At 70.9% G+C, this 56,524-nt stretch carries 51 protein-coding genes and 1 pseudogene (1 of these 52 cut by a window edge); 18 read left to right on the top strand and 34 right to left on the bottom strand.

From position 1 onward, the window contains the following. Positions 1-106, top strand: partial view of an alanine racemase gene (locus KDK95_RS11360; protein ID WP_212518049.1) — the end only. It extends 998 nt beyond the left edge of the window; 106 of the gene's 1,104 nt are visible here — the last part of the coding sequence; its start codon lies off the left edge, out of view; its stop codon occupies positions 104-106. Here the strand turns inward: KDK95_RS11360 and KDK95_RS11355 are convergent. The 9 genes from KDK95_RS11355 to KDK95_RS11315 all read right to left on the bottom strand — a co-directional run bounded on the left by KDK95_RS11355 (position 103) and on the right by KDK95_RS11315 (position 10,855). After that, positions 103-885, bottom strand: coding sequence for a 3-oxoacyl-ACP reductase (locus KDK95_RS11355; RefSeq protein WP_212518048.1), 783 nt, complete (start codon positions 883-885; stop codon positions 103-105). The two genes, KDK95_RS11360 and KDK95_RS11355, sit on opposite strands and share 4 nt — an antisense overlap. A 17-nt stretch (positions 886-902) precedes the next feature. Next, positions 903-2,267, bottom strand: coding sequence for an aldehyde dehydrogenase family protein (locus tag KDK95_RS11350; protein ID WP_212518047.1), 1,365 nt, complete (start codon positions 2,265-2,267; stop codon positions 903-905). Continuing rightward, entirely contained in the window at positions 2,264-2,959 is a 696-nt protein-coding gene (locus tag KDK95_RS11345) for a gamma-glutamyl-gamma-aminobutyrate hydrolase family protein (protein WP_249160940.1), read from the bottom strand. Before KDK95_RS11345 ends, KDK95_RS11350 begins: the two co-directional genes overlap by 4 nt. Before the next feature lie 2 nt (positions 2,960-2,961). Further along, positions 2,962-4,311 (bottom strand): glutamine synthetase family protein, encoded by a 1,350-nt coding sequence (locus KDK95_RS11340; RefSeq protein WP_212518064.1) that lies wholly within the window; start codon positions 4,309-4,311, stop codon positions 2,962-2,964. Between the two features lie 186 nt (positions 4,312-4,497). Then, positions 4,498-5,244, bottom strand: coding sequence for a FadR/GntR family transcriptional regulator (locus KDK95_RS37650; RefSeq protein WP_212518045.1), 747 nt, complete (start codon positions 5,242-5,244; stop codon positions 4,498-4,500). A gap of 126 nt (positions 5,245-5,370) precedes the next feature. Continuing rightward, positions 5,371-7,440 carry a phosphocholine-specific phospholipase C gene (locus KDK95_RS11330; protein WP_212518044.1) on the bottom strand — a complete coding sequence of 690 codons (2,070 nt, stop codon included), beginning with the start codon at positions 7,438-7,440 and terminating at the stop codon, positions 5,371-5,373. Positions 7,441-7,594: 154 nt separating this feature from the next. Beyond that, positions 7,595-8,620, bottom strand: a complete 1,026-nt coding sequence (locus tag KDK95_RS11325) for a hypothetical protein (protein WP_212518043.1) — start codon at positions 8,618-8,620, stop codon at positions 7,595-7,597. Between the two features lie 75 nt (positions 8,621-8,695). Beyond that, positions 8,696-9,922: an acetate/propionate family kinase gene (locus KDK95_RS11320; RefSeq protein ID WP_212518042.1), complete on the bottom strand. Its 1,227-nt coding sequence runs from the start codon at positions 9,920-9,922 to the stop codon at positions 8,696-8,698. 54 nt (positions 9,923-9,976) lie between these two features. Then, positions 9,977-10,855: a hypothetical protein gene (locus tag KDK95_RS11315; protein WP_212518041.1), complete on the bottom strand. Its 879-nt coding sequence runs from the start codon at positions 10,853-10,855 to the stop codon at positions 9,977-9,979. 93 nt (positions 10,856-10,948) lie between these two features. Between KDK95_RS11315 and KDK95_RS11310 the strand changes: the two genes are divergently transcribed. Beyond that, complete coding sequence (locus tag KDK95_RS11310) at positions 10,949-12,280, top strand: alpha/beta hydrolase-fold protein (RefSeq protein WP_212518040.1); 1,332 nt, start codon at positions 10,949-10,951, stop codon at positions 12,278-12,280. 22 nt (positions 12,281-12,302) lie between these two features. On the opposite strand, the gene KDK95_RS11305 is transcribed toward KDK95_RS11310, so the two are convergent. The 4 genes from KDK95_RS11305 to KDK95_RS11290 are packed head-to-tail and all read right to left on the bottom strand — an operon-like array spanning position 12,303 to position 19,413. Next, positions 12,303-14,900 carry a rhomboid family intramembrane serine protease gene (locus KDK95_RS11305; RefSeq protein WP_212518039.1) on the bottom strand — a complete coding sequence of 866 codons (2,598 nt, stop codon included), beginning with the start codon at positions 14,898-14,900 and terminating at the stop codon, positions 12,303-12,305. 10 nt (positions 14,901-14,910) lie between these two features. Next, complete coding sequence (locus tag KDK95_RS11300) at positions 14,911-15,549, bottom strand: class F sortase (RefSeq protein ID WP_212518038.1); 639 nt, start codon at positions 15,547-15,549, stop codon at positions 14,911-14,913. 22 nt (positions 15,550-15,571) lie between these two features. After that, a complete protein-coding gene (locus KDK95_RS11295; RefSeq protein WP_372463306.1) occupies positions 15,572-18,052 on the bottom strand; it encodes an HAD-IC family P-type ATPase in 2,481 nt (826 codons plus the stop codon). Then, entirely contained in the window at positions 17,962-19,413 is a 1,452-nt protein-coding gene (locus tag KDK95_RS11290; RefSeq protein ID WP_212518036.1) for an amino acid permease, read from the bottom strand. The genes KDK95_RS11295 and KDK95_RS11290 overlap by 91 nt, the downstream gene beginning before the upstream one ends. Positions 19,414-19,710: 297 nt before the next feature. Between KDK95_RS11290 and KDK95_RS11285 the strand changes: the two genes are divergently transcribed. The 3 genes from KDK95_RS11285 (at position 19,711) to KDK95_RS11275 (ending at position 23,243) form a co-directional block, all read left to right on the top strand. Beyond that, entirely contained in the window at positions 19,711-20,769 is a 1,059-nt protein-coding gene (locus KDK95_RS11285; protein WP_212518035.1) for a hypothetical protein, read from the top strand. 63 nt (positions 20,770-20,832) lie between these two features. Continuing rightward, a complete protein-coding gene (locus KDK95_RS11280; RefSeq protein WP_212518034.1) occupies positions 20,833-22,347 on the top strand; it encodes an amino acid permease in 1,515 nt (504 codons plus the stop codon). Between the two features lie 50 nt (positions 22,348-22,397). Continuing rightward, complete coding sequence (locus tag KDK95_RS11275) at positions 22,398-23,243, top strand: GNAT family N-acetyltransferase (RefSeq protein WP_212518033.1); 846 nt, start codon at positions 22,398-22,400, stop codon at positions 23,241-23,243. Positions 23,244-23,347: 104 nt separating this feature from the next. On the opposite strand, the gene KDK95_RS11270 is transcribed toward KDK95_RS11275, so the two are convergent. Further along, complete coding sequence (locus KDK95_RS11270) at positions 23,348-25,129, bottom strand: NAD(P)/FAD-dependent oxidoreductase (RefSeq protein WP_212518032.1); 1,782 nt, start codon at positions 25,127-25,129, stop codon at positions 23,348-23,350. Between the two features lie 198 nt (positions 25,130-25,327). Here KDK95_RS11270 and KDK95_RS11265 point away from each other — a divergent pair, with 198 nt between their 5' ends. Next, positions 25,328-25,723 carry a hypothetical protein gene (locus KDK95_RS11265; protein WP_212518031.1) on the top strand — a complete coding sequence of 132 codons (396 nt, stop codon included), beginning with the start codon at positions 25,328-25,330 and terminating at the stop codon, positions 25,721-25,723. A 53-nt stretch (positions 25,724-25,776) separates the two neighbouring features. Here the strand turns inward: KDK95_RS11265 and KDK95_RS11260 are convergent, their stop codons facing one another. Next, the gene (locus KDK95_RS11260; RefSeq protein WP_212518030.1) at positions 25,777-27,024 is read right to left on the bottom strand and encodes a phosphodiester glycosidase family protein; all 1,248 of its coding nucleotides are present in this window, start codon (positions 27,022-27,024) and stop codon (positions 25,777-25,779) included. Positions 27,025-27,265: 241 nt separating this feature from the next. Here KDK95_RS11260 and KDK95_RS11255 point away from each other — a divergent pair, with 241 nt between their 5' ends. Next, a complete protein-coding gene (locus KDK95_RS11255; RefSeq protein WP_212518029.1) occupies positions 27,266-27,964 on the top strand; it encodes a hypothetical protein in 699 nt (232 codons plus the stop codon). Between the two features lie 160 nt (positions 27,965-28,124). On the opposite strand, the gene KDK95_RS11250 is transcribed toward KDK95_RS11255, so the two are convergent. Then, positions 28,125-28,844 carry a TetR/AcrR family transcriptional regulator gene (locus tag KDK95_RS11250; protein ID WP_212518028.1) on the bottom strand — a complete coding sequence of 240 codons (720 nt, stop codon included), beginning with the start codon at positions 28,842-28,844 and terminating at the stop codon, positions 28,125-28,127. Between the two features lie 96 nt (positions 28,845-28,940). Here KDK95_RS11250 and KDK95_RS11245 point away from each other — a divergent pair, with 96 nt between their 5' ends. Continuing rightward, positions 28,941-29,405, top strand: a complete 465-nt coding sequence (locus tag KDK95_RS11245; RefSeq protein WP_212518027.1) for a PaaI family thioesterase — start codon at positions 28,941-28,943, stop codon at positions 29,403-29,405. 286 nt (positions 29,406-29,691) lie between these two features. On the opposite strand, the gene abmR is transcribed toward KDK95_RS11245, so the two are convergent. Then, positions 29,692-30,267 carry an ATP-binding transcription factor AbmR gene (abmR, locus tag KDK95_RS11240; protein WP_372463307.1) on the bottom strand — a complete coding sequence of 192 codons (576 nt, stop codon included), beginning with the start codon at positions 30,265-30,267 and terminating at the stop codon, positions 29,692-29,694. A gap of 98 nt (positions 30,268-30,365) precedes the next feature. Between abmR and KDK95_RS11235 the strand changes: the two genes are divergently transcribed. Beyond that, positions 30,366-31,118: an alpha/beta fold hydrolase gene (locus KDK95_RS11235; protein WP_212518026.1), complete on the top strand. Its 753-nt coding sequence runs from the start codon at positions 30,366-30,368 to the stop codon at positions 31,116-31,118. Between the two features lie 72 nt (positions 31,119-31,190). Here the strand turns inward: KDK95_RS11235 and KDK95_RS11230 are convergent, their stop codons facing one another. Next, the gene (locus KDK95_RS11230; RefSeq protein ID WP_212518025.1) at positions 31,191-32,042 is read right to left on the bottom strand and encodes a putative protein N(5)-glutamine methyltransferase; all 852 of its coding nucleotides are present in this window, start codon (positions 32,040-32,042) and stop codon (positions 31,191-31,193) included. A 24-nt stretch (positions 32,043-32,066) separates the two neighbouring features. Here KDK95_RS11230 and KDK95_RS11225 point away from each other — a divergent pair, with 24 nt between their 5' ends. Further along, positions 32,067-32,783: a lysoplasmalogenase gene (locus tag KDK95_RS11225; RefSeq protein WP_212518024.1), complete on the top strand. Its 717-nt coding sequence runs from the start codon at positions 32,067-32,069 to the stop codon at positions 32,781-32,783. On the opposite strand, the gene KDK95_RS11220 is transcribed toward KDK95_RS11225, so the two are convergent. Continuing rightward, entirely contained in the window at positions 32,746-33,783 is a 1,038-nt protein-coding gene (locus tag KDK95_RS11220; RefSeq protein ID WP_212518023.1) for a Rossmann-fold NAD(P)-binding domain-containing protein, read from the bottom strand. The genes KDK95_RS11225 and KDK95_RS11220 overlap by 38 nt on opposite strands. Before the next feature lie 73 nt (positions 33,784-33,856). Next, positions 33,857-34,273 carry a TIGR03668 family PPOX class F420-dependent oxidoreductase gene (locus KDK95_RS11215; RefSeq protein WP_307844310.1) on the bottom strand — a complete coding sequence of 139 codons (417 nt, stop codon included), beginning with the start codon at positions 34,271-34,273 and terminating at the stop codon, positions 33,857-33,859. A gap of 133 nt (positions 34,274-34,406) precedes the next feature. Between KDK95_RS11215 and KDK95_RS35740 the strand changes: the two genes are divergently transcribed. Further along, entirely contained in the window at positions 34,407-34,790 is a 384-nt protein-coding gene (locus tag KDK95_RS35740; RefSeq protein WP_212518022.1) for a DUF6083 domain-containing protein, read from the top strand. Between the two features lie 474 nt (positions 34,791-35,264). Continuing rightward, positions 35,265-36,503: an MFS transporter gene (locus KDK95_RS11205; RefSeq protein ID WP_212518021.1), complete on the top strand. Its 1,239-nt coding sequence runs from the start codon at positions 35,265-35,267 to the stop codon at positions 36,501-36,503. Here the strand turns inward: KDK95_RS11205 and KDK95_RS11200 are convergent. Together KDK95_RS11200 and KDK95_RS11195 are read right to left on the bottom strand one after the other, a co-directional pair. Then, a complete protein-coding gene (locus tag KDK95_RS11200; protein ID WP_212518020.1) occupies positions 36,487-36,969 on the bottom strand; it encodes a hypothetical protein in 483 nt (160 codons plus the stop codon). The genes KDK95_RS11205 and KDK95_RS11200 overlap by 17 nt on opposite strands. A gap of 287 nt (positions 36,970-37,256) precedes the next feature. After that, on the bottom strand, positions 37,257-38,177 hold the full coding sequence (locus KDK95_RS11195; RefSeq protein ID WP_212518019.1) for an LLM class F420-dependent oxidoreductase: 921 nt from the start codon (positions 38,175-38,177) through the stop codon (positions 37,257-37,259). 136 nt (positions 38,178-38,313) lie between these two features. Between KDK95_RS11195 and KDK95_RS11190 the strand changes: the two genes are divergently transcribed. Together KDK95_RS11190 and KDK95_RS11185 are read left to right on the top strand one after the other, a co-directional pair. Further along, on the top strand, positions 38,314-39,639 hold the full coding sequence (locus tag KDK95_RS11190) for a GH1 family beta-glucosidase (protein WP_372463304.1): 1,326 nt from the start codon (positions 38,314-38,316) through the stop codon (positions 39,637-39,639). Between the two features lie 4 nt (positions 39,640-39,643). Then, complete coding sequence (locus KDK95_RS11185; protein WP_212518017.1) at positions 39,644-40,885, top strand: MFS transporter; 1,242 nt, start codon at positions 39,644-39,646, stop codon at positions 40,883-40,885. 64 nt (positions 40,886-40,949) lie between these two features. Here KDK95_RS11185 and KDK95_RS11180 read toward each other — a convergent pair whose 3' ends face one another. After that, entirely contained in the window at positions 40,950-41,927 is a 978-nt protein-coding gene (locus KDK95_RS11180) for an ATP-binding protein (RefSeq protein WP_249160916.1), read from the bottom strand. 140 nt (positions 41,928-42,067) lie between these two features. Further along, positions 42,068-42,517: a type II 3-dehydroquinate dehydratase gene (gene aroQ, locus KDK95_RS11175; RefSeq protein WP_212518016.1), complete on the bottom strand. Its 450-nt coding sequence runs from the start codon at positions 42,515-42,517 to the stop codon at positions 42,068-42,070. Between the two features lie 116 nt (positions 42,518-42,633). On the opposite strand from aroQ, the gene KDK95_RS11170 reads away from it, so the two are divergent. Both KDK95_RS11170 and KDK95_RS11165 read left to right on the top strand, forming a co-directional pair. Next, complete coding sequence (locus tag KDK95_RS11170; RefSeq protein WP_212518015.1) at positions 42,634-43,200, top strand: DUF1003 domain-containing protein; 567 nt, start codon at positions 42,634-42,636, stop codon at positions 43,198-43,200. 54 nt (positions 43,201-43,254) lie between these two features. Further along, positions 43,255-44,913, top strand: a complete 1,659-nt coding sequence (locus KDK95_RS11165) for a DUF885 domain-containing protein (RefSeq protein ID WP_212518014.1) — start codon at positions 43,255-43,257, stop codon at positions 44,911-44,913. Between the two features lie 149 nt (positions 44,914-45,062). On the opposite strand, the gene KDK95_RS11160 is transcribed toward KDK95_RS11165, so the two are convergent. The 8 genes and pseudogenes from KDK95_RS11160 to KDK95_RS11130 form a co-directional block, all read right to left on the bottom strand. Next, positions 45,063-46,634, bottom strand: a complete 1,572-nt coding sequence (locus KDK95_RS11160; protein ID WP_212518013.1) for a purple acid phosphatase family protein — start codon at positions 46,632-46,634, stop codon at positions 45,063-45,065. A 137-nt stretch (positions 46,635-46,771) separates the two neighbouring features. Next, the gene (locus KDK95_RS11155) at positions 46,772-47,443 is read right to left on the bottom strand and encodes a FadR/GntR family transcriptional regulator (RefSeq protein WP_212518012.1); all 672 of its coding nucleotides are present in this window, start codon (positions 47,441-47,443) and stop codon (positions 46,772-46,774) included. 84 nt (positions 47,444-47,527) lie between these two features. After that, the gene (locus KDK95_RS38810; protein ID WP_504797941.1) at positions 47,528-48,145 is read right to left on the bottom strand and encodes a hypothetical protein; all 618 of its coding nucleotides are present in this window, start codon (positions 48,143-48,145) and stop codon (positions 47,528-47,530) included. A gap of 255 nt (positions 48,146-48,400) precedes the next feature. After that, positions 48,401-48,856: pseudogene (locus KDK95_RS38805) on the bottom strand (Clp protease N-terminal domain-containing protein); the annotation flags it as partial. 607 nt (positions 48,857-49,463) lie between these two features. After that, positions 49,464-50,201 (bottom strand): DUF7873 family protein, encoded by a 738-nt coding sequence (locus KDK95_RS11145; RefSeq protein WP_212518010.1) that lies wholly within the window; start codon positions 50,199-50,201, stop codon positions 49,464-49,466. Positions 50,202-50,321: 120 nt separating this feature from the next. Beyond that, positions 50,322-50,696, bottom strand: a complete 375-nt coding sequence (locus tag KDK95_RS11140; protein WP_212518009.1) for a VOC family protein — start codon at positions 50,694-50,696, stop codon at positions 50,322-50,324. A gap of 100 nt (positions 50,697-50,796) precedes the next feature. Next, positions 50,797-51,228, bottom strand: coding sequence for a GNAT family N-acetyltransferase (locus KDK95_RS11135; RefSeq protein ID WP_212518008.1), 432 nt, complete (start codon positions 51,226-51,228; stop codon positions 50,797-50,799). A 101-nt stretch (positions 51,229-51,329) separates the two neighbouring features. Beyond that, complete coding sequence (locus KDK95_RS11130; protein ID WP_212518007.1) at positions 51,330-52,487, bottom strand: acyl-CoA dehydrogenase family protein; 1,158 nt, start codon at positions 52,485-52,487, stop codon at positions 51,330-51,332. 93 nt (positions 52,488-52,580) lie between these two features. Between KDK95_RS11130 and KDK95_RS11125 the strand changes: the two genes are divergently transcribed. After that, positions 52,581-53,219, top strand: a complete 639-nt coding sequence (locus tag KDK95_RS11125; RefSeq protein WP_212518006.1) for a TetR/AcrR family transcriptional regulator — start codon at positions 52,581-52,583, stop codon at positions 53,217-53,219. 86 nt (positions 53,220-53,305) lie between these two features. Here the strand turns inward: KDK95_RS11125 and KDK95_RS11120 are convergent, their stop codons facing one another. Together KDK95_RS11120 and KDK95_RS11115 are read right to left on the bottom strand one after the other, a co-directional pair. Then, on the bottom strand, positions 53,306-54,028 hold the full coding sequence (locus tag KDK95_RS11120; protein ID WP_212518005.1) for a hypothetical protein: 723 nt from the start codon (positions 54,026-54,028) through the stop codon (positions 53,306-53,308). A gap of 86 nt (positions 54,029-54,114) precedes the next feature. Continuing rightward, positions 54,115-55,686 carry a chitinase gene (locus KDK95_RS11115; RefSeq protein ID WP_212518004.1) on the bottom strand — a complete coding sequence of 524 codons (1,572 nt, stop codon included), beginning with the start codon at positions 55,684-55,686 and terminating at the stop codon, positions 54,115-54,117. A gap of 153 nt (positions 55,687-55,839) precedes the next feature. Between KDK95_RS11115 and KDK95_RS11110 the strand changes: the two genes are divergently transcribed. Further along, positions 55,840-56,524, top strand: a 685-nt coding sequence (locus tag KDK95_RS11110; protein ID WP_504797897.1) for an SLOG cluster 4 domain-containing protein, incomplete at its 3' end; no start/stop codon positions are given.

The following is a 56,524-nucleotide window of genomic DNA, read 5'->3' as shown; positions in this document are numbered from 1 at the left end:
GAACCACGTGTGCAACGCGGTCAACCTCGCGGCCGAACTGGTCGTCGTACAGCAGGGCACGCACATGGACAGCTGGCCGGTAGCCGCTCGCGGCGCGAACGCCTAAAGCGGCGTGACGTAGGCGCCGGAGATGCCGCCGTCCACGACGAACGTGGAGGCGGTGATGAAGGACGCGTCGTCGCTGCCGAGGAACGCGACGGCCGCCGCGATCTCCTCCGGCTCGGCGAAGCGGCCGGCGGGGATGTGCACCAGGCGGCGCGCCGCTCGCTCCGGGTCCTTGGCGAAGAGCTCCTGCAGCAGCGGCGTGTTCACGGGCCCCGGGCACAGCGCGTTGACCCGGATGCCCTCGCGCGCGAACTGGACGCCGAGCTCGCGGCTCATCGCGAGCACCGCGCCCTTCGAGGCTGTGTACGAGATCTGTGAGGTGGCGGCGCCCATCAGCGCGACGAAAGAGGCCGTGTTCACGATCGAGCTCTTGCGGCCTGACTCGGCGTACTGCTTCTGCATGTGCGGGATGGCCGCCTTGCAGCACAGGTAGACGCTGGTCAGGTTGACCTCCTGCACCTTGCGCCAGGCCTCGATGCCGGTGTCCAGGATCGAGTCGTCGTCCGGGGGCGAGATGCCGGCGTTGTTGAAGGCCAGGTCGAGAGAGCCGAAGCGGTCCACGGTCGTCTGGAACAGCGCCTCGACCTGCTCGCGGTTCGTCACATCGGTCTGCACGAAAAGGCCGCCGACCTCCTTGGCCGCCTTCGTTCCCGCCGACTCGTCGAGGTCCGCGATGACGACGTTCGCCCCTTCCGAGGCGAGCCGGCGCGCCGTGGCCAGGCCGATGCCGCTGGCGCCGCCGGTGACGACGGCCGCCTTCCCGGCGTAACGCTCCACCATGAGGTTCTCTCTTTCGGTCAGTGTGCGATGAAGACGTTCTTGGTCTCGGTGAACGCGTCGAGCGCGTCCGGGCCGAGCTCGCGGCCGAGGCCGGACTCCTTGTAGCCGCCGAACGGGGTCCAGTAGCGGACCGAGGAGTTGGAGTTGACCGAGAGGTTCCCGGCGCGCACGGCGCGGACCGTCCGCAGCGCGCAGCCGATGTCCCGCGTCCAGACGGAGCCGGACAGGCCGTAGCTCGTGGCGTTGGCGAGCTCGATCGCGTCGGCCTCGTCCTCGAAGGGCATCACGGCGACGACCGGCCCGAAGATCTCCTCCGCTGCGATCCGAGACGCGCGGTGGACGGGCGCGAGCACGGTCGGCGGGTACCAGAAGCCGGGACCGTCGGGCGCGTCGCCGCGGAAGGCGATCGGCGCGTCGGCGGGCACGTACGAGCGCACCCGCTCGCGCTGCGCGGCGGAGATGAGCGGACCCATGTCCGTGCTCTCCTGTGTCGGGTCGCCGACTCGGATGGCCTTCACGGCCGGCTCCAGCAGCTCCAGGAACCGGTCGTAGACGGTGCGCTGCACCAGGATCCGGCTCCGTGCGCAGCAGTCCTGGCCGGCGTTGTCGAACACGGCTCCGGGGGCGGCGGCCGCGGCCTGCTCGAGGTCGGCGTCGGCGAAGACGATGTTCGCGCTCTTGCCGCCGAGCTCCAGCGTCACCGGGATGATCCGGCTGGCCGCCTTCGCGGCGATCTCGCGGCCGACGCGCGTGGAGCCGGTGAAGACGATCTTCGCCACGCCGCGGTGCTCGACGAGCCGGGAGCCCGCGAGCGGTCCGGTGCCGGGCAGCACCTGGAAGACGTCCGGCGCGATCCCCGCCTCGAGCGCGAGCTCGGCCAGCCGCAGCGCGGTCAGCGGCGTGTTCTCTGCGGGCTTGAGGATCACCGTGTTCCCGGCGGCGAGCGCGGGCGCGACACCCCACGCGGCGATCGGCATCGGGAAGTTCCACGGCGCGATCACCCCGACGACGCCGACCGGTTCCTTGAACGTGATGTCGATGCCGCCGGGCACCGGGATCTGATGCCCGGTCAGCCGTTCAGGGGCACCCGCGTAGTACTCGAACAGGTCACGCGCGTTACCCGCCTCCCAGCGCGCTGAGCCGATCGGGTGACCTGAGTTCGCGACCTCCAGCTGCGCGAGTGCCTCGATCTCCTCGTCGATGCGTCGCGCGAATCGGCGCAGCAGCCGGGCACGGTCGCCCGGAGCCACATCGCGCCACGCCGGAAACGCCGCGTTCGCGCGGGCGACCGCCTCGTCCACGTCGTCCACCGACGCCATGGGAATCTCGGCGATCGGCTGCTCGGTGGCCGGGTTGAGCACCGTGTAGGTGGGCTCGCTCATCGGTCTGCGGCTCTCTTCTCGCTCTGTTCGACGAGAGCCGCGAACAGACGCAGCTCACGATCCTGCTCCGGGTGCCACTGCACGCCCACCGCGAAGGTCTTGCCGGGCACGGCCACCGCCTCGATCGTGCCGTCGGGCGCGCGGCCGGTCACGGCCAGGCCCTCGCCGAGTCGGCCGATCGCCTGGTGGTGGTAGCAGGACACGGTGACGCTCCAGCCGAGGACAGAGCCGGGGAGCATGTCCTGGTCCAGGCCGACCTCCGTGCCCTTGAAGACGGCGATGCCCGCCTTGTGGCCCTCGATGTGCTGGACGAGCGAACCGCCGTGCAGCACGTTGAGCAGCTGCGCGCCGCGGCAGACGCCGAGGACCGGGATGTCGCGGTCCAGCGCGGCGGCGAGCAGGGCGAGCTCCCACGCGTCACGCTGCACCCTCGGCTCGTCCGTGAACGCGTGCGGCACCTCCTGGTAGCGCGCGGGATCGACGTCCGGTCCGCCGGTGACGACCAGGCCGTCGAGCTCCGCGACGATCTGCCCGGCGGCGCTCGTGTCGTCGATCGGCGGCAGCAGCAGCGGAAGGCCGCCCGCCTGCGCGACGCAGTCCACGTACGTGGCCGGAACGACCGCTGCGGCCTGCTTCCAGACTCCCCACGACGTCAGCTCGCGGTACGTGCTGATGCCGATCCTCGGTCGCATGCTCACAGGCGCTCGAACCCTCTGCGTCGCTCCCAGTCCGTCACGGCCGCCTCGAACGCGTTGATCTCTATCCGCGCCGCGTTGAGGTAGTGCGCGACGACGTCCTCGCCGAAGGCCGACTTGGCCAGGTCGCTGGCCGCGAACAGGTCGGCCGCGTCACGGAGGTTGCCCGGCACCTGGGCACGGTCGGCGCCGTACGCGTTGCCGTGGAACTCGGGCTCCAGCGGGAGCTCTCGGTCGATGCCGTCGAGCCCCGCGGCGATCATCCCGGCGACGGCCAGGTACGGGTTCACATCGCCGCCCGGCACGCGGTTCTCCACGCGCAGGCCGCGGCCGTGGCCGACGACGCGCATCGAGCAGGTGCGGTTGTCGCGGCCCCAGGCGACGGTCGTCGGCGCGAAGCTTCCGCGGGCGTAGCGCTTGTAGGAGTTGATGTTCGGCGCGTAGAGCAGCGTCAGGTCCCTGGCGTGGGCCAGCTGGCCGGCCAGGAAGTGCTCCATGACCTTGGAGAAACCGTGCTCGCCGTCTCCCGCCAGCACGGCCGCGTCGTCCGCGGCGGAGCGAAGGCTCAGGTGGATGTGGCAGGAGTTGCCCTCGCGCTCGTCGTACTTCGCCATGAAGGTGAGGCTGCGGCCCTGCTGCGCGGCGATGTTCTTGGCGCCGGTCTTGTAGATCGAGTGGTTGTCGCAGGTCGTCAACGCGTCGGCGTAGCGGAAGGCGATCTCGTGCTGGCCGGGGTTGCACTCGCCCTTCGCCGACTCGACGTAGAGGCCGGCGCCCGTCATCCCGTTGCGTATCGCGCGCAGCAGCGGCTCGATGCGCGCGGTGCCGAGCATCGAGTAGTCGACGTTGTACTGATTGGCCGAGGTCAGGCCGTCGTAGTTGCGCTCCCACGCCTGCTCGTAGGTGTCGTTGAAGACGATGAACTCCAGCTCGGTGCCCGCGTACGCGACGAGCCCGCGCTCGGCGAGCCGGTCGAGCTGGCGGCGCAGCAACTGGCGCGGGGACGCGGGAACGGGCTCGCCGCTCTCCCAGAGCACGTCGGCCAGGACGCCGGCCGTGCCCGGCTGCCAGGGGATCATCCGCAAGGTGCTGAGATCCGGCTTGAGCACGAAGTCGCCGTAGCCGGTCTCCCAGGAGGACAGCTCGTACCCGGCGACCGTGTTCATGTCGACGTCGACGGCGAGCAGGTAGCTGCACGCCTCGGTCTCCTGCGGGACGACCACGTCGAGGAAGTACTCGGCCGACATCCGCTTGCCCTGCAAGCGACCCTGCATGTCGGTGAGCGAGACCTCGACGGTGTCCACGGCGCCCTCCGCGACCAGCGCGCGCAGGCGGTCGAGGGTGAGCATGCCGGGACGCCTGCCGGTTGTGCCGTCGATGCCGGGTCTGCCGGTTGTGCCGTCGATGCTGTTCATGCACCCGCCTCCGAGGCAGCGATAAGCTTTTGGACGGAGATTCGTCCATTGGGCGGTGAAAGTCAAGAGCCCGTCCGAGGGGCGGAAACCCGCCGCCCGCTTCGGCTCGGGACGGGTGTCTCAGCCTGCGAGGAAGCCGCGCAGCAGCACGGCGGTGCCCTCGAGGTGCTCGGCCATGGCGCGGCGTGCTGTCTCGGCGTCGCCTTCGAGGACTGCGGCGCCGATGCGGCGGTGCTGCTCGCAGGAGTGCCGGAGGTTGGCCTCCAGCATGGGGATGGCGTCGAGCAGGTCGTTGACGCGCAGCCGGGCCTCGGCGACCGCCCCGGCCAGCTGCGTGGAGCCGGACAGCTCGGCGAGCGCCAGGTGGTAGCGCGTGTCGGCGATCCGGTAGTCGGCGGACTCGGCCTGCTCGGCCGCGTCCATCCGCTGTATCAGCAGCCTGCGTTCCGCGGCGCCGAGCCGCCGGCGCGCCGCGGCCTCGGCGGCGCCGGTCTCGACGACGTGCCGGAAGGTGAGCGCGTCCTCGAGGCCGCCGGGCAGGTCGCCGAGCAGCTCCGGCAGCCGCTCCGGCGGCGGCGGTCCCGGGCGCCGCAGCACCCTGGTGCCGCCGGAGCGGCCCCGGGTGCTGGCGACGATGCCCTCGGCGGCGAGCGCGTGGATCGCCTCGCGCAGCGTGTCCCGGCTGACCCGGAGCTGCGCGGCGAGCTCGCGCTCCGGCGGCAGCCGCTCGCCCGGGCGGATCGCGCCGAGCTTCACCGAGCGCAGGATCCGCTCGACGGTCTCCTCGAACGCGTTGCCGGTGCGCACGGCCTGGAAGGCCGGAAAGCCCGAGGCCGCCACGGGAGTGGCCGCCGTCGCCTCGTCCACCGCGCCGCCTCTCCCGCCCGATCCGTGTTCCACCGCTGCCGGGTCATTGTGCGCGCGGCGGCGGCGGCGCGTCTAGGCCGGGCCTAGAGGTGGATTCGCCGCCGCCGCGCGCTCTCCCCCGGCGGGTCAGCCGGTGACGCTGGCCGCGCCCGTCTCGATGTGGCCGGTGAAGCGGCGGGACCAGGACGAGTCGCTGCTCACGGTGATCGTGAAGTCGTACCAGCCGTTGCAGTACGCGACCTGGTTCCAGTAGTCCGACACGCTCGCGCCCGCCGCCACCGAGTACGTCCACGGGCCGTCGGAGCGGTAGTGGTTCGACGTGACCGTGAAGGTGACCGAGGAGGTGCCGGTGTTCGTCATCGTCAGCCAGAGCGACTGCTCGTTCAGGTTCGGCGAGACGGCATAGTGGCTGGTGACCTCCGTGTACTTGCCGGCGGTCGTCGCGTTGCCCTGGAAGCGGCGCAGGAAGCGGTTCGGCCCGGTCATCGTCAGGTCGTACGCGCCCGCGCCGTACCCGGTGCCGATGTTGAAGAAGTCGGTGACGACGCCGTCGCCCGCGCTCGCCGAGTACGCCGGGACCGTGTACTGCCACGGTCCGCCGCTGCGGTCCGCGTTCGCGTACACGGCGAAGGTGGCCGCGCTGGTGGCCTGCGCGCCCTCGTTGGCCATCTTCAGCCAGAGCAGGATCTTGCCGTTGGCGTCGTACTCGATCGAGGAGACGTAGCCGTCCGGCTGGTACGGCAGCGCCCGCGCCGAGCGGGTGCCGGACTCCTGCGTCGGCATCGCGTTCGTGTCGGCGGACGGGTTGAGTTCGATGTTGCACAGCGACTGGCTGATCGTCGAGGTCGTCGCGGGCAGCGTGGTCGGCAGGCCATAGACCGGGTTGGCGAAGTCGAACGCGCCGGTCAGGTCGCCGCAGATCTCGCGCCGCCACGCGGAGATGTTCGAGCACAGTGCGGGCGTGCCGAGCGCCGTGGTCCACGTCTCCATGAAGCGGATGACGGAGGTGTGGTCGTACGTCTGCGAATCGACCCAGCCGCCGCGCGTCCACGGCGAGGCGATGACCATCGGTACCCGGTACCCGAGGCCGATCGCAGTGCCGCTCTGAATGAACTCGCCCGCGGTCCCGGCCGGCGGCACCGGCGGCGGCACGTGGTCGAAGAACCCGTCGTTCTCGTCGTAGTTGAGGAACAGCACCGTGGAGTCGAACACGTCCGAGTTCGCAGACAGCGCCGTGAGCACCTCGTTCACGAACTGCGCGCCGTCCTCCGGCGGAGCGTCCGGGTGCTCGGAGCACTGCTGGTTCGCCACGATCCAGGACACCTGCGGCAGCGTCCCGGCGACCACGTCCGCCTTGATCGCGGCCGCGATGTCCAGCGGCGTGGATCCGGACGCCGTCGACACCGAGGCCATACCCCGCTCGTACAGCGGCGAACTGGTCGCCGCGTTCGCGAACTGCTTGAAGTAGGCGAGACCGTTGTCACCGAAGTTGTCACTGGCGACCTGGTACACCTTCCAGGACACCCCCGCGTCCTGCAGCGCCTCGGCGTACGTCTGCCAGCTCAGCCCCGACTCGGATCCGCCGTCGTACGCGGGACCGCCAGCGGTCCCGTTCGGGTCGATCATCCCGGACCACAGATACGTCCGGTTCGGCCCGGTCGCGCTGAGAATCGAGCAGTGGTACGCGTCGCAGACCGTGTAGGCGTCGGCGAGCGCGTAGTGGAACGGGATGTCCGAGCGGGTCAGATATCCCATCGTCCGGGACGAGCCCTTGGCCGAGATCCAGTCGTCCATCTTGCCGCCGTCCCACGCCTCGTGCTGCGTAGACCAGCCGTGGTCGAGCGATCCGTCGCACTGAGCCAGCGTCTCGGCGCTCGCGACGGCGTTCCCCGAGCCGTTGCTGAGGTTCCACGGGTACTGCCGCGAGGACCCGTTCGGCTGGTCGAAGACGCTGTAGCCGCCGGGCAGCAGGATCGTCGCGCGGTCGCCGAACCCGCGCACGCCCTGCAGCGTGCCGAAGTAGTGGTCGAAGGAGCGGTTCTCCTGCATCAGGATCACCACGTGCTTCACGTCGGTGATCGTGCCGGTGCTGGCCGCCGAAGCGCGCGCGGCGCGCAGCGGAACGACACCGAGCGCCGCGCCGGTGCCGACGGCGGCGGCGGAGCCAATGAGGGTGCGACGGGATATCGGAGACATGCCGAGAAACCTGCCGCGAACGCCGCCACTTGTCCAGACAAGATGCGTGTCCTGGCGGTGAAACGCCAATGAACTCTCCGAAGAACACCGAGATCAGCGACGCGTACACATCAGTGTCCTCATGCTCTGACCTGCACCGTCAGCGCTCCCAACCTCAAGCCGGCGGCCGGTCGTCGGCTGCCCCGTCGGGCGGTGGCGGCGACTCCCGCCGAGTAGGCGCATGCGCACCGCGCGACGGATGCGATGCGGGCGCCGCGAACTTCGGCTGCTGCCGCGCGGGTCTCGCCGGCGCAGGCGTGGCGGGGTTCGCGTTCGGATTCGGATTCGGATACGGATACGGATACGGATACGGATTCGGACTCGGATTCGGATTCGAGGGCTGCGACGAGTCGGGATCGGCGGTCGCCGGACCGGGTTCCCACGGCTGCGCGGAGGCTGGTGCCGGGTCCGCGTACTGCGCGGTGATCGGATTCTCAGGCGTATGAGTCGGCCCGGCGACATGTGGGGGCATCGCGTTCGCGGTGGTCGGCGGGCCTGGAACCGAGACATACGCGGTGATGGGATTCGTCGGAGCGAGAGCGGCGGCATCCGGAAACGAGGCGGGGGCGGCGATGACGGGATTCGTCGGAACGAGAGCGGCGGCATCCGGAAACGAGGTGCGGGCGGCGGCGACGGGATTCGTCGGAGCGAGAGCGGCGGGATCCGGAATCTGGGCGCAGGTGGCGGTGATCGGGTCTGCGGGCTGGGGGTGAGGGAAATGCTGCGGCGGGGAATGGGGCGGAATTCCGGATTGCGGAACGGTTGCTGACTGCGAATCCGAAAGCGAGGGCGACGGCAACTGCGACGGCAACGGCGATTGCGGGGTTTGCAATTGCATATGTTGCGGCTGTGATCGGACGAGCGCTGCAGGCGGCGGCTTCGGGTGCACCTGGGCGGAGACCGCCGGGATGACCGTGGTCGCGGCGTCCGCGTCTGCGGGCACAGCGGCCTGCACCGTGGCCGGCGGCGTCGGAGCGGCCTGGCCAGGTAGAGCGTTCGGAGTGTTCGGGGTTTCCCCTGCCGGGCCGATGCGGTCGAGCACGGCGTAGAGCACCTCGACCGGCACCTGCGGGTCTAGGGCGCGCTCGAGCATTTCGTCGAGTTCGGTGGGGTTGAGAGCGTCGAGATTCTCAGCGTCCATGCCGATACCAACGGTGGCCGACGGTATTGGGTCACCCGTATTCACCCGAGCGGAGCGGGTCACGGGACCGACTGATCAGCTCACTGCACCGAGTGCCTGCCGGGCGATCTCGATTTCCTCGTCCGTGGGCACGACGAGGACGGCCACCTCCGCGCCGTCCGGGGAGATGAACCGCTCGCCGCGATCCGCGGTGGACTCGTTGCGCGCGTCGTCGACGGCGATGCCGAGGCGCTCGAGGCCTGCGAGGCTCTGCGACCTGGTGCGCGGATCGTTCTCGCCGACACCGGCGGTGAACACGACAGCGTCGACGCGCCCGAGCACGGCGTAGTAGGCGCCGATGTACTTCCGGAGCCGGTGGCGGTACACGTCGAGCGCCAGGCGCGCGGCCGGATCCCCGGCGTCCGCCTTCTTGTTCACGTCGCGCAGGTCGTTGCTACCCGCCAGGCCGAGCAGCCCGCTCGACCGGTTGAGTTCGCGCTCGACGGCCGCGGAATCCAGCCCTGCGACGCGCTGGAGGTACGCCGGGATCGCCGGGTCGATGTCGCCGCTGCGGGTGCCCATGACGAGCCCTTCGAGCGGCGTGAGCCCCATCGACGTCTCGACGCTCCTGCCGCCCGCGACCGCGCTCACACTCGCGCCGTTGCCGAGGTGCAGCACGATGACGTTCGTTTCGGCGACCGGCCGGCCGAGGATCGCAGCGGCACGGCGCGAGACGTACTCGTGCGACGTACCGTGGAAGCCATATCTGCGCACGGCGTATCGCTCGCGCCACTCGCTCGGCACCGCGTACGTGTACGCGGCTTCCGGGAGTGTCTGGTGGAACGCCGTGTCGAAGACGGCGACCTGAGGCACGTCCGGGAACGCGCGCCGGGCACCCTCGATGCCGGTGATGTTCGCCGGGTTGTGCAGCGGCGCCAGCGGGATCATCTCCGTGACCTTCGCCAGGACGGCGTCGTCGATCACCGTCGCCTGAATGAACTCGGAGCCGCCGTGCACGACGCGGTGCCCGACCGCCTTCAGCTCGATCTTCGCGAGATCGGGTCCGGCGTCGCGGAACGCGCCGAGCACGGCCGCGAGCGCCTGCTCGTGGTCGGCGAAGGTGTCGGAGACCTCGTACGGCTGCGGGTCGTCCGGCTGCTTGTGCGTGAGCGTGCCCGCGCCCTCGCCGCCGATCCGGTCGACGATCCCGGTCGCGAGGCGGGCGCCGGGCTCCCGGGCGCCTTCGCCCGCCGGCTCGAGTTCGAGCAACTGGTACTTGATCGACGAGGAACCCACGTTGAGCACGAGCACGGCCTGCTTCATGCGGCCATTGTCCAGCACTCGTCTCTCGGGATCCGGCAGGGCTGCCTAAGCCGACTATTCATCCGACTTGTGGCGGTCGGCCAGGTGCCAGTTGTTCGCGGGGTGGGGCATGCCGCTCACCAGCTGCTTCAGCCGGTCCTCGAGACCGACCCTGGACGCCCTGCGGACCGATTTCTCGTACTTCTTCGATCCGGGCGCGTAGAAGCGGCTGAACCACGGGGACCCGGGCTTGGCCAGCCGCATCGCCGCGTAGATCCCGAGCGGCAGCACCAGCACGCCGGCCGGCCCCAGGAAGAGCCTGCCCTTGTACACGGCCACGATGACGAAGGCGAGCGTCAGGAACAGGTACGCGAAGTAGAGCCACAGGCTCTCGCCCTCGGTCCGCTCGAACGGGTTGGACACGATCATGGCGAGGGTGGCGAGCCCGGACACCGCGACGACGGCGTCGACCGATTTCCGGCCCTCCTCCTCCCAGTAGACGTCGGTCAGGTGCAGCCAGAGCGCGTACTCGTCCAGCGTCAGCGCGGCGCCGGCCGCGAAGATGCAGGCCAGCACGGTTCGCACAGCCCCGTGCGGCGCGATGATGAACTCCACCGGGCCGGTCACCAGCATGATCACGATGCCCGGCACGAGGTGGTGCACGTGCACGGCGCCCACCTGCACGTTCCCGAACGGCCCGATGCCCTTCCTGATCATCCGCACGACGAGCCGGGTCAGCGCGAACGTGCCCACGAAGCTGCACAGCATCGCGAACTGCACGGTGCGGCTGGCGCTGTCGTCGATGTGCACGGTCACGTCGACCGAGTTCGCGGCGACGCGGCCCACCATCTCGTGCAGCACGTGCAGGTGCAGGGGGCCGGTCGCCGAGCCGGTCGGGCTAGCCGCGGCGCCGGCCGAGGGCAGCGATCCGGGGACGATCTCACGCGATGTCACTCCACCAGTCTGCCTCCCAAATCGGTCCAGACCGTCATGGAACGGCCGTGTCGAGGTGCGCACAAGCCCTGCGCGCGGCTAAGTTCCTGTTCCATGCGCCCCGGGATCCGCGTCGCGGCCGAGGGGCCGCTCGACTGGTCGATCGTCTCCGGGCTCACGCCGCTCGCCCTGACGCTGCTGGGGCTGGGCGCCCTGCTCGTGCTGCTGTACGGGCGCGATGAGCGGTGGTGGCGGCGCTGGGTTCCGGCGATCCTGCTCGGGACCTTCCTCCTCTCGGTGGGCATCGGGCTGTTCGTAGACCGCGTCTGGCGACCGTTCCCGGACGACCTGCCGACGGACGTGGTCGCCTGGATCGGCGTGGTGCTCGGCGCGGTCGTGCTCGGAGCCGTGCAGGCGATCCGGCGCAAGGGTTGGCGGCCGCGGCTGGCCGCGGGGGTCGCGGTGCTGATCGCAGTGGTCTTCGGGCTCAACGGGATCAATCGCGTCTACGACCAGTTCCCGACGCTGCGGGACGCGCTCAGGTCCCTGACCACGCAGGCGACGCCGCTCAAGGACGTGGTCGGCAGCAAGCCGCTCGTCGTCGCGCCGGCCGGCAGTTACCTGTCCGAGGTCTGGCAGGCTCCGGCGGGCATGCCGTCAGGTGGCACGCTCACCTCCGCCGCGATCCCGGGCACGCGCTCGGGCTTCCACGCCCGCGACGCGTGGATCTATCTGCCACCCGCCTACGAGGCCACGCCGCGGCCCCGCCTGCCCGTCCTGCTGCTGCTCGCCGGGCAGCCGGGCTCGCCGAGCGACTGGGTGGACGGCGGCGACATCGTGAACATGATGAACGCCTACGCCGCCCGGCATCACGGCCTCGCCCCGATCGTGGTCATGGCGGACGCCACCGGCTCCGAGTTCGGCAACCCGATGTGCATGGACTCGCGGCTCGGCAAGGCCGAGACCTACCTCACCGAGGACGTACCCGCCTGGATCGAGAAGACGTTTCAGGTGGACACCGATCCAGCGCAGTGGGCCGTCGCAGGCCTTTCCTACGGCGGAACCTGCGCGCTGCAATTCGCGGTGAACAAGCCGGGCGTGTTCCATACCTTCATCTCCATCTCGGGTCAGGACCAGCCGACGCTCGGCTCCCTGCAGGAGAGCATCGGCAAGGCTTTCGGCGGCGACACCGCCGCGTTTCTCGCTGTTGACCCTCTTACGATCATGAAGACGAAGAAGTTCCCGGAATTGCACGGAATGGTCGTTTCGGGCTCGGACGACGGCACGTACCGGCCGCAGCAGCAGCGCGTCTACGCGGCATGCAAGGGTGCCGCGATGCAGGTCGCATACGAGGAACTGCCCGGCGGCCACGGTTGGCAGGTATGGCGGCCAGGGCTGGAGAAGAACCTCGATTGGCTGAGCCGGCAGCTGATGCTCACGCCATAGCCGGATCAGATCCTTCGGCTTTTCAGCTCATCAGTTTCCGGCTGAGGCGGACCATCTGGGCGGCGTTCGTGTGGGGGAGGTACGCGCGGCCGATCGCGTTGCCGATCGCGGGGAGCGCGGCCGGGTCCGGGTAGCACATGTACAGCGGGAGATACCGCGGCTGGAACTTCGCCTTGAAGGCGAGCAGCGAGCGGAAGCCGTAGACGGGTTCCAGGGTCCTCCCTACGATGTCGAGCACGCGCTGAAGCGGGGCGGGCGAGGGCTGCTCGCGGTCGATCCGGGCCAGCGGCGCGCCGGAGAGGCTGAGGAATCGGGCACCCTCTTCCTGGAAGCCGAGTGCCGCCGAGGCGATCAGGAACTCCATCACGCCGCGGAATCCGTCTGACGAGCGGCGCATGAAGTCGAGCGTCCAGCCGACCGTCTCGCCGTCCTGGTAGACAGGCAGCCAACTCGTCACGCCGTGCAGCCGGTCCTGCTCGTCGAGCGCTACGAGGCATCGCACGCGCGGGTCCTGCAGTTCGCTGAGGCCGCCGAGGGTGAATCCCATCTCCGGCAGGCCCTTGTCCGCGACCCACTCCTCGGACAGCTCCCTGATGTGCTGCTGCACGGCGAGCGGCGCGGTTGGGAAGGTGAACCACTGCGCGGTGATGCCCTCCTTCGCCGCCTTGTTGAGGGCCGTGCGCACGTCCTGCCACTTCTTTCCGCTGAACTTAAGCTCGGGCAGGTCGAGCACCGTGTCCTCGGCGACCTGCACCGCGCTCCAGCCCAGCCCCTGGACGAGGTGCGAGCGCGTCTCCCCGGTGACGCTGTAGAAGCACGGGCTCCAGCCCTGGCTGTCGCAATAGCGCGCGAAGCCCTCCGCCGCCGCCGCTCGCGCATCCGGCTTGCCGAAGGGATCGCCGGTGGTCAGGGCTATGCCGCCGATCACGCGATACGCCACGGCGGCCGTGCCGTCCGGGCTGATCCAGTAGTCGTTGCCGGGCCACGTCGTCATGTAGGACAGCGGCGATCCGCCGTACTCGCGCAGCAGCCGGTCGGCCTGGCTCTTTTCTCCCGCGCCGCGGCTCGCCGTGCGGCGGAAGGTCAGCAGGAGGCCGCCGAGGGCTATCGACCAGAAGACCGGCCCGACGGCAATGTAGAGCACCTTGGCGATGCCGCCTTCGGGGATGACGGCCGCCGTGTTCTCGTTGACGAGCGTCAGCCACGTCGGCGAGAAGAGCCGCTTCGGGTAGTCCGCGAGCAGGGCGCTGACGGTCGCGTCCGGTGACCACTCGCCGCGTACGCGGTAGGCCCAGTTGACGTAGATCGTGCCGACGACGAGGAACGCGGCGACGAGCGTGCCGAGCAGCTTGAGGGCTGTCCAGCGCGGGGCGCGGAGGGCGAAGTGGCGGCGCGTGAGCAGCAGGACGATCACGACGCCGACCGGAATGCACATGATCAGGCCGGTGTAGATCTTGATCGCGGTCGGCACGCCCGCCTCGTCCGGCTGGGCCTCGGTCAGGCCGACGAGCATCTGCGCATATCGGACCGTCACGATGCCCAGCACGACCTCGCACACGAGGGCCGAGACCCACGCCATCCGCCGTCCGCGCCAGAGGCCGTAGGCGATGACGCCGAGAACGAGGACGGGGACGAAGAGCACGAGGATCGCGGGCGTGCCGGCGAGGACGTGCTCGGCCTCGCTGGCCCGGCAGGCGACGGGGTCGTAGTAGTCGGACGTCCTGGTGCAGTAGTCGTGGATGTCGTCCTGGGTCGGCGCCTCGTCGATGAAGAGGTTCACCAGGATCGCCATTGGGCCGTAAGGGTTATTCGTAATCCACGCGATCAGCGGACCGAGCGCCGAGGTGAGCGCGAACACCGCCACCAGGACGCGCGTCTCCGCGTGCGAACTCGCCAGGCGCAGTCGGCGCGGCCGGATCCGGGGCTGGAGCAGCGCGAAGCCGACGCCGACGCCGACGAGCGCGGCGAACGCGCGGGAGATGTCGATCACGCCGCCGTCGTAGAACAGGAACAGCATCGTGCCGATGACGAGGAGCAGCCGGGTGCGGCGGCGCCAGAGCGTCGTCATGCGCGCGCTGAGCGCCAGGCCGAGCCCGACGACGCCGACGGACGCGCCGACCGCCGTGTTGTACTGCGCGCCGACCGTGCTCTGCAGCCAGAGGTCGCCGGCGCTGGACCCTGCCTCGATCGCACCGATCGCGAGCGCCGCGCCGCCGATCTGGCACAGCGCCAGCAGGGCGACCGTGCGCCACGTGCCGAGCCTCCGCTCCGCCGGTACGACGAAGAGGAGGAGCAGGGCCGTGTTCGCCAGATAGGCCCACACGTTCTGGCACCAGAAGGAGTACGTGACGAGCGTCCAGACGCGGCCGGAGGATATCGCCGTCGTGTCGAGCCCGACGTGGCTCATGAGTTCGTCGCTCGGCCCGTAGGCCAGGCTGTGGGTCGCGAGCGCGAGAATCCACAGAGCCGCGACGAGCACGAGCGTGAGCGGCGCCCCGCGGACGACCCTCGCGAGGGTGAGGCCTGTGCGGACCCAGCGCCGCGCCAGGTTCTCGGGGACCGAGCGGCGGGGCGGCTTCGTCTCCTCCGAGGTTGCGCTGGCGGTGGGCGTCGCGGCCATCGGGTGGGCCTCAGTTCGTGCTCGTATCCGTCATGTGGGCATACACGATCGTATTGTCCTTGTAGGTTCCTCTGGCGTAATCGAAGTCACCACCGCAGGTGATCAGGCGCAATGCGGCATAGGGCACGCTCCCGTAGACGCGGCTGGTGGGAAACGCGCTCTTGGGAGCCTGCTGGACCGAGTCGACCGTGAATGTCGCGACGACATGGTCCGAACGGGTGACGTGGATCTGCTCGCCCGGCTGGACCTGGCCGAGATTGTAGAACGCGCCGCGGAAGCCCTTGGTCTCCCGCGAGTCCACGTGCGCGTCGATGATGGACGGCCCGGCCTGGCCGGGGCTCGGGCTCCCGTCGTACCAGGCCGCCTTCTGCGCCTGGTCCAACGGCGGCGCCCCGACGCTGCCGTCCGCCTGGAGGCCGACCTTCACGAGCACGGCGTGGATGTCCACGTCCGGAATGTCGATCCGCACCGGCTGCGATCCCCCGAGCGGCGCAGCGAACACCGATCCCGGGGCCGGCGCCGGCGGCAGGTACGCGGACGCGGCCGGGCTCGGCGGCCCCTGCGCCGGCTGCTGCGAATGCGCGATCTTCAGCGCGCCGAGCGCGACGACCCCGAGTGCCACCCACCCGAGAACCCGTCTGAGCGCCACGGCGTCGCTCTACCCGCGCGCGTCAGAGGGCAGGCTCCTCCGTTCGCGTGATCTCCTCCGTTCGCGTGGTCTCGGCGTCGCGGGCGCGGGACCAGCGCCAGAGGATCTCCAGCACGACGGCCGCCACCGCCGCGACCGCGAAGGAGAGGACCGTCTGCTGCCAGGCGCCGAACTGGAGCTGGAAGAAATGGCGGCCGAGCGGCAGCGCCGTGACGAGGATGAACAGCGCGGCCATCGTGCCGACCAGTACGGCCTTCCACCACACGTACGGCCGGGCGACCAGCAGGAGGACCGCGAGGCTCGCCGTGAACAGCGTGATCATCGCCGAGGTCTGCTCGGTCGGCAGCGACGCCCCGGGGGCCAGCCGTGCGAGGTAATAGGACACGAACGCGGCCACGCCGTTGACCAGCCCCGCCGGGATGGCGAAGCGCAGGACGCGCTTGACGAAGCCGGTGCGGGCGCGCGCGAGGTTCGGGGCGAGGGCGAGGAAGAAGGACGGGATCCCGATCGTGAGCGCGCCGATGAGGGTGGAGTGGCGCGGCAGGAACGGGTACGGCAGCCGGCCGATGCCGGTGAGCACGACGAGCAGGAACGACTCGAAGGACTTCACCAGGAACAGGTTCGAGACGCGCTCGATGTTCCCGACCACCCGCCTGCCCTCGGCGACGACGCTGGGCAGCGTGGCGAAGCGCTCGTCGAGCAGCACGATCTGGGCGACGGCCCTGGCCGCGCCGGAGCCGGCGCCCATCGCGATGCCGATGTCCGCGTTCTTCAGCGCGAGCACGTCGTTCACGCCGTCGCCGGTCATCGCGACCGTGCGGCCGCGGCCTTGCAGGGCGAGGACCATCTGCTGCTTCTGACGCGGCGTCACGCGGCCGAAGACCGAGTTGTCCGCGATCTCCGCGGCGAAATCGTCGGCGAAGCCGGGCGTCAGACCGCCCGCGTCGACCGGGTGCTCCGCGCCGGGCAGTCCGAGGGTCTGGGCGACGGCGCCGACCGAGACGGCGTTGTCCCCGGAGATGACCTTGAGGTGCACCTTCTGCCGCTCGAAGTACGCGAGTGTCGGCGCTGCGTCGTCGCGGATCCGCTGCTCCAGCGTGATCAGGGCGATGGGGCGCGGGTCCATGTCGGCGGTCGAGTTCGCGCCCTCGGCCGACAGCTCCTTCGGCGAGTTCGCCAGCAGCAGAACGCGCAGTCCGCCGGCGCCGACCCGCTCGGCCCGCTCGGCGGCGTACGTGCCTGCGCCGAGGATGTCCGGCGCGCCGATCAGCCACGTGCCGCGGCCGTCCGCGAAGGTCGCGCCGCTCCACTTCCGCGCCGAGGAGAAGGCGGCCACGGTCTGCGCCGACCAGCTTGCCACGGGCGCGGGGCACGCCTCGATGATCGCCAGCATGGTCGCGTTCGGCCGCTCCTCGAGCGCGCCGAGGGCGCCGAGGACCTCGCGGACCTGCGCTTCGGTGGCCTCCGCGGCCAGCGGCTCGATGCCGGCGAGCCGCATGCCGCCTTCGGTGAGCGTGCCGGTCTTGTCGAGGCACACGGTGTCGACGCGGGCCAGGCCCTCGATCGCGGGCAGCTCCTGCACCAGGCAGTTGCGCCGGCCGAGCCGCACCACGCCGACCGCGAAGGCCACGGACGTGAGCAGCACGAGCCCTTCCGGCACCATCGGCACGATCCCGGCGACGGTCCGGCTGATGCCGTTGCGCAGGCCGCCCGCGATGGCCGTCTGCACGATGATCTGCAGGATCCCGGCGGGCACCAGCAGATACGTCAGATACTTGATGATCTGCGCGATGCCGTCGCGCAGCTCGGAGCGCACGAGCGTGAACTCCTGGGCCTCGGCGGCGAGCTGCGCGGCGTGCGCGTCGGCGCCGACTCGCTCCGCGCGCATCGCGCCCTGCCCGGCGACGACGAACGAGCCGGACAGCGCCTCGTCGCCGACGTCCTTGCGGACCGGATCGGACTCGCCGGTGAGCAGCGATTCGTCCACCTCGAGGGCGGTGGACTCCAGGACGGCGCCGTCGACCGGGATCTTCTCGCCCGGGCCCAGGAGGATGACGTCGTCGAGGACGATGTCACCCGTCCGGACCTGCACCTCGGCGCCGTCGCGGCGCACCCGCGGCCGGGCCTCGCCGACGATGGCGAGCGAGTCGAGCGTGCGCTTGGCCCGCCACTCCTGCACGATGCCGATCAGCGAGTTGAAGATGATCACGAACCCGAACAGGGCGTCCTGGATCGGCCCGACGATCAGCATGATCACGAACAGCGAGCCGATGAGCCCGTTGAACCAGGTGAGGACGTTCGCCCGGACGATCGCGCCGAGCGAGCGGCTGGAGCGGGTCGGCACGCGGTTGGTCCGGCCGGCCGCGACGCGCTCGGCGACCTGGGCCCCGGTCAGGCCGGACTGCACGAGCGTCACCGGCTGCGGTCCGGCAGTCGGCGGCGGGAGAGCACCCAGCCGGTCAGCAGCACGGCCGCGATCACCGGGATCGCCGCGACGGTCCACCGGCCGGTGGCCCCGCCCTGCGCGCCCATGTCGACCACGATCGCGAGCAGGAACAGGACCGTGGCCGCGTTGACCCAGGGCCAGCCCCGGAGCCGGAACCCCGGCCGGACCGGCCCGCCGGGACCCGCTGCGCGGGTGCGGCGGACGAACAGGAGGTGGCAGAGCATGACCATGATCCAGGTGGTGGCGACGCCGAGGGCCGCGAAGTTGACCACGATGTCGAAGGCCTGGCCGGGGAGCCAGGCGTTCAGCCCGACGCCGAACGTGGCGAACGCGCAGGTGAAAAGGATACCGCCGTAGGGCACGTGCCGCGCGTTCATCAGCCCGGTGAAGCGCGGCGCCGAGCCGGCGGCGGCCATGGAGCGCAGCACCCGGCCCGTGCTGTAGAAGCCGGAGTTGAGGCTCGACATCGCGGCCGTGAGCACGACGAGGTTCATGACGCCGCCGATGCCGGGCACGCCGATCTTCGACAGCACCGTGACGAACGGGCTCTCCGAGGCGGAGTACCGGTTCCACGGCAGCAGCAGGGCGAGCATCAGCACGCTGCAGACGTAGAACAGGGCGATCCGCCAGGTCACCGAGCGCACGGCGCGCGGGACGACCTTCGCGGGGTCCTTCGTCTCGCCGGCGGTGATGCCGACCATCTCGACGCCCGCGTACGCGAACACGACGCTCTGCAGGACGGTGAAGACCGGGAGCACGCCGAGCGGGAAGAAGCCGCCGTTCTCGCGGATCAGGCTGATCCCGGGCGTGCGGCCGGCCACCTCGTGGCCGGTGCCGAGCAGCCAAACGCCGACGACCAGGAATGACGCGATCGCCGTCACCTTGATGAGCGCGAACCAGAATTCGATTTCCCCGAAAAGACGCACGGATACAAGGTTGATTGTCAATACCACGATCAGCGCGCAGAGCGCGAGCAGCCACTGCGGGACGGACCGGAAAGCGGCCCAGTAGTGCATGTAGAGCGCGACGGCGGTGCTGTCGGCCATGCCGGTCGTGGACCAGTTGAGCACGTACATCCAGCCCGCGATGTACGCACCGGGCTCGCCCATGAACTCTCGCGCGTAGCTGACGAAGGACCCTGAGGACGGCCGGTGCAGCGTCAGCTCGCCGAGCGCGCGCACGACGAAGTAGGCGAACACCCCGGCGACCGCGTACGAGAGCGCCAGCGCGGGCCCGGCGACCAGCAGTTTCCCGCCCGCGCCGAGCAGCAGGCCGGTGCCGATCGCGCCGCCGATGGCGATCATGCCGACGTGCCGCGGCGCCAGGCTCTTCGCGTAACCCTCGTCGCCCGCGTCCGCGACGGCCTGCGTCGGCGGGCCCAGGGTCGGGGTGGACAGATCCAGGTACTCGTCGGCCATGGTCCCCGAGGGTAGGCGGCGGCGCCGCCCGGATCGAGCCGCCATGCCGGGGAGGCGCCCGAACGGGATTGCATCAGCAATGTGCATCGGCCCGTGCGGCGGTCAATTGCACGGAATGCCGGTACCCGCGCGGATACGGCCGGTAAGTACGACCTCTTGTATCTTTCTCCGGCCCTCCGGTACGGTACTGCCCGTTATCCGTGACCGGTCGGCTACAGCCGGGCACCGGAACACCTCGTCGCCCCCTCCCTCCACCCACCTGCGCGAGGGGCCGCTGACACACAGTACGGAGCAGATGTGAGCTCGTCCCCCGCCTTCGACTGGGACCCCGCGGGCCCCGACCGGGTGCTCGCCGTCGCCCGCGGGGACGTCGCGGCGCTGCGCGTGGGCGCCGCCCGCGAGGCCCTGGCCGACACCCGGACGGCCGGGAACCACGACGCCCGCGCGTTCCGCACGCTGGTGCTGGCCGCGACCGCGGCGGGCAGCAACGTGGCGGAGAACTGGGCCAAGCAGGAGCCGGAGAACCCGGACGCGCTGCTGCTCTACGCAAGGGTCGCGGCGCACCGGGCGCTGACCGCGCGCCGGGACCGCGAGGCGCTCGAGGCGATCGCCGCGAAGGCCTGCACGGCCGCGCACCGGGCGTGGCCGGCCGATCCGACGCCCTTCGTCATCGAGCTGACGCTGCACCGGCTGCGCGGGGCCGGGCAGGGCGGCGTCCCGGCCCGGCCGCCGGGCACGGGCGGCGACCCGGCCTGGGCGCTGTGGCGGGAGGTCGAGGCGCGCCATCCGGGCAACCGGGAGGCGGGCCAGCGGCTGCTCGCGCTGTGCTACCCGCGGCACGGCGGCAGCGCCGAGCTGACGTCCGACACCGCCGCGTACCTCGCCTCGGTCGGGCCGCCGTACGGCATCAACCAGCTGCTGCCGCTGTTCGCCGACCTGGAGCAGGACCACGGCTCCGGGCCCGTCGAACCGGATCCGCAGCGGGTCGCGAAGATCCACCAGCTGCTCGGGCACCTGACCGCTCGCGGCCCGGTGGAGCCGCAGGCCGAGCAGCGCCGGCGCACCCTGCTGGAGATGCTCGATCTGGAGCTGCGCGGCGAGAAGGCCGTCGACCCGGTGGCCGAGGAGCTCAGCCGCGCCTGGTTCGGCCCGAACGCGACCGACGGCCCGCCGGCCTCGGCCACCGTCTCCGATCTCAGCGTGCTGGCGGAGGCGCTGCACCGGGGCGGGCGGTTCGGGCCGGCCTGGCGGGTCTTCCAGCACGTGCACCCGTACGCCAGCCCCTTCCCCTGGTCCCGGCACGGACCGCCGGAGAAGGTGCTCTCCCGCGTCTACCGCGACTGCCGCCGCGGCTGACCCGCACCGCGCGCCGCCGCACCGGCGCCGCATCCTCATCCACTTGACCGGAGGACCCTCCCCATGACCACCACGGACGTAGCCGCACAGGTCGCCGAAGACGAGGCGACCCTCAACCAACTCGGCTACCAGCGGGAACTGGCCCGCGGCTTCAAGACCTTCGACAATTTCGCGATCTCCGCCACCATCATCAACGTGCTCGCTGGCGTGTTCTCGGCGTTCGGCTTCGGCATGCTGGCCGGCGGTCCGCGCATCCTGATATTCGGCTGGATCGCCGTCTCGGTGCTCGTGCTCGCGGTCGGCGCGGCGATGGCCGAGATAGCCTCCGCCTACCCCACCTCCGGCGCCCTCTACTACGCCTCGGCGCGGCTGGCCAAGCGGAACAAGGCCGCCTGGTCCTGGTACACGGGCTGGCTCAACTTCGCCGGGCAGATCGGCGGCACGGCGGCCACCGACTTCGCCGCCGCGACCTTCCTGCAGGCCTGGATCAGCATGCAGTGGCCGAGCTACACGGCGACGCTGCACAACACGGTGCTGATCGCCGCGGGCCTGCTCGTGCTGCACGGCCTGCTCAACACCTTCGCCGTGCGCACGGTCGGCATGATCAACCGGATCTCCGTGTGGTGGCTGCTCGGCGGCGTCGTCGTCATCGCGGTCTCACTCGCCTTCGCGCCCTCGCATCACGAGCCGCTGAACTACGCGGGCGCGTTCGTCAACAACACCGGCTTCTCGAACGGCCTGTACGGGGGCCTGCTCGGCCTGCTCGTGACCTCGTGGACGTACACCGGCTTCGACGGCTCCTTCCACATGAGCGAGGAGACGCAGGGCGCCGCGACGAGCGCGCCGAAGGGCATCACCCAGTCGATCCGCTTCTCGGCCGTCTTCGGGCTCGTGCTCGTGCTCTCCCTCGTCTACGCGAGCCAGAACTGGTCCAAGGAGTCCTCGGCGAGCGTGCCGCCGGCGCAGGTCCTCGTGGACGCGGTCGGCCTGACCGGCGCGAAGCTGCTGCTGCTGTTCCCGGTGGTCGCGCTGCTGTTCTGCGGCCTGGCGAACATGACCTCGAACTCGCGGCAGATCTGGGCGTTCAGCCGGGACGGCGCGATCCCCGGCAGCGGCCTGTGGCACCGGCTCTCGGCGCGCACCCACACCCCGGTAGCGGCGGTCTGGCTGGCGGCGGGCTGCTCGATCGTGCTGACGCTCCCGGGCTGGTGGAACAGCGCCGCGTTCACCGCGGTCGTCTCAGTCAACGTCGTCGGCCTGTTCACCGCGTACGGCATCCCGATCCTGCTGCGGCTGCGGCTCGGCGGCGGGTTCGAGGCCGGACCGTGGAACCTGGGCGCGAAGGGGCGGCCGATCGCGCTGCTGGCCGTCGTCTGGATCGGGGTCAGCAATATCCTGTTCATGCTGCCGCAGTACAGCCCGATCACGCACGACAACTTCAACTACGCGCCGATCGCGCTGGCCGTCGTGCTCGCGGTGGCCACGGTCTGGTGGTTCGTCAGCGCCCGGCGCACCTTCCACGGCCCGCGCAACACGATCACCCCCGAGCAGGCCGTCATCGACCCCGATCTGATGTGAGCCGCGTGAGCGGCCTGGCACCGACCAAGCGAACGAGAGAACGACTGAACATGGGCTTCGAGATCGGTCCGGCGCGTCCGGGCGAATGGGACCAGGTCGTGCTGTGGGCGGCCAAGGAGGGCTGGAACCCCGGCCGGCACGACTCCGAGCACTTCCTGATGCAGGACCCCCGCGGGTTCCTGCTCGGTAGGCTGGACGGCAAGGTCGTCTCCGCGATCAGCGTGGTCAACTACTCCCCCGACTACGCTTTCCTCGGCTACTACCTGGTCCGCCCGGACCGGCGCGGGCAGGGGTTCGGCATCGCGACCTGGAAGGCCGGCATGCAGCACGCCGGTTCCCGCACGATCGGCCTCGACGGCGTCCCCGACCAGCAGGACAACTACCGCACGCAGGGCTTCCTGCCCGCCTACACGACCGTCCGCTACCGGGGCAGGCCGAACCTGGAGCACAAGGCGGAGGACGTCGAGGGGGTCGTCCCGGTCGGACCCGAGCACCTCGACCTGCTCGCCGCCCTCGACGCCGCGGGGCACCCGGCCGACCGGCACCCCTTCGCCTCGCGCTGGGCCGCCGACCCGCGGCACGTCACCCGCGCCCGGTTCCGCGACGGTCTGCTGACCGGCTACGGGGTGCTTCGCCCGGCCAACGAGGGCGTGCGCATCGGCCCGCTGCTGGCCACCACCCCGCGCGACGCCGCCGCCGTCCTCGCCTCGCTGCTGCGCGAGGCGGGGGACGCGACGGTCGCGATCGACATCCCCGAGCCGCACCACGTGGCCCGCAACCTCGCCGAGCTGCACGGACTGACTCCGTCCTCGCGCACCGCCCGGATGTACACCGGGCCCATCAGGTCCCTGCAGCAGTCGCTGGTCTACGGGGTGATGTCGCTGGAACTGGGGTAAGCCCGCGCCTGGACAGTCATCGCCCTCGGACTCCACCGCGGTCCGAGGGGCGATCGGGCAGGCACCCGTCCAGGCTGACCGGTCGGGTCGGTCAGTCGGGTCGGTCAGTCGGGCTGGATGTCCCCGTCGCCCGCGGCTTCCAGCATGTGGCCCTCGTCCGCGCCGCTGACCAGCTGCGGCCGGTCCTCCAGCTTCGCGGACTCGTTGAGCGCGTGCAGGTACTGCGCGACCGCGGCGACCGCGACGGCGCCCTGTCCGACGGCCGAGCCGATGCGCTTGACCGATCCCGCGCGCACGTCGCCGGCGGCGAAGACGCCGGGTACCGAGGTCTCCGACAGGTACGGCGGACGCGGGGCGTGCCAAGGCTCGGGCAGCAGCTCGGGACGGCGGCCGATCTCGTTGTCGGTGAGGATGAAGCCGAGCTCGTCCACCGCGACGACGCCCTGCACCCACTCGGAGGACGGAACCGTGCCGAACATGATGTAGAGGCCGGTGGCGGGGATGATCTCGGTCTCGCCGGTGGCGCTCTCCAGCAGCACGACCTTCTCGAGCCGGCCGTAGCCGCGCACCTCCCCGATCTCGGTGTCCACCCGGACCCTGATGTTCGGGCGCTGCAGGATCTGGTCGGCGAGGGTCTCGGACATGCCGCCCGCGCGCAGCTCGTCCTCGCGCACGACGAGGGTCACGGTCCGGGCGTGCTCGGCGAACTGGAGCGCGGCGTGGCCCGCCGGGTTGCCGGAGCCGACCAGGACCACGTCCTCGCCCGCGGACTGCCGGGCCTCGGTCTCCGAGCTGCCGTAGTAGACGCCTGCGTTGTGCAGCTCCTCCACCCCGGGGGCGTCGAGCTGCCGCCAGGTCATGCCGGTCGCGACCAGCACGCTGCGGCCGACCAGGGAGTTGCCGTTGTCCAGCGTGACCATGTGCGAGCCGTCGCCCGGGACCAGCCCGGTGGCGACCTTCGCCGAGCACCACTCGACGCCGAGGCGGCGGGCCTGGGCGAGCGCGCGGTGCGCGAAGTCGGCGCCGCTCAGCCCCGCCGGGAAGCCGAGGTGGTTCTCCACCTTCGTGCTCATGCTGGCCTGGCCGCCGGGGCAGTCGTCCTCGATGACGACGACGCTCAGGCCCTCGCAGGCCCCGTAGACGGCCGCCGCGAGGCCCGCGGGTCCGCCGCCGACGACGATCAGGTCGTAGGACTGCCGGGTCGCCTCCTGGGTCAGGCCCAGCGCGCCCGCGAGCTCGGCGATGGAGGGGTCGTACAGGGTCCGGCCGTCCTCCAGCAGCACCACGGTCGGCGCCGGGTTCGGCAGGTTGAGGTCCTTGGCCATCGCCTGCGCCTCGGGGTCCTCGCCGAGGTCCATCCAGGTGAACGGGACCAGGCTCCGGGTCAGGTAGTCCTTGACGGTGTAGCTGGCCGCGGCGAAGCGGTGGCCGAGGACGGTGACCCCCATCTCGGCGGCCGAGTGCTCGCCGAACCACTCGCCGAGCAGGTCGTCGACGATCGGCAGGATGCGCACCTCGATCGGATGCGCCGGCAGCACGGCGTACCGGTCGGTCTGCGCCAGGCTGATGGCCTGCAGCGCGGAGTCGGCCTGGTCCATCGTGGTCAGCAGCAGCCGCTTGGTCGCGGGCGAGGAGCGCCGGATGTGGCTGAACAGCTCCACCCCGGTGCCGTCGGCGAGCCGATGCGCGCAGACGGCGAGGGCCACCGCGCGGCCCTCGATGTGCAGGTGGGCGAGGACCTCCGAGGCCTCGCGCAGGCCGCCGGCGCCGAAGACGCGGCAGGCCTGGCCGAGGTGGCGGCGCAGGCCCTCCACCGTCGCGTCGCGCTCGATGGGGTCGGAGTCGACCACCAGAATGGAGGACTGGGGACCGTTGCCAGCCGTCATCGCGCTGCCTCTCTCGTCGTGGGTCCGGGCAAGTCCCAATGTAAGGAAAGGTACGGATATCCGCGCGGTGATCCGACCGTTCGGGCCAACGGGGCCCGGGCCGGCGGCACCCGGCCCGCCGGCGGCCGCACGCGCCGCGATGCCCCGAACTGGCTACTGCGCTGCGCGCGCGGGCCCGTCCCGTCGGATGCTCGATGTATGGATCTCTCGACTAGCGGGCCCTGGCGTCGCCGGCTCGCACTCGCCGCCGCAGCATCCGGCCTGTGCGCCGCCCTCGCGAGCTGCACGACCACCACCCCGCCCACATCCGGCAGCACCGCGAGCAACGCCCCGAACACCGCGGGGAACTGGAGCGGCGCCCAGAAGAACGCGGGCGAGATCGCGCTGGCGGGCTCGCCGATCAACAACACGCCGGCGGAGGCGGCCTGCGTGGTGCGGTTCGCCGCGGCCACCGAGTCCTGGCAGGACTTCCTCGCCGCCGTCACGATGATCCAGCAGAGCGGCGCCCCGATCGGCGTCGTGGGCGGCCCGCTCTCGCAGGCCGCGGCCAAGTGCGCGGCCGGCCCCGTGACCGTCGTGCGGGTGACTTCCTGAGGCAGGCCGCCGCCATCGCCCGGCCGGCCACGGGACCCGTCGAAGACGCGGGCTCAGCGCGCGTGCACGCTGACGAAGTCCCGGTCGGAGGGCGAGAAGTAGCGGTCCGCGGGCGGGTTGAAGTCCCAGAGCTTGGTGGCGGTGAGGTTCTGCGGATTCCGCAGGCCGTCATAGGTCATGAACGACGTCCAGTCCGGGTTGATGTCGAGCTCCATCCCGTAGACCGCGCCGGCCGCCTTGAGCAGCTTGGCGAGCGTGTAGACGGAGAGCTCGGTGCCGCCGACGTACACGATGTCGCCCTTCGCGGTGACGCCTACGCCCGAACGGGCGATGTAGTACCAGCCGCGGATCGTGTACCCCCAATCGGCTCCGGAGCCGTCGTACTCGCCGACGGTGACGTTGCCGTCGTCCACCAGCAGGTTGAGGTTCTCGCGCACGGCGGCCACGTCCGGGGTCATCGACAGGTCGCGGCCCCAGGCGCCGATCTTGAGGGTGCCGTCCTTGTAGAAGACCTCGGCGGCCTTGCCGTCCACGAGCGGCACGGCGGTGCGTCCGTCCTCGTAGAAGCCGCCCATCGCGTCGTCCGGGCTGACCTTGAAGCCGCCGTTCCAGGTCGCGACGAGGCGGTCGCGCATGGACGGGCTGATGTAGTCGGGCTCGGCCCAGGTGCCGCCGGGCTGGTCGTAGCCGGGATTGAGGGTGAACGAGAGCGCGTGCTGGTTGAGCCAGGCCACGTACGCCAGGTTGGAGGTGTGCTCGGCGTCCGGGCGCAGCGCGGCGGTCTCGACGATCGGGTTGCCGAGCGGGCCGATCACGGCCGGGGAGAAGACGCCCTCGCCGGGGACGGACCCGGAGGCGAACGGCGTGATGTTCGCCGGCGAGTCGGCGGGCGCGAGCTTGAGGTTCTCCCGCGTGCCCGAGGTGTCCTGGTTCTTCGACTTGAGCTGCGCGAGCTGACCGGAGTTCAGCTTCCCGCCGGTGGCCGGAGCGGTGTAGGTCTCGTTCTCCAGCCAGGTCACCAGCATGCCCATGTGGTGATCGCGCGCCCATTCGGCCACCCGGGCGGCGAACGGGTCGGTCCCCGGCGCGGTGAGGTACGGCGGAAGGGTGACGCCGACGTAGCCGACGACCAGCACGAAGACGGCGAGCAGGCCGCGCAGCACGTACCTGCGCCGCCGTTTGCGCCGAGCCTTCTTCGGATCCTGCGGTTTCTCGCCGTCCGGCCGCCGCTCCGCGGTCTGGGCCTCGGCCTCGTTCTCGACCTCGGCGACGGACGCATCGGGCTCAGGTACCGGGTTCATCAGCTTGATTCCTCGCGCAGTGGATCGGGCGCGACCGGCCCCCTGACCGGCCATCATATCTGGCATTTACGACGATACACGGATGTATAGGTATGAATAGCTGTAGAACGGATGTCTTTGCGCCGATCCGGTGAGCTTCGCGGCGCTGACGGAGCGTCATGCGGCGGGTCGGCGGGCCCGCGCGCAGAGTGCTGGGAAGGGAGAGCCGGACCCCGCCGCCGTACGGAGGATGATGACGCGTATGCCTCGCAGAACCCACGTGTTCCTCGCCGCGGCGGCCACGGCGGCGGCCCTGCTCGCCGCCGGATGCGGAACATCCGCGGCCGAGGGCGGCACGGCCGGAAGCCGGCAGGTCAAGGCGGTGCAGGCGAAGCCGACGCCGGCCGCCCCGCACAGCGCGGCGCCCTCCCCCACCGCGAGCGCGACCGCCGCCGCGACCGTCGACCCGGGCACGCTGCCGCAGACGAACGTGCTGCCCGGCGACCGCGACGCGCAGTTCCAGGTCGGCGCGTACTCGCTCTGGCAGGCGATCGTCCAGGACAAGCCGCAGCTCGCTCACGCGTTCTTCTTCCCGCTCACCGCCTACCGGCAGGTCAAGGCGATCTGGGACATCGACGCCGACTATCAGAACCGGCTGATCGCCTGGTACGACCTGGACATCCAGGCCGCTCACGACCACCTCGGCCCGGCCGCCGACGCCCGCTTCGTGAGCATGGACGTGCCCGAGTCGAACGCCGAATGGATCGAGCCGGGCGTCGAGTACAACAAGGGCTCGTACTACCGCGTCTACGGCACCAGGCTGAACTACGAGGTCAACGGGCACGCGGAGTCGATCGGGGTCTTCTCGCTGATCTCCTGGCGCGGCGAGTGGTACGTCGTGCACCTCGGTCCGAGCACGCGCGCGGCCATGCAGGGCATCGTCTATGACCCCTCGAACTAAGCGGCGGCTTCAAGCTAGCGTCGGATCAGGCCGCGGCGTCTGACGTGCGCGCTCGCAAGGCGCAGGAGCGGGCGCATACTCGTCGTCTGCAACCGTCCTCGCAACGCCGCGAGCGTGCGTGGCAGGCGCCGCGAACCCGGCGATAGGCTGAAGACGCGGGTTAGCGCAGCGCGGCGGCCCAGTCGCGGAAGGCCTCGGCGTACTGCGCGGTCGTCGGCGCGGCCTCACGCGGCTCGCTCTCGAGCCAGCCGAGAGCCGCGGTCCCAAGGCCCGACGTGCGCGCGGCAGCGTCCAGGAAGTCGTCGGGGTCCTGCGGCCACGGGAAGTACGGGTGCGCGATCACCAGAGCGGTGCAGCCGTGCACGGTGGCCAGCGCGCGCAACGCGATCTGCTGCGGGTCGCCGCGCAGCACCCCCGCGGCGACGCACGGTTCGACGGCCTCGGTGAGGTACCGCAGGCAAGCCATCGCAGCCTCCTGCTGCGGCCCGGGCTCGCCGGGGCGCGGCGCCCCCATCATCAGCAGCCGGTATTGCACCGGATGCTGCAGACCGAACCGCATGTATGCCACGGCGCCGTGCCGTAGCCCCTGGAAAGGGTCGTCGGCCGCCGCCTCGATCGCCTCGCGCACGACGGCGCCGAGCGTCTCCCACACGCGCATGCAGACGGCGGCGATCAGGGCGCTCTTGTCGGCGAAGTGCCGGTAGACGGCCGGGGTGCTCACACCCGTGCGCGTCGCGACCGCGCGCAGAGTCAGCGCGGACTCGTCCCCGGCCTCGTCGAGCAGCGTCTGCGCCGCGAGCAGGATCTCCTCGCGCAGCAGCTGCCCTTCGCCGGGGCGCGCCCGCGTGCGCGCCCGCACCGCGCGCTCAGTACCGCTCATCCCGCCATGTTGACACGCGCCAGGTTCACACTGTCAACTTGACGTCGTCAACCTCGCAGCAGCAGACGTATACGACGACGCCTCCGGAGGACCGCCGTGACCGCCCAGCAGGAACCCGCCCAGCCGCCGTCGCAGCTCACCGGCCTGCGCCTGTTCGAGCTCTACCGCGACGGCGCGATGGACCCGACCGGCCTCGCCTCGCTGCTGGACATCCGGTGCCCCGAGGTCGAGGACGGCCGGATCGTGTTCACCTGCAAGACCCGCCCCGACTTCGCCAACCCCCTCGGCCAGCTGCACGGCGGCATCGCGGCCACCCTGCTCGACTCGGCGATGGGCTGCGCCGTGCACACGACGCTGCCCGCCAACCAGGCCTACACCTCGCTGGACATCTCGGTCCGCTACATCAGACCCGGCTACATCGACGGCGGCGAACTGCGCGCCGAGGGCAAGGTCGTCCACCGCGGCCGCAAGGTCCGCACGGCGGAGGCGACGCTCACCGACGAGTCCGGCAAGCTCATCGCCACCGCCACCTCCTCGCTGATGGTCCTCCTGCTGAGCTGATGGTCCTCCCGCTGAACGGCTGAGCAGAGCCCACGCCCGCAGGACATTCACCTCGGCCCAGTTGGCTAAGCAGACCAAACGCCGGCAGGTTATTCACCCCGACTCGGACGGCTGAGCAGACCACAGGCCCGCAAAGCATTCACCCGAGTCAGTCGGCTGAGCAGACCACGCGCCGGCAGGTTATTCACCCCGACGCGGACGGCTGAGCAGCGCCCACGGCCGCCGAGCACTCAACCCGAGTCAGTCGGCTGAGCAGACCACGCGGCCGCAGGTCATTCACCCCGGCTCAGTCCAGATCCGGGCCCTGGTTCCGCAGGTCCTCCACGCGGGTCATCGCCTCGCGCAGTTCGCCGAGCCAGCCGTCCGCGTGCTGGCCGACCAGCCGCACCGCCCAGGCCAGCGCCTCCGACCGGGAGCGCGCGACGCCCGCGGCCACGAGCGTGTCCAGCACGATGCGCTCGGGCTGCCGCAGCCGCGTCATCACCGGCACCGAAAGCACCGTGAAGAGCTCGGTCGTCTCGCCGAGCGTCGCGCCCCAGGCGACCTTGCGGCCGAACCGGTGCTCCGCCTGCCGGGCGATCTCGATCCGCTCGTCCCGCGTCTGCTCGCGGAAACGGCTGATCCGGCCGGCGTGCGCGGCCGCCCGCGCGGCAGCGTCGGTGAACTCGTCGGTGAGGTCCGGCAGCGTGCCGACGACGAGAATCTCCTCGCGATCCACGGTGACCTCGGGCGACGCGGTGAACCAGCCGTCCGGCAGCCGCCCCGCGAACCAGGCCGTGGCCTGCTCGGCGGACAGCGGCTCGGGGTTCTGCTGAGCGGCGCCGCCCCAGCGGCCGCGACCCGGTCCCATTCCCTTGTTCATGAGCATGCTCCCGACGCTCGATTACATGATTACACCGGTACTAACGTTACCTCGTAAGTCCCGCAATAGCCATCGTCCGGACGTGTACCTTCCAAGGCATGAAGCTCAACACCAGGGAGTGGGGCGCGGGCGAACGCGCGGCGCTGCTCGTCCACGGCATCATGTCCGACTCACGCACGTGGCACCGGGTCGGCCCGGCGCTGGCCGGGCACGGCTACCGCGTCATCGGCGTCGACCTGCGCGGCCACGGCGCATCGGATCGGTCGGACGCGTATCCGGCAGCGGGATACGGAACGGACATCGTAGAGACGGTCGAGGCTCTGGGCCTGACCGGCGTCGAGGTGGCGATCGGCCACTCGCTCGGCGGGCTCGCGGTGCTCGACGCGGTCGAGGCGGGGCTGCGGGCCGGGCGCGCGGTGTACGTCGATCCCGCCTGGCGCATAGCGCGGCGGGACGACGGGTTCGATCCGGCGGTGTTCGTCGAGTTCGCCGACACCGCGACGTACGACTCGATCGCCATGATGGCCCCGCGCTGGGATGCCGAGACCATCGAACTCGAACTAGCCACGTTCGCCGCCTGGGACCGGCGGACGGCGCTGGACCTGTCGAGCCACGCGCACTCGGCGCCGGACGAGGAAGCCGAGACCGCGGGCGGAGGCAGTGGACTACCGCTGCGCCCCGACGTGCCCTCCCTCATCATGCTCGCCGCGGCCAGCCAGATGCTCGACACGCAGGACGCTGAGACGCTCCGCGAGCGCGGCTTCGAGATCCGCACCGTGCCTGGTGCCGGCCACTCCATTCACCGCGACGACTTCGAGGGCTTCATGACGGCGCTCGAAGGCTGGATCTGAACCGGCCGCCGACGAAGCGACCGATCAACACGGTCGAGGCGTAGTCCGCCGTACTCGACTACGTCGCCCTGCTCACCGCGCTCGAAGGCTGGATCTGAACCGGCCGCCGACGAAGCGACCGATCAACACGGTCGAGGCGTAGTCCGCCGACTCGTGCACGCTCGGCTCGAGTCCGGCGGCGCGGAAGGCGGCGATGGCGGCGTCCTGCTGGCGGTCGCTGACCTCGATCAGCAGCCGGCCGTCGGGCCGGAGCCAGCGGGGGGCGGCCTCTGTCGCCACGCGGCGGAGGAGGTCCAGGCCGTCCGGGCCGCCGTCGAGCGCGTTCAAGGGCTCGTAGTCGCGCGCCTCGGACGGGAGCAGTTGGATCTCGGTGGTGGGGACGTACGGTACGTTGGCCGTCAGGATGCTGACTTTGCCGGTGAGCCTCGCCGGGAGCGGTGCGTCGAGGTCGCCCTGGTAGACGAAGGCGTCGCCCGACTCGATCGCCGTCGCGAGGTTCTTGCGGGCGCAGCGGACGGCCGCCTCGTCGATGTCCGCGGCGTGCAGTTCGATCCGGCCGTCGCCGCGCTGCCGCATCGCCTCCAGCAGCGAGGCGCCGATCGGTCCGGCACCGCAGCACAGGTCCACGACGGCCTCTCCGGGTGCGAGGAAGCCGGACGCGAGGTACGCAAGGAACCGCGTCCGTTGCCGTGGCACGAACACCCCGGGCTCGACCGCGATCCGCACGCCGCCGAAGTCGGCCCAGCCGAGGACGAGTTCCAGCGGCGAGCCCTCGACCCGGCGCGTGATCATCGCGTCGAGCGCGGCACGGTCGTCCGCCTCCGCGAGCAGCAGGCGCGCCTCGTCCTCCGCGAACACGCAGCCGCCGGTCCGCAGCCTGCCGACGACGACTTCCCACTCGGGCCCGTCCAATTCCACTGGCATGGCGATACGGTACCTTCTGCGTTCATGAGTCCCGACGCCGCGACCAGCCGGCAGCTCACGCCCTCGGCTCCGATACCGGTCTGGCCGCGCTACGCGCTCCCGGCGTTCGCGACGCTCGCCGCGCTGAACCTCATATTCGAGGCGGCCGGGCCCCGGATCGGCTTCGATCTCACCAAGCCGCTGCTCATGCCGCTGCTCGCGGCCGCGCTACTCGCCCAGGGCCGGCCCACCCCGCCCCTGCTGCTGGGCGCGCTCCTCGGCTCGACGATCGGCGACACGATGCTGCTGTTCGGCGGCACGTGGTTCCTCGTCGGCATGGCCGGCTTCGCCGCGACGCACCTGTGCTACATCACCCTTTTCGGTCGCTGCGGGGTCCGCCGCGACCGGCGACGGACGATGGCCGCCGGCGCGCTGCTCTACGGCGTCGTCTGGATCGTGCTGATCGACAACCTCCTGCCTGGCGTCGCCCCCGGCATGCGCATACCGATCACCGGTTACAGTCTTCTGTTGATATTCATGGGAATCCACGCTTTCGCGGGCGATCGCCGGACCCGCATCGGCGGCGCGCTCTTCGTCCTCTCCGACTCGATGATCGCGGGCGGGCTCGCACACTGGCACATGCCGCGCGGCACGGGATTCGCCGTCATGGCGACCTACATCCTCGGCCAGTACCTCCTCGTCAGTGGTCTGATGAACCTCAGCATCAGCGCAGGTCGCCGTCCTCGCCGACCAGGTCCTTGAGGGCCGCCGCCTCCACCTCCGGCGCGATGCCGTGGCCGTTGATCCGGCCCTGCCCGTCCTCCAGGCCCTCGACCTCGCGCAGCCAGGCCCACGTGTCGCGCACGGTCTCGGCGAGCGGACGGCAGCGCAGTCCGGCCTCGAGGGCGAGCTCCGAGCGCACGTCCCAGACCGCCGCGCCCGCGCCGTCCCTGGCCGACCAGGCCGGCAGGCCGGTCCACTCGGGGATCTCGTGGGCTCGCAGGAATTCGTCGCCGGCCCAGCGCAGCCGGGCTCCGGAGCCCGTCTCCCGGACGCAGGCTTCGAGCAGGTCGCCGAAGGTCTCCGTCGCGGGCCCGACCGTCGGGAACGCGCCGTACTCGCCGTTCTCGATGCAGCGCAGGCCGAAGAGCGCGATATCGCGGGCGTCGATCGGGCCGATGGGGAGCTTCGGGTCTCCGGGAGCGAGCACGTCGCCGCCGCGCGCGATCCGCTTGAGCCACCAGGTGAGGCGGCCGGAGGTCTCGTGCGGGCCCAGGATCAGGCCCGCGTCGATGCAGATCGTGCGGTCCGGAAAGTGCTCAAGCACCGCCCGCTCGCAGCCCGCCTTGAGCGGACCGTATTCGCCCTCCGTCTCGTCCGGACCGCACTCGTATTTCGGCGAGCCGTCGCGAACCGGCTCCCCAGCCCAGCTCGGGTACGCGTTCAGACTCGAGATGAACAGGTACGCGCGCGCCTTGTCACGCAGCGCCCGCGCCGACTCGCCGACGATCTTCGGCTGGTAGCCGCAGGTATCGACGACCGCGTCCCACCCCGGGCCGCCGTCGGCCGGCTCGGGCGCGCTCTCGGCGAGCCTTGCCAGATCCTCGGGTTTCTCGCGATCGCCGCGCACTACCCGGACGCCGGCGAGCTCGGTGCTCTGCCGACCGCGGTTGAAGACCGTGACCTGATGGCCGGCGGCCAGCGCCTCGGCCGCGAAGGCCCGCCCGAGGAACCGGCCTCCGCCGATGATGAGAATACGCATATACCGATCTTGCGCGGCCGCACTCTCCCGGGCAACCGGATCGCCGCTTATTAGCTCAGAGCAGAAACCGGCGTCAATGTCCTGCGTAGCGCCAGCCGCTCCAGCGCTCTACCGAGATCTCGACGACCGGACCGTCCATGGCCACGTCGGCGTACTGCGGATACCGTGCACGCAGCAGCTCTCGCGCCGCCTCCGCGCCGCTCCCGAGGACCCTGGCAAGCCCGTCGGCCCGCACCCACCACAGCCGCTCCCACTCCTCGTCGTATTCATCGACGAGCAGACTGACCTGCGGATTCTCCCTGATGTTCCGGAGCCGCCTGAGGCGCGCGGAGCTCTTCGGCTTCGCATCGACGGCGAAGTACACGCTGTCGCCGTCGAGCGCGAACGTCACCGGCACAACGTGCGGGGCACCGTCCGCGCCGGCGGTGGCCAGCCGCGCGACCCGCGCCGCACCGAACGCGGCGCGGCATGCCTCCTCCGTCAGCCTCACAGCCCGCTCCGTCCCGTCATGAATGCCCGACCGTCACCGGATCCTCGCATGTTGCCAAGCCAGAACGCGCGGACGCCGGTCGGCCGGCGTGAAGCATCCACGCGATCCATGAAGGTCAGACTAGGGTGGGACCGTGCAGGATGCGCTATGGGACTTCGAGGCGGAGGGGACCGAGCCGAAGCCTGGCCGTCCGGCGGGCGCGCGCGAGCCGCGCCGGTACCGGCGGCGGGGCGTGGACCGCTGCCCGAAGTGCGAGCAGCCGGTGGAGGTTTTCCCGCTCGCGCAGGGCGAGGGGTACGACGCGGTGGTGCCGGGCGAGTACCCGAGCGCGCGGGTGCCTGAGGAAGCCGCGCGGCACGTCGTGCGCGGGCGGCTGTGGCCCGGACGGGACTCGGGCGGCTGGAGCCGGATCCACCACCGGGCGGTGTGCCCTGACGAGGCGATGCCGGAGGACCGGGAGCTGCTGCAGATGTGGCGCGCGCTGCGGGTGCGCCGGCGGGCCCGCGCCGAAGGCTGAGGCCGCGGCGAACGGCGACCCGGGCCGGGAACAGGGACGGAAGGCCGCGCCCGGGGACCGGAATGACGGGTCCGGGGGGCGGAACGTCGAGTCGAGGGTACGGAAGGCCGCGCCCGGGGACCGGAAGGACGGGTCCCAGGGACGGAACGTCGAGTCCAGGGGACGGAAGGACGGGTCCCGGGGACGGAACGCCGAGTCCGGGGACCGGGATCGCGGACGGAGGGTCGGCTCCGAAGGCGGAAGGACCGCGCGGTGGCCGCCGGGTCTTCCGACGGCCGCCGCGCGGCGACCTACACATTCCCACGAACCATTTCTCCCTGTCCCAGCCGGTTCCTCCTTCCGCCGCGGCGACCCTGAAGAAGCTCTCGGGGATAGTGATGCGGCAAATCCGGCTCGGAAAATCCGGACGGCGCCGAATCTCACCGGATCGAGCGAGTGGTCTGCTCAGTGGATCCCCCCGGTAGGCTCGGGACCATGGGTAAGCCGAGAACCGAGGCCGCGCACCTGACCGACTCCCCCGCCCCGGCCTCCGCGCCCGCGAACAGACCTTTGACGAACGCGACCGTGCTGCTGCTCGCGATCGCCATCGGCTCGACGGTCGCGAACCTGTACTACGCGCAACCGCTGCTCGCCTACGTCCGCGACGACCTGCACCTGAGCTCGGCGGGCGCGGGCCTGACCGTGACCGTCACGCAGTTCGGGTACGCCCTCGGCCTCATCCTCGCCGTCCCGCTCGGCGACCTGCTCGAACGCCGCCGCCTGGTGACGGTCATGTGCTGCCTGAACGCGGCCACGCTCGCGGTGTGCGGCACCTCGTCGACCGGCTCGGTGTTCTACGTCACCTCCGCGCTGATCGGCGTCTTCGCCGCGACGGCTCAGATCCTGGTCGCGTTCTCTGCGGACCTCGCGTCTCCCGAGCAGCGGGGGCGGGTCGTCGGCACGGTGATGAGCGGGCTGCTGCTCGGCATCCTCGCGGCCCGGACCGTCTCCGGATACCTCGCGCAGTTCGGCGGCTGGCGCTCGGTCTACTGGTTCGCCGCCGGACTCATGCTGCTGCTCGCGCTGATCCTGCGCTTCCGGCTGCCGCGCGGTTCGGTGTCCACCGACATCCGTTACGGCGCTCTGCTTCGCTCGGTGCTCGCGCTGATGCGCGAGGAGCCGCTGCTGCGGATCCGCGCGGTCTACGGCGCGCTCGCGTTCGCGGGCTTCAGCACGCTGTGGGCGCCGCTGGGGCTGATGCTCGCCGGATCGCCGCACTATCTGTCCACGGGGCTGATCGGCCTGTTCGGCCTCGCGGGGATGGCCGGCGCGCTCGCCGCCCCGCTCGCCGGCCGCAACGCGGACCGCGGCGGCGCCGGGCGCATGACGATCCTGAGCGCCGTGCTGCTGACGGCGGCCTGGCTTCCCGCCGCGTTCGCGCGGACGTCGATACCGCTGCTGGTCCTGGGCATCGTGGTGTTCGACTTCGCCTGCCAGTCGATGCACATCACGAACCAGTCGGAGATCTACCGGCTCCGCCCGGACGCGCGCAGCCGGCTGACCTCCGCGTACATGACCTGCTACTTCGCCGGCGGCGTGATCGGCTCGGCGCTCGCCAGCGTGATCTACGCGGCGGACGGCTGGAGCGGGGTGTGCGCGCTCGGCGCGGGATTCGGCGCGTGCACGGTGCTGCTCTGGGGCTGGCAGACGCTGCGGGTCAGATCGGCTTCGTGAAGCCGCAGGCGTACCACAGCCTCCTGCGATACTCGGCGGCGGTCATCGCCGTGCCGACCGGCATGCCGGCAGGGAGCTTGAGGCTGTTGAAGTACACGCATTCGCAGACCCGGCAGTAGAGCGCGCGGGCGTGGGTCTTGTGCACGAGCGGCAGGGCGCCGAGCATCCGGCTGCGGTTGAGCCGCGTCTGCCAGACCCCGAGACCGGCGAAGGTCAACGCGAAGATCACGAAGACGGCGGCGGCCTGGTACCAGCCGGTCGAGGGGGCGAGGATCCAGGCGACGACGCCGAGGACTGCGCAGCCCGCGGCGCACAGCCAGAGCCCGGACCAGGCGACCCGATCGGGCAGCCGCACATCCAGCCACGAACCGTCACCGGGTGATGACGCAGCGCTTACGACGCCGGCGGCGCTCGCGCAGCTCGGGCAGTGCTCGGGCGTCACGGGCTCCGGGTCGGGCTGATCCATGGCGTCCGTTATAGCAAGATTCATCCCAAGCCGGTACGACTATCTTTAAAAAGTCGGCTAAAGATCTCCCGAGAATCCGCTCCGGCCCCGGTCCGCTCCGGCTCGCCCGGGCCGCCCCGGAGCGAGCCGCGGCGGGCCCGAGCGGCCGGGCAGGCCAGGGCGAGCCGGAGCGGACCGGGCAGCCGACCCGGAGCGGCCGGGCCGGCCAGAGCGGACCGGAGCGGACCGAGCACCCGAGCCGGAGCCCGGCCGGCCAGAGCGACCCGGGCCGGCCCGGAGCGGCCCGGCTAGACGTTCGGCAGGATCTCGGCGGCGATCAGCTCGAGGTGTTCGAGGTCCGACAGGTCCAGGACCTGCAGGTAGGCGCGCTCGGCGCCCGCGGCGGCGTAGGCCTGCAGCTTGGCGACCACCTCGGCCGGGGTTCCGGTCAGGCCGTTCTCGCGCAGCTCGTCGACCTCGCGGCCGATCGCGGCCGCGCGGCGGGCGATCTCAGCCTCGTCCCGGCCGACGCAGACGACCTGGGCGATCGAGTGGGTGAGCGTCTTCGGGTCGCGGTCGATCTTGCGGCAGGCCTCGTCCACGATGCGGTAGCGCTCGCGGGTGTCCTCGATGCTCGCGAAGCCGGAGTTGAAGTCCGCGGCGTACTGCGCGGCCAGCCGCGGCGTGCGCTTGAGGCCGCCGCCGCCGATGATCAGCGGGACCTGCGGCTGCGCGGGCTTCGGCAGCGCGGGGCTGTCGACGAGCCGGTAGTTCTTGCCGTTGTGGCTGAAGGTCTCCCCCACCGGCGTGCCCCACAGGCCTGTGACGACGGCCAGCTGCTCCTCGAGCAGGGCGTGCTTGTTCTCCGGGAACGGGATGCCGTAGGCGGTGTGCTCCTGCTCGAACCACCCCGCGCCGAGGCCGAGTTCCACCCGGCCGCCGGACATCGCGTCCACCTGCGCGACGATGATCGCGAGCTGGCCGGGCAGCCGGAAGGTCACCGGGGACACCAGCGTGCCGAGCCGCAGCCGGCTGGTCTCGCGGGCCAGGCCGGCCAGCGTGATCCACGCGTCGCTCGGCCCCGGCAGGCCGTCGACCGAGCCCATCTTCAGGTAGTGGTCGGAGCGGAAGAACCCGTCGAAGCCGAGCCGCTCCGCGGCCTTCGCGACGGCCAGCAGCGTCTCGTAGCTCGCGCCCTGCTGGGGTTCGGTGAAGATTCTCAATTCCATGGCCCCATCCTGTCACCGGCCGAGTCTTGCGCGACGGCAGCCGCTGCCCGACACTCTCCTGAACGTCGGTTCACATTCAGCGGAGGGTACGAGGAACGTGGTGCTGCCCGGCTTTCCCCAGGGTTTCCGGTGGGGCGTGTCGACCGCCTCGTATCAGATCGAAGGGGCGGTCCGCGAGGACGGCCGGGGACCGTCGATCTGGGACACGTTCACCCACCAGCCCGGCCGGATCAAGAACGGCGACACCGGCGACGTGGCGTGCGACCACTACCACCGCTGGCCCGAGGACGTGGCCCTGATGGCGGACTTGGGCATCGACGCGTACCGCTTCTCGATCGCCTGGCCGCGCGTGCAGCCGACCGGCCGCGGCACCCCGAACACCGCGGGGCTCGGCTTCTACGACCGCCTGGTCGACGCCCTCCTGGAGCACGGCATCAAGCCGCTGCCGACGCTGCTGCACTGGGACCTGCCGCAGGCGCTGCAGGACGCGGGCGGCTGGATGAACCGTGACACGGCGTACCACTTCGCCGACTACTCGGCCGTTGTCACGGCCCGGCTCGGCGACCGCGTGAAGAGCTGGATCACGCTCAACGAGCCGATCGTGCACCTTGCCTACGGCTACGCGTTCGGCATGCACGCGCCCGGCGAGGCGCTGATGTTCGACGCGATGCCGGTCGCGCACCACCAACTCTTGGCGCACGGCCTGGCCACGGCGGTACTGCGCGGGAGCGGCGCCGAGGAAGTGCTGATCGCGAACAACTGCACGCCGGTTCGAGCCGCTTCCGAGCAGCCCGAGGACGCCGCCGCCGCCGAGATCTACGACGCCTTCCACAACCGGCTGTTCCTCGACCCGATCCTGCTCGGCACGTACCCCGATCTGAGCGCGATGGGGCTGCCCGCCGACCCCGAGTTCGTCGAGCCCGGCGACCTGGAGATCATCAGCACCCGCATCGACGGCCTCGGCGTCAACTACTACAATCCGACGCGCATCGCCGCCGCGGATCCGGCCGCGACCGGGCTGCCCTTCGATTTCCGCGAGTTCGAGGGCGTGCCGAGGACCGCGTTCGGCTGGCCGGTGATCCCGGAAGGGCTGACCGAGCTGCTGGTCGGCCTCAAGGAGCGGTACGGCGACGCGCTGCCGCCGATCACGATCACCGAGAACGGCTGCTCGACGGCCGACGAGCCCGCTGCGGCGGACGAGGACGGCACGGTCGGCGCCGTCCACGACGCGGCCAGGATCGAGTACCTCGAGAGCCACATCAACGCCCTGTATCGGGCGATCGAGGCCGGGGTGGACGTGCGCGGCTATCTGACCTGGTCGCTGCTGGACAACTTCGAGTGGGCCGAGGGCTACAGCCAGCGCTTCGGCCTGGTCCGCGTCGACTTCGAGACGCTGCGGCGCATCCCGAAGGACTCGTACCACTGGTACCGGGCCGCGCTCGCGGCCCAGCGGAAGGGCTGATCCGTTGACCGTCGTGGAGTCCGAGCTCGCGGCGCCGAGCGTGCGCGTCCGCCGCGGCTGGATCAGCCTGCTGTCGATCGCGAACCTCGGCCTCTACATCGGGTATTTCGGCCCGCTGCAGGAACTTCTGCCGAACCAGGTCCAGGACATCGATCCCGCACACAAGACCACCGCACTCGGGATCGTCACGGCGATCGGCGCGCTCGTCGCGGTGCTGGTCGGGCCGCTGGCCGGCGCCGCGTCCGACGCCACCGCGTCGCGCTTCGGCCGGCGCAGGCCGTGGATCGCGGGGGGAGCGCTGCTCGGCTGCGCGGGGCTCGCGCTGCTCAGCGGCCAGCACAGCCTGATCGGCGTCACGCTCGGCTGGTGCGTCGCACAGGCCGGGCTCAACGCGATGCAGGCGGGGCTGAGCGCCGCCGTCCCGGACCGCGTCCCCGTCAACCAGCGCGGCCTCGTCTCCGGCTGGGTCGGGCTCACCCAGTCGCTCGGCGTCGTCGTCGGCGTCGCCCTGGTCGCTGAGATCATCACCGGCCAGGTCTCCGGCTACGTCGCGGTCGGCGTCCTCGTGCTGCTCACGGCGCTGCCGATGACGCTGCGCCACCCGGACCCGCGGATCCCGAAGGAGCGGCTGCCGCGATTCGAGGCGCGCTCGGCCCTCGCCGTGTTCCGCTTCCCCTTCCGGCAGCACCCTGACTTCGCCTGGGCCTGGGGAACGCGGTTCCTGGTGCAGCTGGGCAACGCGCTCGGCACGCTGTACCTGCTCTACTTCCTGCGCGACAAGGTGAAGTACTCGGACCCCGACAACGGCCTGCTGGTACTGATCCTCGTCTACACGGCCACGACCCTGCTCACGGTCGTGGCGGGCGGAGTGCTGTCGGACCGCTCCGGCCGGCGCAAGCCCGCCGTGGTCTTCTCGGGCTACGCGATGGCATTCGCGGCGCTGCTGCTGTCCGTGTGGGAGACGTGGACCGGCGCGATCGTCTGCGCGGGACTGCTCGGCCTCGGCTACGGCGTCTACCTGTCCGTGGACCAGGCGCTGATCACGCAGGTGCTGCCGAGCGCCGAGGACCGCGCCAAGGACCTCGGCATCATCAACATCGCCAACTCCGCGCCCCAGGTGCTCGGCCCCGCGCTCGCCGCGCCGATCGTCACCTACCTCGGCGGGTATCCGAGCCTTTACGTGTCGGTCGCGGTGGTCACGATCCTCGGTTCGGTCTTCGTGACCCGGATCCGCGGCGTCGCCTAGCGCTGGCGGCTGGCAGTCCGCCCTGCCACCGCTCACCGCGGTCCGCACGGCCTCCTCGTGCGCACTACACCAGAGGGCTGACGTATTCCGGGTCGATCTGCAGCGACACGTCCGTTCCCGCGGCACGGTTCGCCCAGGCCAGCGCGTTCTTCGTGTGGAAGAGGTGGGCCAGCGAGGTCATCCGGGCGCTGTCCCGGACCGCCGCGTCCACCTCGGCGAGCATCCGGGTCAGCAGCTCGGACCCGGCGGGTTCGAAGCTGGCGAAATCCGGCCGCTGCCCGCGATCCAGGGCCCTGACGTAGCGCGAGTCGCCCATCCAGCCGACCAGCGCGTCGCCGATCTCCGCCCGCAGGAAGGCCGCGTCCTCGTCGTCGACGACCTTGTTCCCGACGACGCGGACCGGGATGCCGTACTCCGCCGCGTAATCCGTGTACTGCCGGTAGACGGACACGCTCTTGCGCGTCGGCTCGACGACCAGGAACGTCACGTCGAAGCGGGTGAACAGCCCCGAGGCGAACGCGTCGGCGCCCGCCGTCATGTCGAGCACGCAGTACTGGCCGGGACCGTCGACGAGGTGGTTGAGGTAGAGCTCCGCCGCGCCGACCTTCGAGTGGTAGCAGGCCACGCCGAGGTCCTGCTCGGCGAAGGCGCCCGTCACCATCAGCCGGGCGCCCTCCAGTTCGCCGGTCAGCCGCAGCGAGCACCACTCGTCCAGCGGAGAGGGCTCGGCGAAGCGGATCAGCGCGGAGCCGGCGCCGGGCGGCGTGGTCTTCACCATCGCGTCGGCCGAGGCGATCCGCGGGTTGGAGCCGCGCAGGTGGTCCTTGATCTCCGGCAGCACGGCGCTCATCGGCGTCAGGCCGTCGAGCTGTTCCTCGCCGAGGCCGAGCGCCGCCCCGAGGTGCTGGTTGATGTCGGCGTCGATCGCCACGACCGGGCGGCCGAGCCGGGTCAGCTCCCGGATGAAGAGGGCGGACAGTGTCGTCTTGCCGCTGCCGCCCTTGCCCACGAACGCGATCCGCACGGTGTCTTCCCTCGGCATCCAGACTTTGAAAGTCATTTTCAAAAGGAGGGTGCCAGTGTGCCGAGGCGGCTGACGGAGCGTCAAATCCGCTTCGCCCGACCGGGTGAGCGGACGCCGGTCCGCCCGCTCGGCCCTGTTCGCCCGCTGCCCGGCCGGGATCAGCCGAGCAGCGTGCACACCCGGGCGATCGCGAGCGCGTAGCCCTGCACGCCGCAGCCCGCGATGACGCCGTCCGCCACCGATGAGACGTAGGAGAAGTGCCGGTAGTCCTCGCGCTTGTGAATGTTCGAGATGTGCACCTCGATGATCGGCTTGCCCTCGAGCAGGGCGAGCGCGTCGTGCAGCGCGATGGAGGTGTGCGAGTAGCCGGCCGGATTGATCACCAGGCCGGCGTGCGCGGTGCGCGCCTCCTGGATCCAGTCGATGAGTACGCCCTCGTGGTTGCTCTGCCTGAAGTCCACGGTGCGGCCGAAGTCGGCGGCGGCCTTCACGCACAGCGCCTCGACGTCGGCGAGCGTGTCGCGGCCGTAGATCTCCGGCTCGCGGGTGCCGAGCGTGTTGAGGTTGGGGCCGTTGAGGATGAGCAGCGGAAGCTTCGATGCGGTCACAATCGACCATCTTGCCGCAGGACCGGATCGGCCACCGTGCGCCCCGGGATAGACTCGCGCGCCAACCACGGCCGCCGGCGTACGGCGGCCTCGACGCGGAGGGACCAGAACCACCGATGAGCAGCCTCTACGAGCACATCCCGCACCCGCATGTGCACGCCCGGCGCGCGGCCGGACCGGTGAAGGTCGCCGACCAGCACGACACAGGCAGCCCGGTGGCCCGGATCAACACCGCGCTGGCGATCTGGATCACCAAGGTCGTCGGCTCGATGTGGTGCGCCTACGCCTTCGGCATCATGGACCTGTTCAGCCTGCCCTCCGCGATCCGCGGCGGCACCGGGACGCTGATCGCCTGGATCGCGCAGACCTTCCTGCAGCTCGTCCTGCTCTCCATCATCATGGTCGGCCAGAACGTGCAGGCGGACGCCGCCGACAAGCGCGCCGAGGCCACGTTCCACGACGTCAGCGTGCTGCTGCACGAGAACGCGCAGCTGCAGGCGCACCTGATCGCGCAGGACAAGGTGCTGACGATGATGGCCAAGCAGATGGGCATCGAGCCGGTGCCGGTGATCGACCTGCCCGAGGGCATCGACGCGCGCACCGACGGCGAGTGCGACGACGCGGGCGCCGAGGGCGGCACGAGTGCCGAGGGCGCCGGCGGCGGTCAGACCGCCGAGAGCTGACGCGGCGGAAATTCATCCGGCGGGTGCCGGGTCGAGGGATTAAGGTCTGAGTTCATGACCACCCTCAACCAGATCGCCGACGAATACGTCGAGCGCTCGGCGGAACTCGATCCGGCTCTCGCCACCTACGCGGGCATCGCCGGGCACGACCACGAACTGCCCGACATGACCGCGGACGGCTTCGCCGAGCGCGACGAGCTCAACCGCTCGACGCTCGCGACCGTCACCGCCCTCACCCCCGGCAACGACGCCGAGCGCGTCGCCCGGCTGGCCATGGTCGAGCGCCTCGGCCTGGCCGTCGAGGCGCACGAGGCGGGCGACGACACGTCCGCGCTCAACGTCATCGCCAGCGGGATCCACGAGGTTCGGCAGGTCTTCGACCTGATGCCCACCGAGGGCGAGGAGGCGCTCGGCAACCTCGCCCGCCGGATGGCCGAGGTGCCCCGCGCGTACCGCGAGCTCGGGCAGACGCTGCTGGAGGCCGCGCGGGCCGGCCGGCCGCCGTCCGAGCGGCAGGTCGTCGAGGTCGCCAAGCAGTGCGCGGGCTGGACCAAGCCGGGCTCCGGCATCTACTCCGGCCTGGTCGGCACGCTGAACGCCTCGGGCGCGCTCAAGGGCGAGCTCGACGCCGCCGCGCAGGCCGCCGAGCAGGCCACCGCCGAGATCGGCGAGTTCCTCACCCGCGAACTGCTGCCGCTGGCCGTCGCCGAGGACGCGGTGGGCCGGGAGCGCTACAGCCGGGCCTCGCGCGAGTTCCTGGGCGCCGCGATCGACCTGGACGAGGCGTACGCGTGGGGATGGGACGAGGTGCACCGGCTCGCCGCCGAGCAGAAGCGGGTGGCCGGGCTGATCGAGCCCGGCGCGTCGGCCGACGAGGCGATGGAGCTGCTCGACAACGACCCGAAGCGGCGCGTGGCGGGCCGGGAGAACTTCCGGCTGTGGATGCAGGAACTCGCCGACCGGACCATCGCGGACCTGCACGGCACGCACTTCGACATCCCCGAGCAGGCCCGCCGCATCGAGGCCTGCCTGGCCCCGACCGGCGACGGCGGCGTCTACTACACCGGTCCGAGCGAGGACTGGACCCGGCCGGGCCGGATGTGGTGGTCGGTGCCGGACGGCATCGACGAGTTCTCCACCTGGCAGGAGGTCACCACCGTCTACCACGAGGGCGTCCCCGGCCACCACCTGCAGATCTCGGCCACGATCGCGAACAGCGAGCGGCTCAACCGCTGGCAGCGGCTGCTGTGCTGGGTCTCCGGGCACGGCGAGGGCTGGGCGCTCTACTCCGAGCGGCTGATGGAGGAGCTCGGATACCTGGAGGACCCGGGCGCGCACATGGGCATGCTCGACGGGCAGATGCTGCGCGCGGCCCGCGTGGTCGTCGACCTCGGCGTGCACCTGAAGCTGACGGTGCCGAAGGGGGCCGGCTGGCGCGAGGGCGAGACCTGGGACGCCGATCTCGCCTGGGAGTTCCTGCGCGCGCACTCCCGGATGGAGGACGCCAACCTGCGCTTCGAGCTCAACCGCTACCTCGGCTGGCCGGGCCAGGCGCCGTCCTACAAGCTCGGCGAGAAGATCTGGCTGGAGGCCCGCGAGGAGGCGAAGGCGCGCAAGGGCGCCGCGTTCAGCCTCAAGGAGTTCCACGACCAGGCGCTCGCACTCGGCTCGCTCGGCCTCGACCCGCTGCAGGAAGTGCTCAGGACCCTGTAAGCGACGCTCTCGCGCAGGTTCCAGCGGCTGCCGTCGTAGACCAGCGGATCGACGGCAGCCGCCCGGGCGCGCTCAGCGGGAGCACTGCCGCGCACACGTTCCGGGGGCCGCCGACCTCGTCCGGCGGCGGGCCCCGGATCCCACTCGAGTCAGCGAGCGGTGGCCAGGCTGCCCTGCGAGCTGTGGTGCTGCCAGCCGTCGCGGCGCGGACGGACGGCCTTGAAGGTGTCGAAGGCGATCGGGTCCGGGTACGGATTCGCAGCGGTCGCCGCCGGCGTGTGGTAGTAGGTCATCGTGATCGAGGTCTGATCGCCGGGGTGCGAGCCCGGGTCGACGTCGAACACCGCGATGCCCCACGGGTACGTCGTGTTCGGGTCGCGCACCGCGGACCAGGTCGCGTCCTCGGTCTCGTTCGCGGCGACCTTGTAGGCCTCGTACTCGGTGTAGATCTGCGCGATCGGCACATTGCCCGCATTCGGATCCGCAGCGCCGTACACGTCGTCGTGCGACGAGGTGCCGCCGCCGCCCAGGACGAGCTGCACAAGGCCCTTCGAGGTGTCCACGACGTCCGTGTCGGTCGAAACGACCGTCGGCCGCAGGAAGGTGCCGGAGTCGGTGCCGTGCACGGCGTAGGTGCGCTCGTAGTCGTGGTCGTGTCCGGCCAGCACGAGGTCCACGCCGTACTGGTAGAACAGGTCCATGAACTGCTGACGGATACCCAGGTCGCCGCCGGAGCCGCTGGCCGAGGACGACATCGCCGGCTGGTGCATGTAGGCGATGATCCAGTCGATCGAGTCGTCGCCGCGGGCCGAGGCCAGGGTGCGCTCCAGCCACGCGGTCTGCACGCCGTCGCTGTAGCCGCGGTTGTAGATGACCTGGCCGGTGGCCGCGTCGTACGCACCGGAGTTCTGGTACACGACCTCGTTGTTGTCCAGCGAGATGAACAGCACCGAGCCGACCTGGAACTTGTACCAGTTGTTCGGGAACGCGGTGTCGTTGTCCGGCAGCGCGTACCGCGTCAGGTACGAGTTGTATCCGAGGTCGCCGTTGCCGATCTCGATCTCGTGGTTGCCGAGCGCGGGCATCCACGGCCGGTTCGCCGAGGAGACCTGCGTGTTGTTAATGAAGTCGGCCCAGCAGCCCGGCTGGTTCGACTGGTTGACGTTCGCGTACGACAGGTCGCCGTTCATCAGGTGCACGATCGGCTCGAACTGCTCGACCTGGTGCACGGCCGTGACGCCGTTGATCGAGGACTTCGACCAGACCGGGTTGCCGGAGCCGAGGTCGCCGAAGCTGGTGAAGCGGAAGGCCTGCCGGCCGAGCGGCGCGGTGCGGAAGGTGCCCTGGACCGCGGCGGCGCCGTCGTGGGTGACCTCGTAGACGTAGTGCGTGTCCGGGCGCAGGCCGGTGATCCGCGCGTGGTGCGTGATCGTCTCGACGCCGTTCAGACCGTCGGTGTAGGTGCGGGTCTCGGCCTCGATCGTGCGGCCGAAACCGCCGGCCGGGGTGCCGAGGCGCAGCCGCGGGCGGCTCACCGAGCCGGCCGTGGACCAGGACGCGGTCATCTCGGTCGCGGCGTCGTTGCCGAACTGCAGGTGCAGCTGCTCGGGGTTGACGGTGCCGGCGACGGCCGGCTGCAGCCATACGGTCGGCCCGGCGGCGATGATCAGGCCGCCGGCCGTGGCCCCGCGCAGCAGCGAACGACGGGAAATCGCTTCCACTCGTACGTCTCCTTCGACTGTCCCCCGGCGGGTCCGGCGAACAGCCGATACTTACATTCGCACACTACTTTGGCGGAACACTGAGATGGACGGCCGGCAACGGGAGGGCCAACCGCAGAGGTCTCCGACGGAACCAATCAGAGCACGGATTCGAGCCAGCGCTCCAGGTTCGCGATATGCACCGTGGACCACGCCCGGGCCGCCTCGGCGTCTCCGGCCTCGACGGCGTCCAGGATGGCGGTGTGCTCGGCCAGGGTGCGCTCCAGCGCGGTCGGCTCGGTCAGCCCGCGCCACACCCGCGCCCGCGTCGTCGGCGTGGAGAGCCCCTCGAGCAGCGAGCAGAGCACGCGGTTGCCGGTGGCCTGGGAGATCCGGCGGTGGAACTCCAGGTCCGCGGCGATGAGCTTGTCGATCCCGTCGGCCGGGCCGACCGCGTCGAGCAGCTCGCGCAGCTCGGCCACCTGCTCGGCGGTCACCGAGCGCGCGGCCATCGCGGCGGCGGCCGGCTCGAGGATCCGGCGCACGGCGAGGAACTCGAGCACCTGGTCGTCCCGGTGGAAGTCGACGATGAAGCTCAGCGCCTCGAGCAGCAGCGGGGACTCCAGGCTCGTCACGTACGTCCCGTCGCCCTGCCGGACGTCCAGGATGTTCATCAGCGACAGCGCCTTGACCGCCTCGCGCAGCGAGTTGCGGGACAGCCCGAGGTCGGTGGCGAGGTCGGCCTCCTTGGGCAGCCGCTGGCCGGGCTGCAGGGCCCCGGACACGATCATGCCCTTGATCTTCTCGATGGCCTCGTCGGTGACCGCCACGGTGCCGAGCCTCCTTCGGGACGGAGCGGGGTGCGGCGGCCACAGTATGGCGAAGCCGGGCGGGGTGTCCACTCCGCGGAACCGTCAGGCCGCGCCGCGCAGTCGTGACGCGTCGAGCACCGGCCGGTCACCCTCGGTTTCCCGCACCACGGCGAGCCGCGCCGCCGCGGTGTCGAGCAGATCCACCGCACCGCCCGGCAGCACCCGGCCGCCGCGTACCCTCGGCGCCAGCTCGACGGCGGCCGCCAGCGCGGACTCGTCGATCGCGACCCCGTGGAACTCCTCGAGACCGGGCCGCAGGGCCTCCAGCACGGACGCCGTGAACTCCGCGCTCGCCTCGGGCACTTCGACCGGCTCGAACCGGTTGGCCAGGGTGGGATAGCCCTGTCCGAGCCGGTCGTATGCTTCGGCCGACGCTGTGCAGATCAGCGGCGCCCGCGCCTCTGCGAGGCTCGCCAGCGCGGTGACGAACCGGCCGCCGGACTGGTCGTCGATCCGCAGCGCCAGATCCAGGTTCTCGACGGTCACGACCGGCGACCTGCTGCGCCGTACGACGCGGTCGGCCCAGGTGCGCAGGACCCCGAGGTCGAGCTCCACGACCTCCGCGGCGTCCAGCGAGGCCGGCCCGAGGTTCGCCGCGAGGGTCTGCCCGAGGCCGCGCACCAGGGCAGACTTGCCGCAGCCGCTCGGGCCGATCAGCATCGCGTTGTTGCGCTCGCGCCGGGCCAGCACCGCGAGCAGCCGGTCCGACTCCGCCGGCCGCTCCACGACCGGGTCCGCCGCCCGCACCGGCGGCCGCGGGACGGGCGCCACCGTGTACGCGCGGACCGCCTCCGTATCGAATTGCCTGCCGCCGAAGCCGCGACGCTGCAGGAAGGCCGGCAGCTGGAATCTTGGCTCGAAGAACCCGGCCGGCGCCTCGCGCTCGCGCACCCGCTCGCCGGTCGCCCTGCTGGGCTCCTCGCGCTCCTCCGGCGGCAGCCGCTCGTAGATCGCGACGGCGGTCTCGCGCACCTCGTCGAGCGACGTGCCGAGCCGCGTCAGCACCTGTGCGGCGACGCCCTCGCCCTCGCGGATCAGCCCGAGCAGCAGATGCTCCGTGCCGATGTAGTCCGTCCCGAGCCGCAGCGCCTCGCGCAGCGAGAGCTCGAGCACCTTCTTGGCGCGCGGCGTGAACGGGATGTGCCCGGTCGGCCTCCGCTCGCCGTGGCCGACGATCGACATCACCTGCCCGCGCACGTCGTCCAGCGCGACGCCCAGCTCGGCCAGCGCCCGCGCGGCGAGCCCGTCGCCCTCGCGCAGGAGTCCGAGGAGCAGGTGCTCGGTGCCGATGTAGTAGTGGTCGAGCAGGCGCGCCTCCTCCTGCGCCAGCACCACGACGCGCCGCGCCTGATCGGTGAACCGCTCGAACATCGGCAGCCGCCCTACTCCCCGGTCAAGGCAGGGGATCGCACAGTACTGGCACGGTTCACAGTAACCCGGTACGGCCCGAAAAGGGATGGAAAGGGCGAGGTCCGGAACCGCCGCGCCGGTGCGGCCGGCCGCCGAAAAGGCGGCGGGTCCCGGCGGAGTGTCCATCCACCGGGACCCAGATCCCGTCTGACGGGCCACCGTGCGGATTCCACCGCAGCGGCGACCGAACCATCGGGCCCGTCGACTTGCACACCCCGACACGTTTAAGAACGCGGGTCATCCTGATCAGACGTGCGGCCCTTCCATTAGGCCTACCGCGCCGTGAAGAGGCGCGGGCCGGATTCGAACCGGCAACTCACGTGGTCGCCCGCGTCCGGTCGATTCGGGGATCGACGGAGATGACCGAGTCTCGAGCGAGAGCCTGAGTTTGAGAGCGGCGCCGCCTCTACCGGTTGGGCCACCCCGGCGCGGGTGCCGGGGGCAGGACTCGAACCTGCACTTTCACGCCGTACGCATCAGCCTGATCACTGAGTTTCAGCCTGCGCTTGCGCGCCACCTCCCCGGGGCTCAACCGGGAAGGAGTCTATGGAGTTGTCCGCTGCGCGGCTCAGCCGAACAGGAAGCCGAACACCGCCTCGCCGACCTGCCGGTCGTCCACCTCGGTGCCGTTGGCCTCCTCCCGGGCGAACTTCACGGCCTGCTGCAGCTTCTCGACCCGGTCCAGCAGCTCGTTCACCCGCCGCGCGGGCAGCGCGCCGGAGAACTTCACCGTGGTCCAGTAGCCGATGGTGACGTCCTCGTAGTACACCTCGACCTGCGCCGGGTGCTTCTCGGTCGCCTCGGCCTTGACGTGGTTGCGCGGCACCCGCTTGGTCCGGTACGTCTGCACCGGATCGGTCTTCCAGCTGTCCGAGGACACATCCTGCGCCCAGGACTCCGCCGCGTCGAGCACCGGCAGCTTCTTGACGAAGGTGTGCAGGTCGGTCAGCTGCTTCTCCAGGAAGAGCAGGTAGGTCACCGGCACGTCCTCGAGCAGCACGGTGCCGTCGACCTTGACGTCCGCGCGGGCCACGCAGTTGGCCCAGTCCTTCGTCGCGGTGACGTCGAAGAGCCGGGTCAGCGTCGCGGCGGTCTTGCGCAGCACCTCCTCGGCCTTCACCTGCACCTTGGTCGACTCCGGCGGCAGCTGCTCGCCCTCGTCGTCCTTCGGCTGGTAGCTGCGCGAGATGCCGGACAGCAGCGCGGGCTTGAGCAGCAGGTGGTGAGCCTCGGTCAGCTCCGCGAAGGACTTGCTCTTGACGCCCTTCTCCACCGCGATGATCTGGTTCAGCTTGGCCGTGGCCATATCCGCCCCCTTTCGCCGCACTCCCCGTGCCGCGCTGTGAATTCGAAGCCTGTCGTATCGATGAGCGCCCACCGTAGGGTACGGCCGGCGCCGAGGTCAAAGTCTTTGCGCCACCGCGGATCAGGGCTCGACGCAGAGGCAGAACGGGTGCCCGACCGGATCGAGCAGCACCCGCCACCTGTCCGGCTGCGGCTGGACCGAGGCGAGCCGCGCGCCGATCTCCACCGCCTCCTGCTGCGCCTTGTCGAGGTCGGCGGCGTAGAAGTCGAGGTGGAACTGCTGCGGGCGCTCGTGGCCCGGCCACTCCGGCGCGCGGTAGTGCTCGACGCGCTGGAAGCCGAGGCCGTTGACCGGCTCGCCGTCCGGGCTGATCGCCGAGAACTCCTCGGATGTGAACACAGTCTTCCAGCCGGTCAGCTTCTGGTAGAACTCCAGCAGCGCGGCGGGGTCCGGGCAGTCGATCGAGGCGCTGGCGTAACCGCTGACGATGGCCATGGGCGCTTCCTCTCCGTCGAAGATCACTGGTACGGGCCCGACCCTAGCCGGGCCCTGCGACATTTCCGAAATCCCGCCGTCCGCGCGGGTCGGCGCGGGGTCAGGACGCTCGGCCGAGGGGTTTCACCCAGCGGCGCCACTGGTCCTCGCGGCGGTACCCGGCCGCCTTCCAGGCCGACTGCCCGGTCTCGTTGTGCTCCAGCACCATCGCGTCGGCGCGCCGTCCGCCGAAGGAGTCGAAGCGGCGGTGCGCGGCCGTCAGCAGGGCCGAGCCGATGCCGCGGCGCCGCATCCGCGGGTCGACGGCGAGCCGGTAGAGGTGGCAGCGCCAGCCGTCGAATCCGGCGATGACCGTGCCGAGGATCCGGTCCCCGTCCACGGCGAGCAGCAGCGCCCCGGGGTCGCGCTCGATCAGGATCCGGACACCGTCCGGGTCGTCGCTGATGCTGGTGCCCTCGGCCGCCGCGCGCCAGAACTCCAGCACCGCCGCCGCCTGCTCCGGCCGGGCCGGGAGTATCTCGTAGTCGATCATGCCGCCACCCTATGCGCAGACGGGTCCGGCCCGCCGGGTATTTTCCGGCGGGCCGTCGGGGCGCTGCTTCGGTGCGGGGATTCCCGTCGCCGGGGCCGGATCTACAGGCCGAGCGACTTCGCGACGATCGTGCGCATGATCTCCGAGGTGCCGCCGTAGAGCCGAGAGACGCGGGTGTCGGCGTACAGGCGGGCGATCGGGTACTCGTTGATGTAGCCGTAGCCGCCGTGCAGCTGCAGGCACTTGTCGATGATCCGGCCGGCCGCCTCGGTGGTGAAGATCTTCGCGGCGGCGGCGTCGGCCGGGGTCAGCTTGCCCTGGTCGAACAGCTCGATGGCGCGGTCGGTCAGCGCCTGCGCGGCCTGGTAGTCGGCCTCGCAGTCGGCGAGCACGAACTTCGTGTTCTGGAACGAGCTGACGGGCTGGCCGAAGGCCTTGCGCTCCTTGACGTAGTCCACCGCGAAGCGGATCGCGGCCCCGGCCTGCGCGGTCGAGCCGACGATGATGGCCAGCCGCTCCTCGACCAGGTTGTGGGTCAGGTACTTGAAGGCCTGGCCCTCCTCGCCGAGCAGGTCCTCGACCGGCACCCGCACGTCCTGGAAGGACAGCTCGGCGGTGTCCGAGGTCTTCAGGCCGATCTTGTCCAGCTTCTTGCCGACGGTGTAGCCCTCGGACTTCGTGTCCACGAACAGGATGGACAGGCCGCCGCGCCGGTTCTCCGCGGTCGCCGGGGAGGTGCGGGCCACGACCAGCACCCGGTCGGCCAGCACGCCGCCGGAGATGAAGGTCTTGGCGCCGTTGAGCACGTAGTGCGTGCCGTCCGCGGAGAGCTTGGCGGTGGTGGCGATGCCGGCCAGGTCGGAGCCCGTGCCGGGCTCGGTCATCGCGAGCGCGCCCATCATCTCGCCGGTGATGTAGCCCGGCATCCAGCGCTGCTTCTGCTCCTCGCTGGCGAAGGCCAGGAGGTACGGGCGCACCAGGTTGACGTGGATGCCCGCCGCGCCGAAGGTGACGCCCGCGCGGGCGGTCTCCTCCATGATGATGGCCTCGAACTTGTAGGAGGTCTCGCCCGCGCCGCCGTACTCCTCCGGCACGTTGATGCCGAAGACGCCGAGCTCGCCGAGCTTCTTGTAGAACTCGCGCGGCGGGTGGCCGTCCTTCTCCCACTCGTGGTACTCCGGCGCGACCTCGGACTCGATGAAGTCCCGGATCATGGCGCGGAACGCCTCGTGGTCCTCGTTGTAAATGCTCCGGAGCACCGCCGACCCCTATCCTGTGTCTCGCAAACTCAACGAACGCTCGTTAAGCTACTCGCCAGTAGCACTACTTGTCCATCCCCGGAGGGAGTCGCCGTGACGGTTCGCCCCGCAGGCCACAAGGCCCTGCTCGCCGCGGCCTCGGCGCAGTTCGCGGAGCGGGGCTACCACGCGGTCTCGATCCGGGAGATCGCCGCGGCGGCAGGGGTCAGCCTGTCCGCCCTGTACCACTATTACCCGAGCAAGCAGGCGCTTCTCGCCGCACTACTGCACGAGGGGATGGACGACTACCAGGCGCGCTGCGCGGAGGCACTGGCCGAGGCCGGGCACGATCCGGCCCGCAGGCTCGCCGCCGTGGTCGGCGCGACCGTGCGCTACCGGGCCGAGCGCTCCGAGGCCAGCCTGATGCTGATGAACGAGGCCCGCGCGCTGGAGGACGAGGAGCGGGAGCGCTACCGGGCCAGGCAGCGCGAGGCCAGCGACCGGTTCCGGCAGCCGATCGACGCCGGGGTCGCCGCCGGGATCTTCACCACCCCGTACCCGGACGACGTGCGCCGCTCGATCATCGCCTCGTGCAACGCCGTCGCCCAGTGGTATCGCCCGGACGGCCCAGACTCGCTCGACGATCTGGTGGAGCACAACATCTTCCTGGCGTACACCCTTCTGGGCTACGAGCGCCGCACTCCGACCTCCAAGGTGCGGCAACTCTCGCGGGCGCGCGCGGACGACTACTGAGCCCCGGCGCACCCGCCGCGAAGGCTTCAGCCCGCGACACGTCTCGTCGACGCGCGCGGGCCGAAGGTGGAGCGGTGCGAGTCGCCTCAGACCCTGAAGAACTCGCTGGTGCCCGCGTCGCGCATGCGGCCGCCGTCATCCCGGCGGGCGTGCCGCAGCTCCTCGAGGCTCTCCAGGCTCATCGTGGCCGTGTCCCCGGTCAGCGTCTTCTCCTCGCCGGTCGTCTCCGGCTCGGGGACGGGGCGCCTGACCGAGTAGGCGATCGCCGCGGCGACGCCGGGCAGCCAGCCGATCAGCACGCCGACCAGGGCCATCGTCGCGGCCTGGACGGCGAGCACGTCGCCGGTGTGCGCGGCGGTGGTCGCGAACGCGACACGGGGCAGGACCCCGCCGCGCGTCCCGTGGTCGACCAGGCCCGCGACGACCCCGGCGAACGCGCCGGCGAGCGTCGTGATGCTCCACACGCCGATGATCAGGGAGAACTTGGCTCTGCGCATCGCGAGCCCGCCGGCGAGCGCGCGGGCTCCGATCAGGATGAGCAGGGGCCAGACGAGGTCGAGCACGAACGCCGCGATCCAGGGTTTGCTCCCGCCGAGGTCCGCGGACGCCGTCGTCCAGTGGAAGACCTGAAGGGTGCTGGCGAGCAGGGGGACGTTGCTGGACCCGGAGTCCCTCGGCAGGCCGCTGACGGCCGAATAGCCCCAGGGCTCCCCGAGTCCCGCCGTGACGGCGAGCGCGACTCCGGCCGCGGCCGAGGCGATGCCCCAACGGCGGCGCGGGGAGAGCGTCGACAGATAGGTGCGTGCCATGCCCGGGAGCCTGGCACGCACCTCTCCGCAGCTACAAGGACCGGAACGCAGCCTTTACCAAAGTATTGAGTAACAGGGGGGTCACGTTACGGCAGCGAACTCAGGTAGGCGCCCACGGTGTTCAGGAAGGAGTAGCCGTTGGAGGCGTCCCAGTTGATGGACCAGTCCATCGCGCCGCCGATGCCCGGGTAGGTGGTGCTCGGGACGAAGCTGCCGCAGCCGGTGCCCTTGGCCAGGCAGCCGAGCGCGGCGGTGACCACGGAGGGCGAGACGTAGCCGCTGCCCGCCGCCGAGCTCGACGCGGGCAGGCCGAGGCCGACCTGCGACGCGCTCAGGCCGCCCTGCAGCTGGGTGCAGGCCAGCGCGGTCAGGAAGTTCTCGGTGCCCTCGCTGTAGACGTTGCCGTCGCAGCCGTTCATCGAGCCCGAGTTGTAGTACTGGGTGTACGAGATGGTCAGGATGCTCTTGATGTCGAGCGCGAGCTGGAAGTAGTCCGAGGAGGTGGACTGCATGTCAATGGTCTGCGGAGCGAGCGTGATGATCAGCGACGAGCCGTCCAGCGAGCTGAGGTCCTGCAGCGCCTGGGCGGTGTAGGTGACGTTGAGCCCGTTCTCCAGGTCGATGTCCACGCCGTCGAAGCCGTACTGCTTCATCAGGCTGTAGACGCTGTTGGCGAAGTTCGTCGCGGCGCTCGACGAGCCGATGCTGATCGTGCCGTTCTGCCCGCCGATCGAGAGGATCACCTTCTGGCCGCGCGAGTGCAGTGTGGCGACGTCGGCGGTGAACTGCGCCGCCGTGTAGCCGCCGAGCGCGGTGGACAGGCCGGAGTCGATGGAGAACGTGACGCCGCCGTCGTTGGCCGAGTCGGCCGTGGCGAACGCGACGTCGACCAGGTTGTAGCCGGACGGCACGCCGGCCAGGCTCATCGACTCGGCGCCGTTGGTGAAGTCCTGCCAGTAGCCGGCCAGCACGTGCTTCGGCAGGCCGCTGCCGCCGGAACCGGAGCTCCCGGTGGACGAGGCGGTCGGCGAGGCCGTGGTCGCCGTCGGCGAGGCGGAGGCCGAGGCCGTCGTGGCGGTGGGCGACGGCGACGCGGTGGTCGTGGTCGCGCTGGCCGACGGGCTGGAGCTGGTGGAACCGCCGCCCGCCGCGCCGGTGAGCGTCAGGTTGTCGGCGTAGTAGGTGCCCTCGGCGTACCAGCCGTGGGTGTAGATGGTCACAGAGGTCTGCGACGAGCTCGTGGTGAAGCTCATCGACAGCTGCTGCCACGAGGAGGCGGCGGGCGTCCAGGTGTCAGAGCCGCCGCTGACGCCGAGGAACACGTAGTCGCCCTCGAACTCGCCGGACAGCGAGTACGTGCTGTTCGGCTGGACGGAGACGGTCTGCGTGCACTGCGCGTCGTCCGAGTTGTTCGCCGCGCCCGCCAGCGCGTACGTGTCCCCGGAGTAGACCGGCGATGTGACCACCGACGCGGTCCCCGCATCGCACGTCCAGCCGGAGAGACTGCCGGTGGCGAAGCTTCCGTTGGTCAGCAGGTTGCCCGAGGCGGCCTGAGCCTGGGTGGCGAAGAACGCCCCGGCGACGGCGACGGCCGCGGCCGTGGCCACCGCGAGCGCGGCCCGGACACGCTTGTCATGCGTAGGTTGATTTCTTGCCATGGGTGTGGGAGGCCCTTTCTGCGGACGGCCCCGGCGCGACACTGCACCGTGGTGCCGTACAGCGAAGATTGGACTAGACCATTCCCCGCGTCAAGCCCCCCGGCCTAAGAGACGGTCAATCGCGGCTTGTGGAAACGTTAACTCGGAGCAACCATGCGGGGGATAGACTCGCTCGTCGTGGAGATCGAGTCGCTGGAGCAGTTCGACAGGTACGTCTCGAAGCACCCGGGAACCCTCGCGGGCTGCCGGATCCAAGCGGTGGATCTCCGAGAACGCGGCTGGGAACTGAGATCCTCCGACGTCGAGGACACCGCGTTCCTCGGCTGCGGCCTGACCGAGACGGTGACCGCCGACCTCCGCCAGCGCGGAGCCCTCGTCTTCGAGCCCGCGCCGAACCTGCCCTTCGACCCGTACCGCGTCGGCCTCTACTCCCCCGAGGAGCTCTACGAGGGCATCGAGGCGAAGCCGTACGATCAGACCCCTGACGCACTCGCGTACCAGTGGTCCAGGCGCCCCAAGGCGCGCGAGGACGTACTGGCCCTCGCCCTGCGCGGCCTGCACGACGACTCGATCGAGGACGCCCTCGACGAGTGGGTGGCGGGCAAGCGCATCGTCGGCGTCATGGGCGGCCACGAACTGGAGCGCGGCACCGACGGCTACACCCAGGCGGCGCTGCTCGGCAGAAGCGTCGCGCGAGCCGGCTTCACCGTGGCCACCGGAGGCGGCCCCGGCGCCATGGAGGCGGCGAACCTGGGCGCCTACCTGGCTCCGTACCCCGACGAGGCCCTGACTCAGTCCCTTGCCATGCTGGGCGGCGTCCCCACGTTCGCCCCCGACC

It is taken from the genome of Actinospica acidithermotolerans, from assembly GCF_018139625.1.
In the GTDB taxonomy this organism is placed as follows: Bacteria; Actinomycetota; Actinomycetes; order Streptomycetales; family Catenulisporaceae; genus Actinospica; species Actinospica acidithermotolerans.
The sequence above is the reverse complement of the archived record's forward strand: the minus strand, read 5'-3'. Positions and strand labels throughout refer to the sequence as shown.

Coding starts and splice junctions, on each gene's coding strand:
- KDK95_RS11355 (WP_212518048.1), bottom strand. CDS start 885: ATGGTGGAGCGTTACGCCGGGAAGGCGGCCGTCGTCACCGGCGGCGCC.
- KDK95_RS11350 (WP_212518047.1), bottom strand. CDS start 2,267: ATGAGCGAGCCCACCTACACGGTGCTCAACCCGGCCACCGAGCAGCCG.
- KDK95_RS11345 (WP_249160940.1), bottom strand. CDS start 2,959: ATGCGACCGAGGATCGGCATCAGCACGTACCGCGAGCTGACGTCGTGG.
- KDK95_RS11340 (WP_212518064.1), bottom strand. CDS start 4,311: ATGCTCACCCTCGACCGCCTGCGCGCGCTGGTCGCGGAGGGCGCCGTG.
- KDK95_RS11330 (WP_212518044.1), bottom strand. CDS start 7,440: ATGTCTCCGATATCCCGTCGCACCCTCATTGGCTCCGCCGCCGCCGTC.
- KDK95_RS11325 (WP_212518043.1), bottom strand. CDS start 8,620: ATGGACGCTGAGAATCTCGACGCTCTCAACCCCACCGAACTCGACGAA.
- KDK95_RS11320 (WP_212518042.1), bottom strand. CDS start 9,922: ATGAAGCAGGCCGTGCTCGTGCTCAACGTGGGTTCCTCGTCGATCAAG.
- KDK95_RS11310 (WP_212518040.1), top strand. CDS start 10,949: ATGCGCCCCGGGATCCGCGTCGCGGCCGAGGGGCCGCTCGACTGGTCG.
- KDK95_RS11305 (WP_212518039.1), bottom strand. CDS start 14,900: ATGGCCGCGACGCCCACCGCCAGCGCAACCTCGGAGGAGACGAAGCCG.
- KDK95_RS11290 (WP_212518036.1), bottom strand. CDS start 19,413: ATGGCCGACGAGTACCTGGATCTGTCCACCCCGACCCTGGGCCCGCCG.
- KDK95_RS11280 (WP_212518034.1), top strand. CDS start 20,833: ATGACCACCACGGACGTAGCCGCACAGGTCGCCGAAGACGAGGCGACC.
- KDK95_RS11275 (WP_212518033.1), top strand. CDS start 22,398: ATGGGCTTCGAGATCGGTCCGGCGCGTCCGGGCGAATGGGACCAGGTC.
- KDK95_RS11270 (WP_212518032.1), bottom strand. CDS start 25,129: ATGACGGCTGGCAACGGTCCCCAGTCCTCCATTCTGGTGGTCGACTCC.
- KDK95_RS11265 (WP_212518031.1), top strand. CDS start 25,328: ATGGATCTCTCGACTAGCGGGCCCTGGCGTCGCCGGCTCGCACTCGCC.
- KDK95_RS11260 (WP_212518030.1), bottom strand. CDS start 27,024: ATGAACCCGGTACCTGAGCCCGATGCGTCCGTCGCCGAGGTCGAGAAC.
- KDK95_RS11255 (WP_212518029.1), top strand. CDS start 27,266: ATGCCTCGCAGAACCCACGTGTTCCTCGCCGCGGCGGCCACGGCGGCG.
- KDK95_RS11250 (WP_212518028.1), bottom strand. CDS start 28,844: ATGAGCGGTACTGAGCGCGCGGTGCGGGCGCGCACGCGGGCGCGCCCC.
- abmR (WP_372463307.1), bottom strand. CDS start 30,267: ATGAACAAGGGAATGGGACCGGGTCGCGGCCGCTGGGGCGGCGCCGCT.
- KDK95_RS11235 (WP_212518026.1), top strand. CDS start 30,366: ATGAAGCTCAACACCAGGGAGTGGGGCGCGGGCGAACGCGCGGCGCTG.
- KDK95_RS11230 (WP_212518025.1), bottom strand. CDS start 32,042: ATGCCAGTGGAATTGGACGGGCCCGAGTGGGAAGTCGTCGTCGGCAGG.
- KDK95_RS11225 (WP_212518024.1), top strand. CDS start 32,067: ATGAGTCCCGACGCCGCGACCAGCCGGCAGCTCACGCCCTCGGCTCCG.
- KDK95_RS11220 (WP_212518023.1), bottom strand. CDS start 33,783: ATGCGTATTCTCATCATCGGCGGAGGCCGGTTCCTCGGGCGGGCCTTC.
- KDK95_RS11205 (WP_212518021.1), top strand. CDS start 35,265: ATGGGTAAGCCGAGAACCGAGGCCGCGCACCTGACCGACTCCCCCGCC.
- KDK95_RS11200 (WP_212518020.1), bottom strand. CDS start 36,969: ATGGATCAGCCCGACCCGGAGCCCGTGACGCCCGAGCACTGCCCGAGC.
- KDK95_RS11195 (WP_212518019.1), bottom strand. CDS start 38,177: ATGGAATTGAGAATCTTCACCGAACCCCAGCAGGGCGCGAGCTACGAG.
- KDK95_RS11180 (WP_249160916.1), bottom strand. CDS start 41,927: ATGCCGAGGGAAGACACCGTGCGGATCGCGTTCGTGGGCAAGGGCGGC.
- KDK95_RS11170 (WP_212518015.1), top strand. CDS start 42,634: ATGAGCAGCCTCTACGAGCACATCCCGCACCCGCATGTGCACGCCCGG.
- KDK95_RS11165 (WP_212518014.1), top strand. CDS start 43,255: ATGACCACCCTCAACCAGATCGCCGACGAATACGTCGAGCGCTCGGCG.
- KDK95_RS38810 (WP_504797941.1), bottom strand. CDS start 48,145: ATGCTGATCGGCCCGAGCGGCTGCGGCAAGTCTGCCCTGGTGCGCGGC.
- KDK95_RS11145 (WP_212518010.1), bottom strand. CDS start 50,201: ATGGCCACGGCCAAGCTGAACCAGATCATCGCGGTGGAGAAGGGCGTC.
- KDK95_RS11140 (WP_212518009.1), bottom strand. CDS start 50,696: ATGGCCATCGTCAGCGGTTACGCCAGCGCCTCGATCGACTGCCCGGAC.
- KDK95_RS11135 (WP_212518008.1), bottom strand. CDS start 51,228: ATGATCGACTACGAGATACTCCCGGCCCGGCCGGAGCAGGCGGCGGCG.
- KDK95_RS11120 (WP_212518005.1), bottom strand. CDS start 54,028: ATGGCACGCACCTATCTGTCGACGCTCTCCCCGCGCCGCCGTTGGGGC.
- KDK95_RS11115 (WP_212518004.1), bottom strand. CDS start 55,686: ATGGCAAGAAATCAACCTACGCATGACAAGCGTGTCCGGGCCGCGCTC.